Raw genomic sequence first — 56420 nt, forward strand, 5'->3', positions numbered from 1 at the left:
ACCATCCACGTGGCGTACGCCCCCAGCATCAGCATCTCGCCGTGGGCCATATTGATGACGCCCAGCAGGCCGTAGGTGATCGCGAGCCCCAGCGCGGCCAGCAGCAGCACCGACCCCAGAGAAAGCCCCATAAACGCCTGGCCCAGCAGATCGCCCCACATCAGGCGATGCGTAATCTGGCTAAGACTCTCTTCTGCGGCCGCGCGAACGCCGGCATCCGGCTCGGTCTGCGCCTGGGTAAACGGAGTGAGTCTGGACTGTACGTCCGGATCGTCTGACTGGCCCAGCAGTTCGACGGCCCTGCGGCGCACCTCCGGCTGCGGGCTCGCCAGCTGGAGGTTTGCCGCCGCCAGCAGCAGCGCCTGACGCGCCACAGCGTCCGCTTCATCCCCGGCGCGCTTTTCAAGAAAAGCGAGCATGTCGGGCTGAGCATCACGCTGGAGCTGACAGGCTGCAGCCCGTCTTTCGGTGACACTGTCACTAACAAGCTGATGCGTGGCAATGGCCGTTGCAGCCAGCACGCGCAGCCGGTTTGTCAGGCGTACGGCTTTGGTTTGCCCTACTGCCGCGCGGGCCTCACCGAGCGAAACCATTTCGCCATTACGCTTCGCAAAGGCGTGCTTTTGGCTGTCGGTATACAGGTTTTCCTTTTGCAGGGACTGAAGCAGCGGAAGCCTGGCGGCATCCGGCGCGGCGGCCCACTGCGTGAGGAGCTCCGCCTGCTGGCCGCGGCTGGCGGCAACAAAACGATCGGCATCCGATGCCTGCGCCATCCCTGGCAGCAGTCCGGAAAGCCATACAAGAGCGATGAACATGCGCATGGCGTTCATGACGTTTCTCCCTGAGGCAATGGCCTAGTTGCTGGCGGTTTTCATCGGCTGGTCGGGCTTTTTGTCATTCCCGGCGATGAACGGACTCCACGGCTGGGCGCGCACCGGCTGTTCCGTCTGCCAGACCACGTTGAACTGGCCGTTGCCTTCAATTTCACCGATCATGACCGGCTTGTGCAGATGATGGTTGGTAGCATCCATGGTGAGCGTAAAGCCAGACGGCGCCTTAAATGACTGACCGGCCATCGCCGCGCGCACTTTATCCACGTCGGTGGTGCCCGCTTTTTCCACCGCCTGTGCCCACATATGGATCCCCACGTAAGTCGCTTCCATCGGGTCGTTGGTCACCACGGTATCGGCATTCGGCAGCTTGTGCGCCTTCGCATAGGCTTTGTAATCCGCGACGAACGCCTGGTTGGTTGGATTATCCACGGACTCAAAGTAGTTCCACGCCGCCAGGTTACCCACCAGCGGTTTGGTGTCGATTCCGCGCAGCTCTTCTTCGCCGACGGAGAACGCCACCACCGGCACGTCGGTGGCCTTCAGCCCCTGGTTAGCCAGCTCTTTGTAGAACGGCACGTTGGAGTCGCCGTTGATGGTCGACACCACGGCGGTTTTGCCGCCGGCGGAGAATTTCTTGATGCTGGCGACGATGGTCTGGTAGTCGCTGTGACCAAACGGGGTGTAAACCTCTTCGATGTCCTTATCCTCAACCCCTTTCGAATGCAGGAACGCGCGCAGGATTTTGTTGGTGGTGCGCGGGTAAACGTAGTCGGTCCCCAGCAGGAAGAAGCGCTTCGCCCCGCCGCCGTCTTCGCTCATCAGGTATTCCACCGCCGGGATAGCCTGCTGGTTCGGCGCCGCGCCGGTATAGAAGACGTTTGGCGACATTTCCTCGCCCTCATACTGCACCGGATAGAACAGCAGGCCGTTCAGCTCCTCAAACACCGGCAGCACGGATTTGCGCGAAACCGACGTCCAGCAGCCGAACACCACCGCCACTTTATCCTGGCTCAGCAACTGGCGCGCCTTCTCGGCAAACAGCGGCCAGTTTGAGGCCGGATCCACCACCACCGGCTCCAGTTTCTTACCCAGCACGCCGCCTTTGGCGTTGATTTCGTCGATGGTCATCAGGGCGACGTCCTTCAGCGGGGTTTCGGAGATGGCCATCGTGCCGGACAGAGAGTGCATGATCCCCACTTTGATGGTGTCGGCCGCCTGCACGCCAAAACTCATTCCCATCGCCACGACGGACGCGGATAACGCAAAGGCTTTTAATAAGGTACGACGCTGCATATTTTCACTCCTGAAAAAGAACGCTGTGCGAAAACGTCCGTTACGGCATGGACGCGGAAAAAAGGTGTCAGCGAAGCAGGAGCAAAAAGGATGCCAGAATGGAGGAAGCGCTATTGCAGGAGACAGACGGCACGATGTAAAGAGAACGACTCAGAATGGCACAGCGCTGCACTTTTATAATGCAGCGCTGAGGAAGCGGTTTACCAGACTTCGCTGGCGATCTGCGTCACCAGACGGACCTTATCCCACTGCTGGGACTCGCTCAGGCTGTTGCCCTCTTCGGTGGAGGCAAAACCGCACTGCGGGCTGAGGCAGATTTGATCTTTCGCCACGTATTTCGCCGCCTCTTCCAGACGGGCCTTCACGCCTTCCGGGTTCTCCAGCTCACCGTTTTTCGTGGTGATCAGCCCCAGCACCACCTGCTGCTTGCCCGGGCGAACGAAGCGCAGCGGCGCGAAATCCCCGCTGCGGTCGTTATCGTATTCCAGGAAGAATGCGTCAACGTTGACCGTCCCGAAAAGCACTTCCGCCACCGGCTCGTAGCCGCCTTCGGAAATCCAGGTTGAACGGAAGTTACCGCGGCAGACGTGCAGCCCGATGGTCAGATCCTCTGGCTTGCCTTCCAGGGCCTTGTTCAGTACGCGGGCATAGATTTGCGCCAGCTCATCGGCATCGTCGCCGCGCTCGCGGATCTGACGGCGCTGGTCGTCCGAGCAGAGATAGGCCCAGACGGTGTCGTCCAGCTGCAGATAACGGCAGCCCGCGTCGTAGAATGCGCGTATCGCGTCGCGCCAGGTGGTTGCCAGATCGTCGAAATAGTCGTTCAGATCCGGGTACACCGTCGCGTCGATGTCTTTGCGCCCGCCGCGGAAATGGAGCACGCTTGGGCTGGGAATGGTCATCTTCGGCTGGGCATTGCCGCTGATGCTTTTCAGATAGCGGAAGTCTTCCAGCATCGGGTGGTCGCCAAAGCCCAGCTTGCCGGTCACGCGCACGCCGTAGGCTTTGGTTTGTACTCCGTTGAACTGAATCCCCTGCTGTGAATCGTAACGCTCAACGCCCTGAAGACCGTCGAAGAAATCGAAGTGCCACCAGGCACGGCGAAATTCACCGTCGGTCACCACATGCAGGCCGCACGCGCACTGCTGCTCGACGACGTGGCGAATAGCCTCGTCCTCCACCGCGCGAAGTTGTCCGGCATCAATCTCGCCGCTGGCGAACTTCAGGCGAGCCTGCTTGATGGCATCCGGGCGTAAAAAGCTGCCGACTACGTCGGCGCGGTATGGGGCGTGCTGTCGTTGCATGGAAATCTCCTCAGTCTGCCGGTATTAATTGCCCGCAGTGATAATTCATTATTTGAATCTTTAGGCTTCTGGATGTCTAAACGTCCAAAAAAGATGTCATACCTTACCGTTTCCGGCAAACGAGAAAATTTCACGGGTGTTGAAAAAAATTCATCTTCACAGCGCGTCAGCGTGCGCCTGGCTGGCAAAGGCGTAGCGTTCATCTTCCCAGCCGGTGATGCCGCCGAGCATGATTTTGACCGGCAGCCCGAGACGCGCCAGCTTCAGCGCGGCTCTGTCCGCGCCGTTACAGTGCGGTCCCGCACAGTAGACGACAAACAGCGTCCCTTCCGGCCATTGGGCCATGCGCTCAGCGGTCATCTGGCTCCAGGGCATATGCAGTGCGCCCGGCACATGGCGGCGGGCAAACTGCTCCGGGCTCCCCACCACGTGCAGCAGCACGAAGTCCTGCTCATTATTGGCGATGGCGTGATGCACGTCGGCGCAGTCGGTTTCAACGCTCAGGCGACGCAGAAAATGGGTAACGGCTTCCTGCGGCTCGGCAGCCGGAAATTCAGTAACATAGCTCATGATCCTTCCTCATCTTTGGCGTTTGTGTTAACACTACTCTATCCACAAATTCAGCCCGTGAATGCGCTCGCTTATGCCAGAAAACAGCAAAAAGATGACAAACTTAAGACAGGTTACCCGCCCGCAGGTGGTGGTGCTGGCGTATGACGGGCTATGTACCTTTGAGTTTGGCGTGGCGGTTGAGATTTTTGGCCTGCCGCGTCCGGAGCTGGGCGACGACTGGAATCGTTTTGCGGTGGCGAGCGTGGATAGCGGAGAACTGCGGGCGACCGGCGGGATCCGCATCGTTACCGATGGGGACTTGAGCCTGCTTGCGTCGGCGGACCTGATCGTGGTTCCCGGCTGGCGGGGGCTGGACTCACCGGTTCCTCCGGCGCTCTGCGAGGCGCTGCGCCAGGCCAGCGCGCGCGGATGTCAGCTGCTGTCCATCTGCTCGGGCGTGTTCGTGCTGGCCGCTACGGGGCTGCTGAACGGACGTAAAGCCACGACGCACTGGCGCTACATTGACGCGCTTAAGGTCCGCTACCCTGACATCGAGGTGGTTGAGGATGTGCTCTACCAGGACGAGGGCGATATCCTGACGTCCGCGGGCAGCGCGGCGGGGATCGATCTCTGTCTGCACGTCGTCCGGCGGGACTATGGCATGGAAACCGCCAACAGCGTGGCGCGTCGGCTGGTGATCCCCCCTCACCGGGATGGTTCACAGCCGCAGCAGCTGAGCCGCCCGGTGGCGCAGCTGCGAGAAAGCCAGCGCCTGGGCCAGCTGTTTGATTTTCTGCACACGCACCTTGTCGAGCCGCACAGCGTCGACTCGCTGGCACGTCGGGTCGGCATGAGCCAGCGCACCTTTCTTCGTCGCTTCGAGGCGGCAACGGGCACGACGCCAGCTCGCTGGCTGCTTAATGAACGCCTGCTGAGAGCAAAAGATTATCTGGAGAGCAGCCGTTTAAGCATCGACAGCATCGCGGAACAGACCGGGTTTGGTCAGGCGTCTACGCTGCGCCATCATTTTCGTCAGCAGTTTGCGCTTTCTCCGGCTCAATATCGCAAACAATTTTCACGTTCTGATACTGACCGCTAGCGGAAAAAGCGCAAAAAAAACCGCCATTATCTGGCGGTAAATGCTTGCATGGATAGATTTGTATTTTGGTCTCTACGTCCCCGACGCTCCATGGTCGGGCAGCGGATCTCGTACAAACTAACACCGCCTGTCTCAACGAAAGCTAAACAGCCTGATTAACTCGCGCTGGTGTTGATTTGCAAATAGCGCATCAGGCCCTGCTCAGCGCTCTGCCTGGCATCATCGTTAAGGGCCTCGAGATAAAACGATCGCGATACGCCATAGGGAGCCTTTTCAGAGGGATATACCGCAAACTGGAATGTTTTTCCCCGTGCCGGATGGGTGCAGTCTAATTCCCAGCGCTGTTCATTTACTCTTTTACTATTGCAGGCTACGCGTCCATAGTCGCTGGTTAAATAGGAACCAACGCGAATTTCAGCGGACTGAATATATTCTGGTTCGTCATTACCGATATAGCGAAATCCTGCGGTAGCCCCAACGGCAGCCACGAGGAGCGCAAGTGCGATTATTTTTTTCATTTATTTAGACTCATTCCTTAGCCAGAGAACCTCTATTATATAGGATTATCCTTAAAGTAAATGTCTGTTTACGTACCAGAACAGGTAGTTTACAACGCGTAATTCGTATTTAGGATATTTCTTAAGAAAAATTCCGATCCTACAGTATTTGACACTTTCTTTGCCGTACTTTGAATTATTGAATAATAACGAGAAAAAATAATCGGCATGCTTATTTCCGCAATGTTATTCAGCGGTGAAACCATGGTGAAAAAAGGGTTATCTCTCGTCATGCTTATTTGTGCGCTGTTTTCCGGCCAGCTGATGGCCGGGCACAAAGGCCATGAATATGTTTGGGTAAAGAATGTGGAGCATCAGCTGCGGCATGAGGCCGACAGCGATGAGTTGCGAAGCGCTGCGGAGGAGTCGGCGGAGGGTTTGCGCGAACACCACCTGTGGCAGCAATCGCGCAAACCGGACACGCACGTAAGGTAATTAACTGCCCTTGCGTTTCGGCAGGGTTTTCATCAGATCGTCCGGGCTCACGGACGCAACGATGCTGCCCGGCGGTGGCATTTTGAAAATGTGGTTTTTCATTTTGCCGATAACATGCATTTCACAAGGACGGCAGTCAAACTTCAGGGTCAGAACTTCGTCACCGTTGACCAGCTGCATGGGGGTAGCCTTCCAGCTTTTAATATTCCCTTTCGCCTGTTTCGGGCACAGGTTAAAAGCAAAGCGCAGGCAGTGCTTGGTGATCATCACCGGCACATCGCCCTTCTCTTCGTGCGCTTCATAGGCCGCGTCGATAAGCTGCACGCCGTGGCGATGATAAAATTCACGCGCTTTATGGTTGTAAACGTTGGCCAGGAACGATAAATGGGTGTCCGGATACACAGGCGCAGGAACGGATTCGGCCTTACGGCTGCCGCGCGGATACTGCGCCAGGCGTGCGGCATCCAGCATCTCTGCCGTTTCGCGGCGGAACTGGTTCAGCAGGCTGTTCGGCACGAACAGCGCGTCCGGCAGATTAACCTCGATGGCGCGCGCGTAGTAAATCGTCTGGCCCAGCTTCGCTACGCCGTCCTTCAGGCTGTTAAGCGCTTTATCCGCGTTGTTTGCCACCTCGAACAGACCATCAAGCGTATGCGTTACGCTGATGCCGTCTTCGCAGGTCATGGTCAGGATCAGCTGCTCTTCCCAGCCGCCCAGCTCAATGTCCACCGCGATGCGACGCTCGCTGGAGGTTTTCAGCAACGCCTGCTGCCAGTTATGATCCAGGTTACGGTTGAGCGGCGCGTTCGGCCTTGCCTTGTAGAGATCGGCAGGCATTTCATTCGGCCAGACGCGGTAGCGGTTCTCGCCGGTTTTTTCGACCGTGTTGGCGCGGAAGCCCACCACTTCACGCTTAATCATCACGTTCAGGCCGTCGCCGTTCGCCAGCGGCTCGGTCACTTCAACGTCCAGGTGATCTTTCGCCACTTTCAGCACCTCGCCGACCGGTAAACCGATAAACTTCGGTGAGTCAAACGCGCCAATATCCCCTTTGCGGGCGTTCACGAAATAGTCCGTGCTGCCGCGGTGGAAGGTTTTGTCCGTTGACGGAATAAAGAAATGTTCGGTACGACCGGCCGAGGCGCGCGCCAGGTCACCGCGATCTTCGATGATGGCGTCCAGCATCTGGCGATAGTGCGCGGTGATGTTCTTCACGTAGCTCATATCTTTGTAGCGCCCTTCAATCTTAAAGGAACGCACGCCCGCGTCGATCAGCGCGCCCAGGTTGGCGGTCTGATCGTTATCCTTCATGGAAAGCAGGTGTTTTTCGAACGCCACCACGCGACCTTGATCGTCTTTCAGGGTATACGGCAGACGGCAGGCCTGCGAGCAGTCGCCGCGGTTGGCGCTGCGGCCCGTCTGGGCGTGGGAAATGTTGCACTGGCCGGAATAGGCCACGCACAGCGCGCCGTGGATAAAGAATTCGATCGTCGCGTCGGTTGCCTGGTAAATATCGCGGATCTGATTGAGGTTCAGCTCGCGGGCCAGAACGATCTGCGAAAAGCCCACGTCGGAGAGAAACTTCGCCTTCTCAACCGTGCGGATATCGCACTGGGTGCTGGCATGCAGCTCGATAGGCGGAATATCCAGCTCAAGCACGCCCATGTCCTGAACAATCAGGGCATCGACGCCGGTCTGGTAGAGATCGGTAATCAGACGCTGCGCGGGCTCCAGCTCATCATCATGAAGAATGGTGTTCAGGGTCACGAACACTTTCGCCCCGAAACGGTGGGCGAACGGCACCAGATCTGCAATATCGCGCAGGCTGTTGCTGGCGTTATGGCGGGCACCGAAGCCAGGGCCGCCGATGTAGACGGCGTCAGCGCCATGAAGGATCGCTTCACGGGCAATGGCGGCGTCGCGGGCCGGGCTTAAAAGTTCAAGATGATGGGATTGCAGGCGCATACTTCGTCGTTATCCGTTATGGTCAAAATGGCGGCTATTGTAGTCAGAAGTCTGCGCCAGCGAAACAGTTTTGCGTAGCCTCAGCGGGGATAATGGATCAGAGAGTGAAAATGCACCGGCCGGTCGCTGCTGTTGCGGTAGGCGTGCGGTTTATCGCCGGCAAAACGGACGCCAGAATCGGCATGAACCGTCTGCCACTCGTCGTTGATGTTCATCTCCAGCTCGCCGCTGATGACCACCACATGTTCAATCACGCCTGCCTCATGCGGCGTGGACTCGCTCAGGGCACCCGGTGCCAGCGTGATGGAAAAATGATCGAACCGGAGCGTCTCATCCCAGGGAAAGAGCGGTTTGACCACCATCGCCTGCTGCTGTGAATCAAACACAGCCGGCCTGTCCGCCTCGGGCGTAATGAAAGCGGAAAACGGGACGTTCAGCCCGGTGGCAATTTTCCACAGCGTCGACACCGTCGGGCTGGACTCATTGCGCTCGATTTGCCCGAGCATCGCTTTCGACACGCCCGTTTCGTCCGCCAGCTTCGATAAACTCCAGCCGCGCGCCTGGCGCAGCGTTTTCAGCGTTGCTGCAAGATGTTGTGTAATGTCCATGCTCCCTCCTGATGGCCCTGAGCATACCACTTGTACGCTATAGCGCACAGTGTTACCTTATCGCGGACGTTATAACGCACAGTGGAGTTTCTATGCGCCCTACCTCTCATCTCGTTCCAGTCGTACTGGCTGGATTTGTCGCCGTTCTGGTCGGTTACGCCAGTTCGGCAACCATCATCTGGCAGGCCGCCGCGGCGGCAGGCGCCAGCGCGCAGCAGATTGCGGGCTGGATGACCGCGCTGGGGGTTGGGATGGGCGTCAGCACGCTGGCGCTCTCCTGGTGGTATAAAGCTCCGGTGCTGACCGCCTGGTCTACGCCCGGCGCGGCGCTACTCGCCACCAGCCTGCACGGCGTGACGCTGGCCGAGACAATCGGCGTGTTTATCTTCGCCAACGCGCTCATTTTACTCTGCGGCATTACCGGGCTTTTCGCCCGCCTGATGAAGCTGATCCCACACTCACTGGCTGCGGCCATGCTGGCAGGCGTACTCCTGCAGTTTGGGCTGCATGCGTTTGCCCATCTGGACGGGCACTTTCTGCTGTGCGGCAGCATGATTGCCGCGTGGCTGCTGGCGAAAGCGCTGGCACCGCGCTATGCGATCGTCGTTACGCTGCTGGTGGGCGGGATCGTGGCATGGGCGGGAGGTGACGTTGTCACCGACAAAGTCACCATTTCCTTCGTGACACCTGAGTTTATTGCGCCCACGTTCACCTTCACCAGCCTGGTGAGCATCGGCTTGCCCTTCTTCCTGGTGACTATGGCCTCGCAAAATGCGCCCGGTTTCGCGACCATGAAAGCGTCCGGCTATCCGCTGGCGGTCTCACCGCTCATTATTTTTACGGGCGGGCTGGCGCTGCTGCTGTCCCCCTTCGGCGTCTTTTCCATCTGCATAGCCGCCATTACCGCCGCTATCTGTCAAAGCCCGGATGCCCACCCCGATGCCGGTAAACGCTGGCTGGCGGCCATCGCGGCCGGCGGGTTTTATCTGCTGGCGGGAGTGTTCGGCGGATCCATCACCGGGATAATGGCAGCGCTGCCGCTCAGCTGGATCCAGACGCTGGCCGGTCTGGCGCTGCTGGGTACCATCAGCGGGAGTTTATATCAGGCGCTGAATCATGAAGCGGAGCGCGACGCGGCTATCGTCACGTTTCTGATGACAGCAAGCGGCGTCACGATCCTGGGCATCGGCTCGGCATTCTGGGGGCTGGTGCTGGGCGGCTTAAGCTATGCCCTGTTTTCACGCGCTCGCCGCGCGCAGCTGTGACGGCGTAATGCCCATGACGCTGCGAAAACGGTTACTGAAGTGGCTGGCGGAGTTAAACCCGCAGGCCAGCGCGATATCCGTCAGCGGCGTCGAGGTATGCTGCACCAGGTTTTTCGCTTTTTCCATGCGCCGTTGCATAACGTACTGATGCGGCGCCAGCCCCGTCGACTGGCGGAACATGCGGGCAAAATGGTATTCGCTGAGTGCGGCCTGCGCCGCCAGCTCGGCCAGCGTCAGGGGCTGTCCGAGGTTTTCTTCAATAAATGCCAGCACGTTGCGCAGAACAAACGGCGATAGCCCGCCGGTAACGACCGGGAGCTTCCACTGAACGTTGGCGTAGTTTTGCAGCAGGTGGGTCAACAGCAGCGTAGAGGCCGTGCTCAGGGTGAGCTGGTTGGCCTGCTGCTGCCAGTCGCAGCCAAGCAGAAACTGGCGGTACAGCGCGGTGATCTTCGGGTCGCTGCCAAAAATGCGCTCATCCAGAGTCAGCGACAGGGGCCGCTTGTCCCAGATTTTTTCGCCCACATCGCGCAGGTGTTCATCGGTGCAGTAGAGATGGACAAACGACAGGTCATCGCGGATGTCCCACGTCGATTCGCTCTCTTTCGGCATCAGACAGAAACGGTCCGGTCCCCCGCCGTTCTTCCAGCCGCCCGGCGTCTTTTGATAGCTCTCGTAACCGTCGGCAACGTACAGGCTAAGGGTATGATGATTGCTTTTAACCTTTATCGTATCGTGCTTGTTGTACCACGCCGCCAGCTGAATGCCGGAATTGAGCGCGACCGTTTCCCGCAGGACCGCATTCTGCTGGCGAAGCGTTTCAAAGGTATCGTAAGCGTGAGACATAACCGTTAGCGCGTTATTGAGTGAACTGTCAGTCTAAGAACTGTTGCCCCCCGTTGCCAGCCCCCGGAAAAGAAAAAAGCGCAAGATTTTGCAAGTCTACCGCAAGCCGGTGAAAGCCCCAGAGCGATGTCAGCGCCATACTGCGGGCTTCCGTGGTTTGAGAAGAGAAAAAATATGAACGCGTTATTATACGGACTGGTGGTGATCATCTGGGGAACCACCTGGATTGCCATTTTCCTGCAGCAGGGTCCCGTACCCGCCCCCGTCTCTATTTTCTGGCGTTTCGCGGTGGCCAGCGCCACGATGATGGTGGTGTTACTTGCCCTGCGCCGGCTGCGCAAGCTGGCGCTGCGGGATCATCTGTTCTGCATGCTTCAGGGATGCTGCGTCTTCTGCTTTAACTTCTGGTGTTTTTATACCGCGGCGGCACACATCAACACCGGGCTGGAATCGGTGATCTTCTCCATGGCGGTGCTCTACAACGCCATTAACTGTTTTATTTTCTTTGGACAGCGCCCGCCCGCGCGTTTCTGGACGGCGGCGGCGCTGGGTCTTGTAGGGATCGTGACCCTTTTCTGGGACGACCTGCTGGCCAGCGGCTGGAGCGTATCGCTCCTGACGGGCATTGGCCTTTCCGCCCTCGGCACGTACGGCTTCTCGCTGGGCAATATGATCAGCATGCGCCATCAGCGCAGAGGTCTGGAAACCATGACCACCAACGCCTGGGCTATGCTTTACGGCACGCTGGTGATGGGGGGTATTGCGCTCTTCAGAGGTGACAGTTTTACCCCGGAATGGACGGTCACCTACATGGGCGCGCTGCTCTATCTGGCTCTCTTCGGCTCGGTGATTGCCTTTGGCGCCTACTTCACGCTGGTGGGACGTATCGGCCCCGGGAAAGCGGCCTACAGTACGCTGCTCTTCCCGCTGGTGGCGCTCTCTATCTCAACGGTGTATGAAGGCTACGTCTGGCACATCAACGGTATCGTCGGTTTGCTGCTGATTCTGGGCGGGAATATGGTGATGTTCACGAAACCAGAGACCTGGTTCAGGCGCCTGCGTACGGCGTAAAAAAAACGGCCTGCGCAATGCAGGCCGCTTAACATTATTTCGCTGTTTTATGCACGTCAAACATGGTGGCGTCCGTCGCCATGTCGTCAACAACCTGCTTCAGCGTCGCAAAGGTCATCGGCGTACTTTCGTTATTCAGCTCTTTACCTTCACCTTTACGAACCACCTTCATCACCGGTTTATTGGTGGCCGCGTCGATCAGCTCACCTTCAAAGTAGAGATGGGTATCCATGGTGCGATGGCCGGTTGCCATCTGCGTACCTGCTACCACCAGCGCGACCGGCACCACTTCATAGAACTGCAGACCTTCTTTCTGCGAACTCACCCCGGTGATAGCACCGCGGAAAATCAGGCTGTGTTTACCCGGCGTGGTCACAATCGGCTTACGGGTACCAATAGCCGTTTTCATTTTGTTATTGGTGTAATTCAGCAGCTCATCAAGGGTTTGTTTCCCGATCTGAGTCGTCGGTTTTGGCGTTGGATAATAGGTGATTGGCGTCCAGATAATGCTGTCATAATTGGCTTCGTTATAGGAAGGGTCAACCCAACGCAGCGTTGGTTTACCCGTTGCAGACGTCGTCTGCTGCAAGCCGGAATAATCTTTTAAAAAGCCTGAATATTGTTCTGGAGCCGCGACTTTTGAAGAACAGCCCGCCACTGCCAATAAACCCGTAAGCACTGCAACTTTAAAAAAAGTTTGAGTACGCATGATAGTTTTCCATGTAATCTGCAAGTATGCATTTGAAGTTATAGCAAAAGTTCGGTGGGGTTGTTGTGACAAAAAATGACGCGGGGAGCACAAATTGCGAAAAAAGTGCCCGGCTGCGTACCGGGCAGTGAAAATTACTGATTAATATCCACCTGCCAGAACAAATGTTTGCCAAATGGATCGATTTCGTAACCTGTCACCTCTTTGCGCACCGGTTCGAAGATCGTTGAATGCGCAATCATGACCGCCGGCATCTGGTCATGCATGATCTGCTGCGCCTCTTTATACAGCGCCACGCGCTTGTCGCGATCGGTGGTTGATTTTGCTTCCGCGATAATTTTATCAAACGGCTTATAGCACCACTTCGCCGAATTCGAACCGCCGTTGGCCGAGGTGCAGGTAAACAGCGGGCCAAAGAAGTTATCCGGGTCGCCCGTTGCGGTCGTCCAGCCCATCAGGGCAGCCTGATGTTCACCGTCCTTCACGCGCTTGAGATATTCGCCCCATTCGAAAGTGACAATTTTTGTCTGCACCCCCACCTTCGCCCAGTCAGCCTGAATCATCTCCGCCATCCGTTTGGCGTTCGGGTTATAGGGCCGCTGGACGGGCATCGCCCACAGGTCAATACTCATGCCGCCGGCTAAACCGGCCTCTTTCAGCAACGCTTTGGCTTTTTCAGGATCGTAATCGTAATCCTTCAGCTCGCTGTCAGCGCTCCAGACGCCCGGCGGCAGCAGGTTTTTCGCCGCGGTGCCGGTGCCGTGAAACACCGCGTCGATAATGGCCGGCTTATTGATCGCCATCGCCAGCGCCTGGCGAACCTTCACGTTATCCAGCGGCGGCTTTTGGGTATTAAACGCCAGGAAACCCGTGTTCAGCCCGGCCTTGCTCATCAGCGTAATATCTTTATTAGCCTTCATACGCGGCAGATCCGCCGGGTTCGGGAACGGCATCACCTGGCATTCATTTTTCTCTATTTTGGCAAAACGCACGGAGGGATCCGGGGTGATGGCAAAGACCAGCCTGTCCAGCTTTGATTTCCCCTGCCAGTAGTCGGCAAACGCCGTAAACAGAATGCGGGAATCCTTCTGATACTGCGCCAGCTTAAACGGCCCGGTGCCAATGGGCTGCATATCCACCTTCTCCGGCGTGCCCGCTTTCAACATTGCATCGGCATACTCCGCGGAGAGGATCGAGGCAAAATACCATGCCAGATCCGCAACAAACGGCGCTTCAGGGTGCGCCAGGGTAAAGCGCACCGTGTGGTCATCGACTTTATCAATAGCGGTAATCAGGCTGCCAAACTCCAGGCTTTCGAAGTTGGAATAGCTGCCGTTTGAGACGTTGTGATAGGGATGGTTCACGTCCTTCTGGCGCATAAACGAGAAGATCACGTCATCGGCGTTAAAATCGCGGGTCGGCGTGAAGAATTTATTGCTCTGAAACTTCACCCCTTTACGCAGATGGAAGGTATAAACCTTGCCGTCGTCGCTCACCTCCCAGCGCTCTGCCAGGCTCGGCACCAGTTCCGTGGTGCCGGGTTTGAAATCGACCAGCCGGTTGTAGACCGGCACTGCGCTGGCATCCACGCTGGTGCCCGAGGTGTATAACTGGGGATTAAAGTTTTCCGGTGACCCTTCGGAGCAATACACCAGCGTTTTCGCGGCTACGGTGGAACTGACCGTGAGCGCAGCGAGTGCCAGCGTTAACGTTGTGCGTTTGCTTGTCATCATTTATTCCTGTCTTTTTAATTCGACGGCTAATTAATTCTTTTGCCATTTCATAAATAACATTAAAGTGAAGTGGCAAACACCCGAAAAATAAATAAGGAAGAAAACACTATGGGCTCGCCGCTTTCCAGACAATTAACGCACCGTTTTTTCCGCTATCTTGCGATTACCAGCCAGAGCGATCCGAAAGTGAAAACTCTGCCCTCGACGCCGGGCCAGCACGACATGGCGCGAGAGCTGGCGCAGGAGCTGGTGCAGCTGGGGTTAGACGACATCGTGATTGACGAATTCGCGACCGTGACGGCAGTGAAAAAAGGCAACGTGCCCGGTGCGCCGCGCATCGGCTTTATTACCCACATTGATACCGTAGACGTCGGTTTATCACCGAATATTCATCCGCAAATATTAACGTTTAATGGTGAAGATCTCTGTCTGAATAAGGAAAAAGACATCTGGCTGCGCGTGAACGAGCACCCGGAAATTCTGGCTTATCCGAATGAGGAGATTATTTTCAGCGACGGTACCAGCGTATTGGGCGCAGACAATAAAGCGGCGGTGACGGTGGTAATGACCGTACTGGAAAACCTCACCGCTGAGCATCAGCATGGCGACATTGTGGTCGCGTTTGTGCCCGACGAAGAGATTGGCCTGAACGGCGCCAAGGCGTTGGATCTGAAACGCTTCGACGTGGACTTTGCCTGGACCATCGACTGCTGTGAGCTGGGAGAAATTGTTTACGAGAATTTTAACGCGGCAGCGGCAGAGATCCACTTCACCGGCGTGACGGCGCACCCGATGTCCGCCAAAGGGGTACTGGTGAACCCGTTATTGATGGCGACCGACTTCATCAGCCATTTCGACCGCCAGCAAACCCCGGAGTGCACCGAGGGCCGCGAGGGCTATATCTGGTTTAACGGCATTCAGGCCGGACAGAACGACGCCGTGCTAAAGGCTAATATTCGCGATTTTGATAAAACTAGCTTTGACGCCCGCAAGCAGCAGATTGCGGACGTCGCCGCGCTGATTGCCGCCCAACACCCGACGGCGAAGGTCGACTATCGCATTGAAGATACCTACAGCAACATCAGCAATGCGATTGGTGAAGACCGGCGCGCCATCGACCTGATGTTTGAGGCGATGGAATCGCTAGGCATCACCCCAAAACCGATCCCTATGCGCGGCGGCACGGACGGTGCGGCGCTGTCGGCAAAAGGGCTACTCACCCCGAACTTCTTCACCGGCGCGCATAATTTCCACTCGAAGTTTGAGTTCCTGCCGCTGTCGTCGTTCGAGGCATCTTACAAGACTGCCCTGCAGATCTGCCTGCTGGCCGCCCGTTAAGCGGGCTTGCGCGCCAGCATGGTGGCAAAGCGCAGCTTGATGCGGTTGCCGTTTTCATCGGTGCGGTGCAGTTCGCCAACCTCTTCGTTGTATTTGAGCAGCTCCCAGCCTTCGTAGTAGCTGCTCAGCTCACCGCTTTTGAACGCAAACGGGAAGCCGACGGTGCACGGGTAATCCGCCGTGTCCATCGCGGCAACGATCAGGTTGTAGCCGCCGGGTTTGGTGCAGCGCTGCATGTTGGCGATAAGGCCTGGAATGGTTTTCGCCTCCAGGAACATCAGCACCACGGTGGAAAGAATAAAGTCGTACTCGCCGTCAAAGCTCAGGCTGTTAAGATCTTTGACGGCAGTGTGCAGATTCTCAATCCCTTCTGCCGCCTTGATGCGCTCAATGTTATCAACGCTCATCGGGTTTTTATCCCAGGCGGTCACCTCGTGGCCGTTGGCCGCCAGGTAAAGGCTGTTGCGGCCATTTCCGCAGCCCAGATCCAATGTCTTGCCGGGCTTTACGATCCCCGCGCTGTACAGCACCTCTGAATGCGTACGGGTTAAGCCATATTTTTCTGTGAAGTAATTTTCATCGACAGCCATTATTTTTCCTCAGATTGCATAAGCAGTGCCTTATCAGTGCGCACCAGAAGTTTGCCCTGAATCAGCAGAATAAACGTACGGACCAACAGCATCCCAATGATGAGATTGGTAAAGATAAACAGCGGCACAGCAATGGCGTGGAAGAATCCAGACGAACTGCCATGACCCAGATGCAGCCCGGTGGTAGCCAGAGCCGACACGCCAAACGAGAAACTCCAGAAGGAGGCGTTAAACGGCTGAGACACATACCACGGCAGCAGGCGCAGCATAAAGAGCAACTGCAACAGGCCGTAGCCGAACAGCATTTTGGCGAAGGTGTCGGCTTCCCCACCGTTGACGCTAAACCAGGCGCTGCACGCCACCAGCGCGGGCGCCAGCTGAATGCCTAAAGCGGTGCGCTGCGCGGTGGGAAGCTCCCCGGCGCTGCGAAGACGCTGGAGGATCACCGGCTCCAGGCTGAGCCAGGAAAAGACGCCCGCGCCGAGAAAAACGAGCCCTGCATCGTTGAACCCCAGAGCACCGCACGCCATCGCGCTGATGAAATTATTCGCCACCGTCGGCAGATACAATCCGGGCGTGGTGGCCTCCTGCGGGTGCCTGCCTCGCCAGAGCCCGGCGCTTTGCCAGGCGGAATAAGCAAGCTGTAACACCACGCCCACGCCGAAAAGCGCCAGCGATACCGGGCGGAACCAGGGCACAAAACCGATGGCGACCAGCATGGTGGTGGCCGGAAAAAGGCTGACGAAGCTGCTCATTACCGGGTGGCGCATCTCTGCCAGCACGCTGTGCGGGAAACGGATCGCACGGGTAATAAACGCCGTCGTCAGTAAAAACCAGCAGGCAACTGCGAGAGCGACCAGAATCTCACCCGGCCAGCGCGTCACCGGCCACAGGGTGCTGGCGTATCGCCAGGCGAAACCCATGCCGATGATGCCCAGCACCATGCCAAAATAGCCTGCGGGAAGGTTAAGCGCCTGTTCAGGTTTGTTTAATTTATCCATTAATTTGAATTATTAAAATGTATTTTAAATGCCATTTTAAGGGGTTTCAGCAACGGATGCCAGCACAACGGAAAGCCGAAAGTTTGCTACGTTTAGTGAAGACGCATATCAGGGACCCCACGATGAATAAGTATCGGCTCAGCGATGAAATCCGGCTCTGGCAATGGAAAAATGGCGAAACATCCCACTCAACGACGCTGCGGCAGATTATCGCTACGGTGGACTTTAACGATGTGAAGGCCGGCACGAAAGGCGGCTGGATTGACGATGAGCGCGCCCTTGCGCAGGACGGAGACTGCTGGCTCTACGATGAAAACAGCGTGGTATTCGCTGGCGCAACCGTGTCCGGCAACGCGCGCCTGACCCTGCCGTGCACCGTCAGCCATGACGCGCATATCGGCGATAACTGCTGGCTTGACGCCGCAGAGGTCAGCCACGGGGCGCGAATAAGTGACAACGTCACCATTCAGCACTCCTGCGTGCGGGGTGAGTGCCATCTCTACGGCGATGCGCGCGTGCTGCACAACAGCGTCATCATTGCCGCTAAAGGACTCACGCCGGACCACGACCAGATCCTGCAAATCTACGGCAAGGCGACGGTAAGCCGATCGCGCATTGTGCATCAGGCACAAATATACGGCGAGGCGATGGTGAATAACGCGTTTGTTGAGCACCGCGCCGAAGTGTTCGACTGCGCGATCCTTGAAGGTAACGAACTCAACAACGTCTGGGTGTGCGACTGCGCCAAAGTGTACGGCAACGCCCGCGTGATAGCCGGTTTCGACGATGACGCCATCCCTACCGTGCGCTACAGCTCTCAGATTGCCGAGAACGCCGTGGTGGAAGGAAACTGCATCATCAAGCACCACGTCCTGATCGGCGGTCAGGCATGGCTGCGCGGCGGGCCGATCATGCTGGATGATAAAGTGGTGATTCAGGGACGCGCGCGGATCAGCGGCGACGTACTGATTGAGCATCGGGTAGAAATCACCGACGATGCGGTGATAGAGGCCTTTGCTGGTGAGAGCATTCACCTGCGCGGTGAAAAGGTGATCAACGGCGACCAGCGCATCACCCGCACGCCGCTGCTGGGGGCGCTATAGGGTATAAATTTTGCCGTAGATGTTCACATCGTCATAGGCGCCATTGAGGTATTCCGCTTCCCGCAGGCACCCTTCCAGCGTAAAACCGTTGCGCAAGGCCACGCTGTTGCTGTGCTGATTCGCCACCCGACACTTGATCACAAATCGGCGGATCTCACCGCGCTCAGCGTAGTAGCGCATAAACGCCTGCAGCGACTGCGAGAGGATCCCCTGCCCCTGATGTGCTTCATCCAGCCAGTAGCCGATGTACGCGGCTTTGTTGGCAGGCTCAATCGCATTAAACGACAGTACGCCGACCAGCGCATCCTCCCTGAAGATCAAAAACATTTTGGCGTAGCCGCGCTGGTGCAGCATCTGGTTACTCTGCACGTTGCGTCGGGTGTCATCTTCAGTCCCCACGTGCTGCGCCCAGTCAAAAGCGGTTTGCAGATAGGCTCTGTTTTTGACGACGAGGTTATGCAGTTCGGCGGTGTAACGCTCTTCGACGGCGCGAAGCTCGAGCGCGTCAGATACGGGAATAGTTTCGGATTGTGTTGCGGTCATTGCCCCTCACCCTAACCCTCTCCCACAGGGAGAGGGAATCGATCGTTAACGCATTACCCGGTCATCAACGTAATGACGTTTATCCGGCGCTGGCGGGAAATACTGATACAGCCAGGTTTCGCTGATGGCATCGCCCTGGCAGCGCAGGAACAGGCGCATATCCACCGGCTCCGTCGAATCCGACGTTGGGTACCAGTCAAACAGAATGCGATACCCGTCAAACGGCTCAACATAAAGGATCTCAACCTGCTTCGCTTCACCGCTGGAGAGCGTAATCACCGGCTCAATGCCTTTTGGCGCAGCGGCCTTCAGGTCGCCGCCGACGAAATCAATCGCAAAGCGACGGGCCCACACTTTCGGATAGTGTTCGCCCGGCGCCCAGCCCTCCGGGAATCCGCCCATGCCGGTGCGGGTCGCGTAAACGTTGGCCAGCGGGGAACGCACCGGCGGCTGCGCGCTCCAGTAGAGACGATATTTAAAGTCCAGTTCGTCGCCCGCTTTCACCGGTTTTTCCGGCTGCCAGAAGCAGACCACGTTATCCAGCGTTTCACCGGTGGTTGGGATCTCCATCAGCGCGATAGATCCTTTCCCCCAGTCGTTGCGCGGCTCAACCCACAGGCTCGGGCGCTTGTTATACCAGCCCATCACGTCCTGATAGTGGGAGAAATCGCGATCGAGCTGCAGCAGGCCGAACCCTTTCGGGTTTTTGTCCAGATAGGCATTAAACTGCAGCTTCTGCGGGTTATTGAGCGGACGGCAGATCCACTCCCCGTTGCCGCGCCACATTGCCAGGCGGTCGGAGTCGTGGATTTGCGGGTGAATGGTGTCGCACATGCGGCGTTCGTTGTTGCCGCAACTGAACATGCTGGTCATCGGCGCGATGCCCAGCTGCTTAATGTCCTTACGCGCGTAGAGATGGTTTTCCACCTCCATGATCACCTGGCTCTTCTCGCAGTGGATCACGAATTTATAGGCACCGGTGACGCTCGGGCTGTCCAGCAGCGTATAGACGGTAAAGGTGGTATCGCCAGGCTTGACGGTTTCAAACCAGAAGGAGGTGAAGTCCGGGAACTCTTCCGGGGTGTCGGTAAAGGTATCTACCGCCAGACCGCGCGCGGAAAGCCCGTACTGGTAGGTATCGTCCACCGCGCGGAAATAGCTCGCCCCGAGGAAAGAGACAATATCGCGGCGCGCCAGCTCAGGCGCTTTAAAGGCGCGGAAGCCCGCAAAGCCGAGATCGCTTTGCCCTTCCAGCTGTTTGGTATCGACACCCGTGTCACCGTAGCTGAACAGCTCAGGGCGGAAGTGGATCTCGCGCGCCATAGAGGTAGACTGGTCCAGCGAGAACATCCGCACGCGGCGGCGGAACCCCATTCCCATATGGAAGAACTGCACGTCCAGCTGACGCCCTTCAATGTTGTTCCACAGAGACTGTTTTTCATCGTAGCGGATGGCGTTATACGCCTGCGGCGTCATGGTCGCCAGCGTCTCCGGCAGCGGACGCGGCGCGCCACCCCACGGGGTTTTCGCCAGGTCATGCGCCATGGATTGCAGTACGGAGAAGTCAAACCGACGGCTCTGACCGTCAGCGATGTCAGAGTCAGCCGCATATGCCGCTTTGGAAAACAGGGAAGCGAGGCCGGAGGTACCGCTCAGGGCTGCCACAGCCAGCGAGCCTTTTAGAAAACGTCTGCGATTCATGCCTGGAAAAACGTCCTTATGGTCGTGTGAATGTGTTTCGCGCTCGGCGAAATGACGGCAAGAAAGAACGCACAGCCTAAACAAAAATGGTTAAGAATCCAATTGTTGGCCGGTGATTATCTGAACAAAGTGAGAAATATTTTCTGTCGACCAGAACGGCCCGAAAGTGGTGTAAAGAAAGCCTGGAAAATGTGTAGAAAAATGCCCCGTCAGGACATCAGCTGACGGGGCCAATGAGGCGGTTATTTTACGCTGACATCGATACCCGGGAAGTACTTATCAGCGAGTTTGGCGATCGTGCCGTCGGCACGTACTTTATCAATGGCGGCATCAAGCTGCTTTTTGGTGGCCTCGTCACCTTTGCGCAACCCAAAGCCGATCCCACTGCCGAGGATAGTGTCGTCAGACACCGGTTTGCCGATGAAGCCAAACCCTTTCCCCTGCGGCTTGCTGAGGAAACCCGCCTGCCCGGCCGCGGACATGACCAGCGAGGCGTCAATGCGGCCATTCAGCAGGTCACCCCAGGCCATATTCTGATCTTTATACGACACCACGGTGACACCCTGCTTTTCCCAGTGCTCTTTGGCATAGGTTTCCTGAATCGACCCCTGCAGCACGCCGATGGTTTTCCCCTTCAGCCCTTCAGGCGTTGCTTCGACCGCCGTACCGGCCTTGCCCACCAGCTGAGACGGAATGCGGTAGATCGGCTGGGTAAAATCGATGCTCTTGCGGCGCTGCTCGGTAATGTTCATCGCCGAATTGATGGCGTCAAACTTCTTCGCCACCAGCCCCGGGATCAGCGCGTCAAACGAGGTTTCGACCCAGCTGCACTTCAGCGCTGCCGCTTTGCAGATGGCATTTCCCAGCTCAACGTCAAACCCTTCCAGTTCGCCTGCCGCATTACGGCTTTCAAACGGCGGATATTCCGCTTCCAGACCGTAGCGCAGCTCGGTGGCCGCGAAGGAGGAAAAGGTACACAGCAATCCCATGCCGACTACTAACGCGCGTAATTTCATTTCAAACTCCTCAGAGCCTATCTCAGCGTGATTTAACCCGACACAGGGCTTGAGCACCTGCCCGTAACGTCGCCTCATCTTTCGCAAAAGAGAGACGAATCAATTTATTATCCGTGCCGTCGGCATAAAACGCCGACAGCGGAATGGTGGCAACACCGTACTCAACAATCAGCCGCTTCACCAGCTCGCTGTCGCGCTCGTCGCTAAACTGGCTGTAGTCCGCCAGCATAAAGAACGACCCGGCGCTCGGCAGCAGGGTAAACGGCGAATCGGCCAGCAGGCCGTGCAGCAGATCGCGCTTACGCTGGTAAAACGCCGACAGCGACAGCCAGGTTTGCGGATCGGTCATGTGTTCTGCAAACGCGTATTGCATTGGCGTATCGGCAGAGAACATCAAAAATTGATGGACTTTACATATCTCGTCCATCAGCTCTGCGGGCGCCACACAATAACCCACGCGCCAGCCGGTGACGTGATAGGTTTTTCCGAAAGAAGAAATAATCACGCTACGCTCCGCCAGCTGCGGGTGCGTGGCCATCCCGTAGTGCGGTTCCCCATCAAACACGACGTGTTCGTACACTTCGTCAGACAAAATAATGATGTCGGTATTGCGCGTCAGCGCCGCCAGCTGCTGCAGGTCATTAGCGGAGAAGACCTGGCCGCTCGGGTTGTGCGGCGTATTGATGATGATCATGCGCGTGCGCGGGGTGATTGCCGCACGGACCTCATCCCAGTTGACGGCAAAATCCGGCACCGTGAGCTTGATGGCGACAGGCGTTGCCCCCTGCAGACGAACAATCGGCGCGTAGCTGTCAAACGACGGCTCAAAGTAGATCACCTCATCGCCAGGGTGCACCAGCCCGCTTATCGCCGAATAGAGCCCTTCGCTGGCGCTGGCGGTGACCAGCACCTCGCTGGTAGGGTTATACTGCGTGCCGTAGAGCGCGGCAATCTTATCGGCGATGCGTTCTTTGAGCGGCTGCAGGCCGGTCATCGACGCATACTGGTTATGCCCTGCCTCCATCGCGCGGGTAACGCCGTCGATCAGCTTCGGGTCGCAGGAAAAATTCGGTGCCCCCTGAGAAAGGTTGATGGCGTTATGCTGGGCCGAAAGCTGGCCGATAACGGTAAAAATGGTGGTCCCCACGTCTGGCAGCTTGGAGCGCGTTTGCACCGGCGTTCGTAAAGTCATCCTCTTTCCCTTCTCATGGATATTGCATAACTATTCAAACAACAACTCCGTTGCCGGGACAATCGAATTGTTGTCATAATAGCCATGAGAAAAATGCATAGCTGAGGTGTTTCAATGTCACGCCGTTCGCTCCCGCTCAATGCCATCGACGCATTTTTAGTCACCGCGCGTCATCTGAATCTTACCCACGCCGCCGCGGAACTCTGCCTGACGCAGGGGGCCGTGAGCCGTAAGATTGCCTCCCTTGAAGCCTGGTTTGGCTTTCCGCTGTTTGAGCGCCACGCGCGCGGGTTGCGCCTCTCCCCTCAGGGCAGTGCCCTGCTTCCCGAACTGCAGTCCTCCTTCGAACAACTGCTGAGCGTGGCCGACCAGGCCCGCAGCCAGCACACGGTGATCCGCATCAAGGCCCCCACCTGCGCGATGCGCTGGCTGGTGCCGCGCCTGCTGGAAGTGGAGCGCGAGCAGCCGGATCTGCAGATCGCGCTCACCACCACGACCGATCATAACGTCAATTTCAAAACCGAATCTTACGATGCCGCCATCGTCTTCGGCACGCACATGAGCGCAGGCGATCTGCTGTTCGAAGAGGCGCTGACGCCGGTGTTCAGCCCCGTGCGAGCGGGTGCCGCGCTGGGTTCGCTGACGTTTCTTCATCCGACAAGGGATAAGACAGACTGGTCACTGTGGCTGGCGAATCAGGAAGGTACGGGCTTTGCTATGCACAAAAATCAACACTTCGATACGATGGATCTCGCCATTACCGCCGCCATTCAGGGGCTGGGCGTAGCCATTGCCGACGAAACGCTGGTGGCAGAAGATATCCGCGCCGGAAGGCTAATGCGGCCCTATGAGACCAGCATTAAAACCGGCGCGAGCTACCGGCTGGTGCTGCGCGAAACGCCTTGTCAGGAGAATGGTCTGGCGGCGTTTCGCGCCTGTTTGCTTAATCGAGGCTGACGTGGTGCTTCATTACGCGCTTGAAGAGGCTCATGCGGGCGCGCATAAAGCGGTTTTCAAGCCTGAAACCTGCATGTTTATTCACACCAATACGTAACAGCACGTCCCGCCCTTTGCGGCAGGCGGGCCAGCGCGTCGGCCCGTGAAGGCTGTCATGCGTTCCGGCATCGCGCGCAAAGCTCACCCAGTAATCAGCTACCTGGGCGGCAAACGCCAGATCCCGTTCGTTAACGTACTGGCGCGAAGGCTCCACCTGCCCGAGGGTATCGAACGCGTACGGCACCTCATTGCCGTGCCAGGCACCGTTGATATAGGTGGCGTGTTCCGCTTCGGCCACATAGTCAAACCAGTAGCGCCAGCAAAGCCCGCCGACGCGCTGCTGGGCCTGCATCACCACGTAGCCCATAGTGGTGAAGGCCATGTCGCGGCACACCTGCCTGCCGAGCTCCTCGTCGCCCTTCACGCCCGGATAAAGCAGCTTGATGAGCCCCAGCCCGAAGCGGCGCTCCCGGCGAAGCTTCTGGATCTGCCCGGCGAGATCGACACCAAACACCGCCATCACGCTGGCTTCATCGCTGTTGGAGCCAATCATCACCGGCACGGGATGCTGGCGGGCGGCGAAAAAGACGTCCAGCATCGCCTCCGGCAGAACGCAATCCCCAACGATAGGGGCCGGGGCGACGTTCAGCGGCGCGGTCAGCGGCCAGAACGCCTCGGGCGGGATCGCGCGCAGCTGCTCTGCCGTCGCATTTTCCAGCCCGAAGTGGGCGGCCAGCGCTTCCCCTTTGTGCAGGGCCTGCGCGCGCGGCGTATCCGGCAAAGTGTACCCGCTTTGCACTATCGCCTTATGGAATAGTCCTTTCGCCAGCGGCGAGGCCAGCAGCGACAGCACGCTGCGCGCGCCGGCGGATTCACCAAACAGGGTCACGTTATTCGGGTCGCCACCAAACGCGGCAATATTATCCCGCACCCATTCGAGCGCGGCGATCTGGTCCAGCAGGGCAAAATTATGCACCACCCGCTCCTCTTCACCTTCCAGAGCGGGATGGGCGAAGAAGCCGAGATGGCCGAGACGGTAGTTAATCGTGACGACAACCACCCCGCGGGATGCCAGGGCCTTGCCGTTATACGGCGGCAGGCTTCCGGCGCCGATCGTAAACCCGCCGCCGTGCAGCCAAACCATGACCGGCAGCGGCCCGGTACGGTCGATAGGGGACCAGACGTTCAGATAGAGGCAGTCTTCAGAAAACTGGCCGGGATCGCCCCCGCCCAACTCCTGACAATATTCACTGCTTTGCCAGCTTGAGGGCGAAAAGTTGGTAGCTGCACGCACGCCATCCCAGCGTTCCGGCGGCCGGGGTGAGCGCCAGCGCCAGTCGCCAACGGGCGGTGCGGCATAGGGAATACCGCGCCAGAGGTGAACGTTTTCATCGGTTAAACCAGACAGTGCGCCCTGGCGCGTTTCAACCACAGGGGCGGAAGGATTTTGCATAACGACCTTATTTTTTCCATCACACCCCTGAAGAGTAACGATTTCAGAGCAAACCGCAACGCTGTTTGCTGCGCGTTTCCGCCTCCTCGTAGAGCGTAAATTCGTCATACACCGGGCAGCCGAGCGCGGCTTCAAACGCATTGCGGCTGGCATTCCCGTGGCTGCGCGCCTGGGTTTCATTCCCGAGATTGGACTGGAAAATCCCCGCCGCGCTGACCGGAAGGAAATCTTCGTAAATTATCGGCTGGGCCACCACCCACCCGCGCTCAATCAGAGGCTGCGGGTCATCCCCCGGACGAAACGCGTGACGATGGGCCTCTCCCGCCGGGGTCAGGCGATAGCGAAAATACGCCAGCTCCTGACGGCGCAGGAACATTTCGCTGTCCGGGAAGGCGCTGAAAATCTCCCGCAAATGCAGCTGGTGCGTGAGGTTATCTTTTCCGGTTCCGGCCTGGGCCAGCAGGCTATCGTACAGTTCACGGCCTTTAGGTGTCAGTGCCACGCCGCGCTGTTCAATTTCACCGAAGCGCGCGGTGTGAGTGCCTTTATGTTCCCCGGCGAAAAGCACCGGCTCTTCGAGGGCTTTAAAGCTGGTCTGACGCAGCAGGATCGGCACTTCACGACGCGGCGGCCCTTCGATCAGAATTTTGGGCTCAATCCCGTACTTCGGCATCAGCTCCTGCACCCGGTCAATGTCCAGCGTGCGCGGCGTGAGGTGGTTGATATGGCACCCCGGGAAGCAGACCACGTCAGCTATCAGGCGGTGCTCGTTACTCAACGCCAGGTAGGTCTCCTGGTCGACCGTTGCATGACGGTGCCAGCGGAAGGTTTCTAACGCTTCCTGCACAAACTCGTGCGCCTGCGCTTCGGTAAAGTGCCCTTCCGACTCATGGAGGTCAATAAGTTCCAGACAGCGCGGCGTAAAGATGTTCCGCTGAGAGAGAATTTCTGCCGCCCGCTCGCGTAACGCCACGTTTTCAATCAGCTCAAGGCGCAGCAGTGAGGTAAAGATACGAAACGGATTGCGGCACAGCGCCGCATCGTCAACCGGACGAAACGCCGTTGAGTGGACCGGTACCCCCGCCTGAGAAAGATCGTAATAGCTGACCGGGAACATGCCCATGATGGCAAACATACGACGCAGGGTGGAAAGCTCTTGTGCCGTACCGACGCGGATCGCCCCGTGACGCTCCACGTTCAGGCGTGCCAGCTCGTCGGCGTTCGCCAGTTGTTCATGTAATAGTGGATTATTTTCCAGAACCGCCAGGTTTACGTCCGCGACCAGCTCAAGCAAGGTGCCGTACTGCGGAACTTCCTGCTGGTACATCGCCGACATAGCCTGCGAAAAATGTTCCCGAATATCATCAGCCGTGATGGTGTTCGCCATGATGTCATGCCTCCAGTGAATATTACCTGGAGTGTAGAGAAGGCCGTTCCTTCCGGGGGGAAGAATTTCTGATTTGTGATCTTAAGACGCCAGTGGTTAAACCGTGTGCTACCGACCCCTGTCAGCCACCTCGTCATCTTTTTCCAGGATTTTCCTTATGATTCGTAGCGGCTATTTTTTCTAGCCCTTAAGGGGTAATTTTCTCCTAATCACCGCTTGCAAATTATTCGTTTTTGCTAAGTCATTATTATTGGCCTCAACCTTCCGCTTTTTAAATGAAACTTAGGACTAATCCGATCATTTGTTTACAAGTCCTTCCCACACTTCCATATTTCTAAACCAAGCGAAGCGCAAACGCAGCAATAATTAAATATAACGCAACCGCTAATGGCGCAACGAATTTGACGTATGCCTCACAGCGACTAGAGTTATTACTCGAACGACGAGTGATACGGAATTTCGTATCGTACTGACATAACCAATATATGACTATGAGGTTTAATATGGCAGAGCATCGTGGTGGTTCCGGTAATTTCGCTGAAGACCGTGAAAAAGCATCAGAAGCTGGACGTAAAGGCGGCCAGCACAGCGGTGGTAATTTCAAAAACGATCCGCAACGCGCATCTGAAGCGGGTAAGAAAGGGGGACAGAACAGTCACGGCGGAGGCCGTAAATCTGATAACTCCTGATCTTATTTAGTACTCTTTTAATAAAACCTGAGAGCATGCTGCGGGCTGAAAAGCTCGCAGTACCCTTTCCTTATTTTACCGGAGCGTAATTATTATGAATATGAAAAGTGTTGAGGATGTATTTATTCATCTTCTGTCCGATACCTACAGCGCTGAAAAACAACTTACCCGAGCGTTAAGCAAACTCGCTCGCGCCGCCTCCAGCGAGAAGCTGAGCGCCGCCTTCACCGCGCACCTGGAGGAGACGCAGGGTCAGATTGAACGTATTGACCAGATCGTCGAACAGGAAGACGGTATTAAGCTCAAGCGCATGAAGTGCGTGGCAATGGAAGGCTTAATTGAAGAAGCTAACGAAGTTATCGAAAGTACGGAAAAAAATGAAGTGCGTGATGCCGCGTTAATTGCCGCTGCGCAAAAAGTGGAGCATTACGAAATAGCCAGCTACGGTACCCTTGCGACCCTCGCAGAACAATTGGGCTACAAAAAAGCCGTTAAACTTCTTGCCGAAACGCTGGAAGAAGAGAAAGAGACCGACCTTAAACTCACCGACCTGGCCGTTGGCAATATTAACCAAAAAGCGCAGAAATGACGCGATAAGACAGGTTAAATAAAATGAGCATCAGTCCCAGGACAATTAAACGGTGCCATTTAGCGGCAGCAATAATATGGTTCATTCTCGCTATCCCTTCCGTAATATGGTGGAAGAATAGCGTACTATGGGTCATTATCATCAGCATTTACGCCAATATTGTCGGCCACTTATCTGGCTACAGTGCCGCACGTGCCGATCAGGCTGCTGAAAGTGAGACCAAATAAGCGAACCCCTAATGAGGATACAATGATGAATCACGTAGAACACTACCATGACTGGCTACGCGATGCCCATGCAATGGAAAAGCAAGCCGAATCTATGCTGGAGTCCATGGCCAGCCGTATTGATAATTATCCTGATGTTCGCGCCAGAATTGAGCAACATATTAATGAGACAAAACGGCAAATTACATTGCTGGAGGAAATCCTCGACCGTAATGATATTTCTCGTTCGGTCTTAAAAGACTCGATGAGCAAAATGGCGGCCCTGGGTCAATCCATCGGCGGTATGTTCCCGTCCGATGAGATCGTTAAGGGCTCGATCAGCGGCTATGTCTTCGAACAGTTTGAAATCGCCTGCTACACCTCCCTGCTCGCTGCGGCGAAAAAAGCGGGCGATACCGCCTCTGTGCCTGCCATTGAGACGATCCTCGCAGAAGAGCGCGAAATGGCCGACTGGCTGATTCGCCATATCCCGCAAACGACGGAACAGTTCCTGCTGCGTTCAGACGCAGACGGTGTCGAAGCGAAAAAATAATCCACAGGAGAGTACCTATGTTTCGACACGTCAAACAGCTGCAATATACGGTTCGCGTCGCCGAACCCAACCCCGGTCTTGCTAACCTTTTACTGGAACAGTTTGGCGGGCCGCAGGGCGAACTGGCTGCCGCCTGCCGTTACTTCACTCAGGGCCTGAGCGATGACGATCCGGGCCGCAAGGATATGCTGATGGATATCGCCACCGAGGAGCTAAGCCACCTCGAAATCATCGGTACGCTGGTTGGTATGCTGAACAAAGGTGCCAAAGGCGCGCTGGCGGAAGGGGTGGAAAATGAGGCTGAACTGTATCGCTCCATGACCGAAAACGGTAACGACAGCCACATCACCTCCCTCCTCTACGGCGGCGGTACCCCGCTCACTAACTCGGCGGGCGTGCCCTGGACGGCAGCCTACGTCGATACCATCGGCGAGCCGACGGCGGATCTGCGCTCGAACGTGGCGGCAGAGGCCAGGGCGAAAATCATCTATGAACGGCTGATTAACGTCACTGACGATCCCGGAGTGAAGGATGCGCTGGCGTTTCTGATGACGCGTGAGGCGGCGCATCAGCTCTCCTTTGAGAAGGCGCTGCAGTCCATTCGTAATAATTTCCCGCCGGGAAAACTGCCGCCAATCGAGGAATTCACCAACAAGTACTACAATATGTCTGAAGGTGGAGAGGTTCGCGGAAGCTGGAACAGCGATAAGCACTTTGATTACGTTGAGTCCCCCCAGCCTGCGGTTGATGGCGGAGACGGTAGCGCCAGCGTGACGCTCACAGCTGAACAGGCAACCCTGGTTAAGGCGATGTCTGCCCGCACCAAGTCCGATCCCCATTCCGACCCGCTGACCGGTGCCGAGCTGGGTGCCGGAAAGAGTAAACCGTAATCGGTTTTGCCGGGCATCCTGACCTGCCCGGCAATTCTCGTGCCCCATCGCTTCAGAGGTACGGACCATGTTCGAACTTGATGCATTTCATCTCGCCAGAATTCAGTTCGCTTTTACCGTCTCGTTTCACATTCTTTTCCCGGCGATCACCATCGGTCTTGCCAGCTATCTGGTCGTGCTTGAAGGCATGTGGCTGCGCACCAAAAACGACGTCTGGCGCTCGCTGTATCACTTCTGGCTCAAGATATTTGCCGTTAACTTCGGGATGGGTGTCGTTTCCGGGCTGGTCATGGCGTATCAGTTCGGCACCAACTGGAGCGGGTTCTCCCAGTTCGCAGGCAGTATTACCGGTCCCCTGCTGACCTACGAGGTGTTAACCGCCTTCTTCCTGGAAGCCGGCTTTCTTGGCGTAATGATGTTCGGCTGGAACAAGGTCGGCCCTGGGCTGCACTTCTTTTCAACCTGCATGGTGGCGCTCGGCACGCTGATGTCGACCTTCTGGATCCTCGCCTCCAACAGCTGGATGCACACCCCGCAGGGTTTTACTATCGAGAACGGGCAGGTCATTCCGCAGGACTGGCTGGCGATTATCTTTAACCCCTCCTTCCCTTACCGCCTGATTCATATGGCCATCGCCGCATTTCTGAGCAGCGCGCTGTTTGTCGGCGCGTCGGGCGCATGGCACCTGCTGCGCGGTAACGATACCCCTGCCATACGCACCATGTTCTCCATGGCGATGTGGATGGCGCTGCTGGTTGCCCCCATTCAGGCCGTCGTGGGCGATATGCACGGCCTGAACACGCTTGAGCATCAGCCAGCCAAAATTGCCGCCATAGAGGGGCACTGGGAAAATCCGCCCGGCGAGGCCACGCCGCTGCTGCTGTTTGGCCTGCCCGATATGGACGAGGAGCGCACCAAATACGGTCTTGAAATCCCCGCGCTCGGCAGCCTGATCCTGACGCACAGCCTCGATAAGCAGGTCCCGGCGCTGAAGGACTTCCCGAAAGAGGATCGCCCAAACTCGACCATCGTCTTCTGGTCGTTTCGCATCATGGTCGGAATGGGCCTGCTGATGATTACCCTCGGTCTGGTCAGCCTCTGGCTACGCTATCGCCACCGGCTCTACCACTCGCGTCCGTTCCAGTGGTTTGCCCTCTGTATGGGGCCCGCGGGTCTGGTGGCGCTGCTCGCCGGCTGGGTGACCACCGAAGTGGGCCGCCAGCCGTGGGTGGTTTACGGTTATCTGCGCACGATTGACGCGGTCTCCCTGCACAGCACCCTGCAGATGAGCATCAGCCTGCTGGCGTTCTTCGTTGTCTACTCGTCGGTGTTTGGCGTGGGCTATGTGTACCTCATCCGGCTGATTAAGAAAGGTCCGCAGCCCGTCGATACGCTGACGTCAAACACGTCGGGCACCCCCGCCCGTCCACTGTCTGCCGCGGAGTCTGTTCCGGAACAGGAGAGAAACTGATGGGCGTCGATATCTCTGTTATCTGGTTTGCCATCATCGTCTTTGCCACGCTGATGTACATCATTATGGATGGCTTTGATTTGGGCATCGGCCTGCTGTTCAACTTCGTGGGCGATGCAAAAGAGCGCGATGTGATGGTCAACAGCGTAGCGCCCGTATGGGACGGCAACGAGACCTGGCTGGTGCTCGGCGGCGCGGGGCTGTTCGGCGCGTTCCCGCTGGCTTACGCGGTGATCATTGATGCGCTCACTATCCCCCTCACCGCGATGCTGATCGGCCTCATCTTTCGCGGCGTCGCCTTTGAGTTTCGTTTTAAAGCGACGCCTTCGCACCGCAAGTTCTGGGACTACTCCTTCGCCGGTGGCTCTCTGCTCGCCACCTTCAGCCAGGGGATCGTCGTGGGGGCGGTAATCAACGGCTTTGAGGTTGAGGGCAGACGCTTTGTGGGCTCGCCGCTTGACTGGCTGACGCCCTTTAACCTTTTCTGCGGTATCGGCCTGGTGGTCGCCTACACGCTACTGGGCACCACCTGGCTTATCATGAAAAGTGAAGGTGCCCTGCAACGCCGCATGCGCGAGCTAACCCGCCACGTGCTGCTGGCCCTGATGGTGGTGATCGCGGTGGTCAGCGTCTGGACGCCGCTCGGCTGGCAGTACGTGGCCGACCGTTGGTTTACCCTGCCCAACTTCTTCTGGTTCCTGCCGGTTCCCCTGCTGGTAGGCCTGTTTAGCGTGCTGATCTGGCGGCTGACCCGCAACCCGGCCAGCCACTCGCGTCCCTTCCTGCTGACGCTGGGGCTGATCTTCCTCGGATTTAGCGGCCTGGGTATCAGCCTGTGGCCAAACATTATTCCGCCGCGCATCACCCTGTGGGAAGCCGCGGCGCCCCCCGCCAGCCAGCTGTTTATGCTTGTCGGAACCCTGCTGATAATTCCGGTGATTCTGGTGTACACCGCCTGGAGCTACTACGTCTTCCGGGGCAAAGTTTCGGATACTGAAGGCTATCACTGAGGAACGCTATGACGGACTGGCATACACGGGCCATTATCTACCAGATTGATACCGCGCTTTTTTACGATATGAACGGCGATGGCTGCGGGGACATCGCCGGGATCGCGGCCAAGCTGCGCTATATTCGCCGCATGGGGGCGACGGTTATCTGGATCACCCCGTTTTACCTCACGCCCTTTCTCGATGAGGGCTACGACGTCAGCGACCATCTGCAGGTGGATCCCCGCTTCGGAAAACTGGCCGATATCATCGCCTTTATCGAACAGGCCCGGGAGCTGGGCATGCAGGTTATTATTGAGCTGCTGATCCAGCACACCTCGGACGCCCATCCCTGGTTCCAGCAGGCCCGCCGCAGCCCCGCCTCGCCCTATCGCGATTACTATATCTGGTCGGATAACGACGACGACGATACGCCACCAATGTTTCCCGGCGTGGAAAAGAGCGTCTGGAGCTGGGACGACGAGGCGGGACAGTATTACCGGCACATGTTCTACCGCCACGAGCCGGACCTGAACCTGACCTCGCCCGCCGTGCTTAAGGAGATTGAGAATATTATCCTCTTCTGGCTCAAGCTGGGGGTATCGGGATTTCGACTGGATGCCGCATCACACCTTACGAAGCAGGCGGGCAGCGGTGACGAGAAAAAGGGCCTGTGGATCCTGGAGCACATGCGCCGTCTTATCGAACAGCGTAATCCGGACGCGATCCTGCTCGGCGAAGTGGACGTAGACGTTGAGGTTTATAAAGACTATTTCGGCAATAACGACCGCCTGCATCTGGTGCTCAACTTCTGGCTCAACAAGTATTTCTACGTCAGCCTGGCCAGAAAAAGCGCCCGCCCGCTGCGCAACGCGGTGAAGAAGATGATCGTCCCGCCAGATTCATGCTGTTTTGCCAACTGGCTGCGCAACCATGACGAGCTGGATCTGGAAGGGATTAGCCAGAAAGATAAACAGTTCGTGCTCGATACCTTCGCCCCTGACGAGGAGATGAACGTCTATCAGCGTGGGATCCGCCGACGTCTGGCCCCGATGCTGAATGGCGATCCAAAGCGGCTGGCGTTTTGCCACGCGGTGCTCTTTTCACTGCCGGGCGTCCCGGTGATGCGCTACGGGGATGAGATCGGCATGGGTGACGACCTTGAACTGGAGGAGCGCTACGCCGTCCGCACCCCAATGCAGTGGGCAGGTTCACAGGGAGGTGGTTTTTCGGCGGCCGATCCTGAAAAATTTATTGCGCCGATAATCGACCACGGGCCCTACCGCTATCAGAAAATCAACGTCGCCGATTCGCTGCTCCACCGCAACTCACTCCTGCACCGGATTATTGATATTGCCAATACCCGCTCGGAGTTCCCCGAAATTGCCGTGGCGCCCTTTCGCCTCATCACCCTCAATCATGACGCGGTGCTGGGGATCTATTACGAGACCGACGAGCGCAGCATTCTGACCTTCGTAAACTTCAGCGACCAGCCGGTGCAGTTCACCGCCAGAGGGATCCGCAACGCCACCTGGACCGCCTGCCTCGCGGACAAACGCTACGACGACGCGCTGGTTTGCGGCAAAACCGTCGAACTCAGTATTGGCGCCTACGGCTACCGCTGGTTCTGGACGCACCGCAGCGCGCTGCGCTGATTAGCGTTTCCGGCGGGTTATCAGACGCGTCAGCATAATCCCCGCCACCGCGAGGGCCCCCAGCGCCACCTTGCCCGGCATACCGGAGGTGACGGACGTAGCGCGGTTCTTCGCTTCGTCGGTAAAACGACCATGGATTTTGTGCAGGTCGTCAATCGGCTGGTCGAGATAGTCCCGCCGATCCGCTGCGTTCAGATCGTCGGTCATCTGGCCTTCCCAGGCTTTTTTTACCATCAGACGGTCAAGGTAGCCTGGAAAGAAGAATTGCCCGACGATGGACTGGATAGTGCTGCTGCCCACCCACAGCTCGCGCACCGGTTTCTGCGCAACCTTAAAGATGGCGCTGGCGGCCACTTCAGGCTCAAAGACCGGCGGCACCGGTCGCATCGCCCAGGCGAACTTATTCCTTGCCCATTCGAACTGCGGCGTATTGAGCCCCGGCATCTGCACCATGGAAAGCTGAACCCGGCTGTTCTCGTGCATCAGCTCCGTGCGCACCGCATCGGTGAACCCGCGGATCGCCGCTTTGGCCCCGCAGTAGGCCGACTGCAAAGGGATGGAACGGTAGGCCAGCGCGGACCCCACCTGAATAATTACCCCCCTGTCGCGGGGCACCATCAGCTCCAGCGCGGCGCGGGTGCCGTTAACAAAACCGAGATAGGTAACATCTGTCACGCGACGAAACTCATCCGGCGTCAGGGTACGAAACGGCGCCAGCACGGCCCCCATCGCATTGTTGACCCAGACATCAATCGCCCCGAGGCGATACTCGATCTCGTTAGCCGCATCCACCACCGCCTGACTGTCGGCGACGTCCGCCTGCACCGCGTGGGCATTAACGCCGAAGCGGCGCAGCTCTTCCTGGGTGGAGTGCAGGCTGGCTTCATCGCGGGCGATAAGCCCCACATCGTAACCTGCCTTTGCAAATTTCAGCGCCGTGGCTTTTCCCACGCCCGCCGTCCCGCCGGTAATCACTATGACCGCCATAGAACCTCCGCGTGAATTTAGCCGTTATTGCCGTCCGACAATGTTGTCACCAGTTCAGCGAGCGAAAATTGCACCGCTTTTTCCACCACATCCTGGCAGTCGCCGGAGAAAAGGACGGTGCGGGTTTTCGTCTCACCGCAGATATTCCAGGCAAAGCAGACCGTTCCCGCCGCCGTGCCGTCATCGCCCCCTTCCGGGCCCGCGTAGCCGCTGATGGCGATGCTGATATCCGCCTGGGCAATGTCGCGGATGCTGGCGGCCATCTCGGTCACCGTCTGTTCACTGACGGCGGTATAGCGCGCCAGCGTCTCCTGACGCACGCCGAGGATCCGCGATTTGGCCTCATCGCTGAACACAACCAGCCCGACGTCATAAAAATCGGCCGTGTTTTCCTCTGCACACAGCGCCACCGAGAGCTTTCCTCCCGTGCAGGATTCCGCGGTGGTTAAGCGCAGCCCGGCATCGGTTAATTTACTCGCCAGCTTTTTGGTGAGTTCACTCACGGTATAATGACTGTCGTGTAAAAGATTGCTCATCTTGCCGCCTCTTATTTTTCAACAGGAATGATTGAAATATGTCCATTGCGCTCAAGTATGGCATATTTAATTTCGCTAAGTTCTGTAATGCCATTATTTTGACGCGCTGACACCAGAATATCATCACAAGATACGTCGACTTTTTTTAGCTTATCCGCTAATGGAACGCCATTCTCAACCAGAATCACAGGGGTCCCATCAAGAATATTCTCCACCGGGGAAAAATATTTCTTCATCAGGCCAAATATAATGTCAACGACCACCAGCGTGGTAATGGTAATCATTGCGCCGGTAACGGAGAAATCCTGCCCCAAAAGCGCCTGTTGCGTCGCCTCACTAATAATTAAGAGGAGGATGAGATCAAAGCTGGTCATCTGCAGCAGCGCCCGTCGCCCTGCCACTTTAAATACCACCACGAGAAACAGATAAATCGCCAGCGCGCGAAAGACCATATCCATATCAGCCTCCTAGGGGTAAATAAATTGCCAGAGGTTAATCTCCGGCTCGTTGTTGACGCGGATGACGGTGTTCCATTTACCGGCTCTGGAAGGTGTCGTGAAGTATAAAACAGAGAAGTTGTCTGATTTTTGCAGGTCGTCATAGACCAAATAGAGCGTTTTGCCGTGGCTATACATTTTGTCTGGGTGCGGCCAGACGCTGCCGGGCTCGTATACGTCGCTACTGTCGGTGGTCAGGCTGAGGGTATAGCTGCCCTCCGTTTTCACCGGGAAGGTGACCTGCATTCTTGACTCCGTCTCCCGCCGGCCGAAGCGTTCATAGTTTATGCTCAATGAGTTAGCGGAATTGGTTTTGGCCGTATCGCTCACCATTCCGCTGGAAAACAGACCAGCAACCGCTGCGATGATAATAGCCAGGAGGACCACAAAACCCACCTGGTGAAATGAATATTCAAACCTCAACAAGCGATAACTCTCATCTATCCCGGGTAACTTTTCATTTTCATGCTTCATAGTCGTTGTCACCGTTTCGCTTATTTCAAGATAGTTTTGATTTCCAAAGAGAATGTTTTTAAGACTTATCACATTTGCCACATAAAGGAATAGCAACAATACTTAATATGTCAAGACACTCAAAAATGAAGGATATCAGATGAAATTATCACTTATTTCCGCTTTTTTGATATTTCTGGTACCAGCTGCATGGGCTGATAATAACGGCGGGTTACAAAAAGGTGAAGCACCGCCACCGCCCCACGCGCTGGACAGCGGATATCGTGGAACCGATGACGCGCGTATTATGACCATCGATCAGGCAAAACAATTGCACGATGGCGCGACAATTTCATTGCGCGGTAATCTTATTGACGGTAGCGGCGATAAGTTTGTATTCCAGGATAAAACCGGAAAAATCGACGTTATTATTCCCCAGGCAGTCTTCGACGGCAGAACGGTAAAACCCGATCAGATGATCAGTATCAACGGTTCGCTTGATAAAAAATCATCGCCTGCCGTCGTTCGTGTTGATCGTTTGCAGAAATAATTCAGCGAAGCGTTAACGCTGCAACTATCCATCAAATCTCACCCCTTGGCTTAAGGAGTCAGCTATGAGTGATACTACACAACGTACGAACGCTTACCCGAACCCCCCGTTCCCGGAACAGCCGCAAACGCCGCCGGGACTGGCGTCTGAAATGCAGCCTGTACCCGACCACGGTGAAACAAGCTATAAAGGGCATGGTCGCCTTGCCGGCAAAAAAGCGCTGATCACCGGTGGTGACTCTGGGATTGGACGCGCAGTGGCTATCGCCTACGCCCGTGAAGGGGCAGACGTCGCCATCAACTATCTGCCTGAAGAAGAGAAAGATGCCGCCGAGGTCATCGACCTGATCAAAGCGGAAGGCCGCAAGGCCATCGCGCTGCCAGGAGACGTCCGGGACGAGACCTTTTGCCAGAATCTGGTCGAAGAAGCCGTTTCGAAGCTGGGCGGGCTGGATATTCTGGTCAACAACGCAGGCCGTCAGCAATTCCGGGAATCCCTTGAAGAGCTGACCACCGAAGATTTTGACGCGACGTTTAAAACCAACGTTTACGCTCCCTTCTGGATCACCAAGGCCGCCTTGCGCCACCTGAAAGCGTCGTCCGTGATCATTAACACCTCCTCCGTTCAGGCGGTGAAGCCCAGCCCCGTACTGCTGGACTATGCCCAGACGAAGGCCTGTCTGGCGGTGTTTACTAAATCCTTAGCCAAACAGCTGGGCCCGAAAGGCATTCGCGTCAACGCGGTCGCCCCCGGCCCGTACTGGACGGTACTCCAGTCCAGCGGCGGCCAGCCGATGGAGAAAGTGAAGGAGTTCGGGGGTGATACCCCGCTGGGTCGTCCGGGACAGCCCGTCGAGATTGCCCCGCTGTACGTCACGCTGGCCTCGGATGAGTGTTCCTTTACCTCCGGTCAGGTATGGTGCTCTGACGGCGGCGACGGCGTGATCTAAACCGCTTTGCAGCTTATCCCTCCGCAGTGAGCAATAAATGAACAAGGACGTTCATCACCCACCTCGCCTGAAAAACATGTTGTAACTCAAACAGATCAAATGTTAAAAAATATTTTGCTATCAAGTTATCAAAATTAAACAACTTAACTTGTCACCCGCATCGCTCTGTTTTTAACATCGCCTATGGAAAAAAATGGTCTGTTCAGTCAGCGCATACGCTTGCGCCATTTGCATACATTTGTGGCCGTCGCTCAACAGGGAACGCTGGGGCGCGCGGCTGAAACTCTTAACCTGAGCCAGCCCGCGCTCTCGAAAACCCTTAACGAGCTGGAACAGCTGACCGGCGCCCGTCTATTTGACCGCGGTCGGCTGGGGGCACAGCTGACTCTGGTGGGCGAACAGTTCCTGACGCACGCCGTGAAGGTGCTGGATGCGCTCAACACCGCAGGCCAGTCCCTGCACCGAAAAGAAGAGCAGACCAGCGAGGTGGTGCGCGTCGGCGCCCTGCCAACCGCGGCGCTGGGGATCCTGCCGCCCGTTATTGGTCAGTTCCACAAGCAGCAGCGCAATACCACTATTCAGGTTGCCACCATGAATAACACCATGCTGCTCGCGGGGCTGAAATCGGGTGAGCTTGATCTCGGTATCGGTCGAATGTCCGACCCCGAGCTGATGGGCGGTCTCAATTATGAACTGCTGTTCCTGGAATCCCTGAAGCTGGTGGTTCGACCCGATCATCCCCTGCTGCAGGACACGGTGACGTTAAGCCGGGTGATGGAGTGGCCGGTGGTGGTTTGCCCGAAAGGGACCGTCCCGCGCCAGGCCGCCGAAACCTTGCTGCAGATGCAGGGGTGTACGCTACCCTCAGGGTGCATCGAAACGCTTTCGGCTTCTCTTTCGCGCCAGCTTACCCTGGATTATGACTACGTCTGGTTCGTCCCCTCCGGTGCGGTAAAAGATGATTTGCGTCAGGGCACGCTGACCGCCCTGCCAATCGCCTCCCCCGGTGCGGGTGAACCCATCGGTATTTTGACCCGGGTAGATACTCCCCTTTCCACGGGCGCACAAACGCTGCTGAGCGCTATCCGTAAATCTATGCCTGTCTGATTTCCTTCACCCCTCACCCAGTTCCCTCTCCCCGTGGGCTGAGGGTTCCCCACAAATTAATGCTAGCACTGAACAATCCCCTCGCCCCTTTGGGGAGAGGGTTAGGGTGAGGGGAACATACGGCTGTGGTGGTCATTCCGTTCACTTTATGTTCCCTGCTACTCTGTAACGACATGACCGGTGAACGTGCCAGGGTGGCTCAGTCGCCACCACCCTGGCGACCCGGGCTCCCGGCGGTAAATCGCCGCTTCGCGGTGCCCTCGGCTTATTCCTTCCGGCTTATCGGGTACGGGCGGAGGTAACGTCCCTGTAAAGCCCGCCCTCTCGGCGCATCCCTGCGCCTCGCCCCGGCTGCAGGAAACGCCTCAGCGATTTACAGCCGGACCAGAGCATCGCTGAAAGCCTTAAATCGTTCTGAAACAACGTTAATGCTTCTGCTTAAAAATTACTGGGGATCCCTCAGCCCCGTGGGAGAGGGAACTGGGCTGTGCGTTAATCAAATAATGCGGAATGATCCATTAACAATTGCGTAAAACAAATTAACAGTTTTATCATAACGGCGGATTCACCATTTGGTTCGCGAATCGTTATATAAACAATAATTCACTCGTTTTAATCATTGCTCTCCCCGCATTTATTATCCAGATGGTACACACCCGGCAATGCGGAGAGATTCAAAGGAGACAGAAATGGCATTTGGCAGCGCGCCGCGCGGGATACCTCGTATTTTGCAGTGGCTCCTTGCCGGACTGATGTTGCTCATCGGTCTGGCGGTCGGCGGGTTGGGCTTCAAGCTCGCCGCCGTAGGCGGAAGTTTTTACTTCGTGATAATGGGCGTGGTGATGGTCATTGCCGCGCTCCTGATTTTCCTCAATCGCAGCAGCGGGATCGTGCTTTACGGCATCGCGTTTATTGCCTCGCTGTTCTGGGCGGTAAGCGATGCGGGCTGGGATTTCTGGCCGCTCTTCTCGCGCCTGTTCACCTTTGCCGTACTGGCCTTCCTCTGCGCCATCGTCTGGCCTTTCCTGCGCGCGGCCAACCGCGGCGCAGCGAATAAAGCCCCGGCTTATGGCGTTGCGGCGGTTCTCGCACTGGCGATGCTGGTCAGCCTCGGCTGGATGTTTAAGCCGCAAACCCTCGTGGCGGCGAACGAGCCCGTTCCGGTGAAACCCGTTGCTCCCGGCGAACAGCAGAAAAACTGGGAACACTGGGGCAACACCACCCACGGCGACCGCTTCGCCGCGCTGGACCAGATTAACAAGCAAAACATCAGCGATCTGAAAGTCGCCTGGGTGGCGCACACCGGGGATATTCCGCAGAGCAACGGCTCCGGTGCGGAAGATCAGAACACGCCGCTGCAGATTGGCGACACGCTCTATGTCTGCACGCCGTACAGTAAAGTGCTGGCGCTGGACGTGGATTCCGGGAAAGAAAAATGGCGTTATGATTCGAAAGCCACCGCCCCGAACTGGCAGCGTTGCCGTGGTCTGGGCTACTTTGAAGATCATGCAAACGTGACAGCGTCACAGACCGAAACATCGCCAGCGGCATGCCCTCGCCGCCTGTTCCTGCCGACCACCGACGCCCGTCTGATTGCCATCAACGCGGATACCGGCAAGGTTTGCGATGACTTTGGTGACCATGGCACCGTTGACCTGAGCATCGGCATGGGCGAGATCAAGCCGGGCTATTATCAGCAGACCTCCACGCCGCTGGTGGCCGGAAACGTTGTTGTCGTCGGCGGTCGCGTCGCGGATAACTACTCTACCGGCGAGCCGCCGGGCGTGGTGCGCGCCTACGACGTTCACACCGGTAAGCTCGCCTGGGCGTGGGATCCGGGTAACCCGAACCTGACCGGCCTGCCGCCGGAAGGTCAGACCTACACGCGCGGCACGCCGAACGTCTGGTCTGCGATGTCTTACGACGCTAAGCTGAACCTGATCTACCTGCCAACCGGCAACGCCACCCCCGACTTCTGGGCGGGCGAGCGTACCGCGCTGGACGATAAGTACAGCTCCTCCATCGTCGCCGTCGACGCCGCCACCGGACAGGTACGCTGGCATTTCCAGACCACCCACCACGACCTGTGGGACTTCGACCTGCCTTCCCAGCCGCTGCTGTACGACCTGCCGGACGGCAAAGGCGGCACTACGCCTGTACTGGTGCAGACCAGCAAGCAGGGCATGATCTTTATGCTCAACCGTGAAACCGGCAAGCCGGTGGCGAAGGTGGAGGAACGTCCAGTTCCGGCGGGTAACGTTGAAGGTGAACGCTACTCTCCGACCCAGCCGTACTCCGTGGGCATGCCGATGATTGGCAACCAGACGTTAACCGAGTCCGACATGTGGGGGGCGACGCCTGTCGACCTGCTTCTGTGCCGCATTCAGTTTAAAGAGATGCGTCATCAGGGCGTCTTCACCCCGCCGGGTCTCGACCGTTCCCTGCAGTTCCCCGGCTCGCTCGGCGGGATGAACTGGGGCAGCGTCTCCGTTGACCCGAACAACAGCCTGATGTTCGTCAACGATATGCGTCTGGGGCTGGCAAACTACATGGTGCCGCGCGCGAACGTCGCGAAAAACGCCAGCGGCATTGAGATGGGGATTGTCCCGATGGACGGCACGCCGTTCGGCGCGATGCGCGAGCGCTTCCTGTCGCCGCTGGGCATTCCGTGCCAGAAGCCGCCGTTCGGAACCATGTCGGCCGTTGACCTGAAAACCGGCAAGCTGGTGTGGCAGGTACCGGTTGGTACCGTGGAAGATACCGGCCCGCTGGGCATTCGCATGCACATGCCAATCCCAATCGGGATGCCAACGCTGGGCGCGTCGCTGTCAACCCAGTCCGGCCTGCTGTTCTTCGCCGGCACCCAGGATTTCTACCTGCGCGCGTTTGATACCGCCACCGGGAAAGAGATCTGGAAGGATCGCCTGCCGGTCGGCAGCCAGTCCGGCCCGATGACCTACGTCTCGCCGAAAACCGGTAAGCAGTACATCGTTATTAACGCCGGGGGCGCTCGCCAGTCGCCGGATCGCGGTGATTACGTTATCGCGTACGCGTTACCCGATAAGCAGTAACGGATGAAAAAAGGGACCGAAAGGTCCCTTTTTTGTCGGTCGGGTAAGCGAAGCGCCACCCGACACGGCCGGCGACTCAGAACGTTTCCCAGTTATCACCGTTATTCGCTACCGCCGGACGTAATGCAGCAGGTTTTACTGCCGCAGAGTTCTGCTGTTGAGTACGCCCCTGAGCCTTGCCGCTCAGACGAAACGCCCCGACCGCCTCGGTCAGACGCGCGCCCTGTTCTTCCAGCGACGCCGCCGCCGCGGAGGCCTCTTCCACCAGCGAGGCGTTCTGCTGGGTCACTTTATCCATCTCCGAAATAGCCTGGCTGACCTGCACGATACCGCGGCTCTGCTCGTCAGACGCGGCGGCAATCTCCAGCATGATGTCGGTGACGCGCTTCACCGCCTCGACGATCTCATTCATGGTATTGCCTGCGGCAACGACCTCACCGGAACCCTGGTCTATCAGCGAGACCGATTCGTTGATCAAGCTTTCGATCTCTTTTGCGGCGTTGGCGCTGCGGCTTGCCAGGGTACGAACTTCGCTGGCCACCACGGCGAACCCGCGTCCCTGCTCGCCCGCCCGCGCCGCTTCTACCGCCGCGTTAAGCGCCAGGATGTTGGTCTGGAAGGCGATGCTGTTGATCACCGCGGTAATCTCAGAGATTTTCTTCGAACTGCTTGAGATATTGCCCATAGTTTTGACCACACCGGAGACCATCTGGCCACCGCGGCTGGCTTTCCCGGAGGCATCTTCCGCCAGCTTGCTGGCATGATGGGCGTTATCGGCGTTCTGCTTCACCGTCGCGGTCAGCTGCTCCATGCTGGCGGCAGTCTGCTCAATCGCCGCGGCCTGCTGCTCGGTGCGTGATGAGAGATCGGTGTTACCGGCAGAGATCTCGCTTGTACCCCGGTAGATCTCCTCCGCTCCCTGACGGACGGTGCCGACCGTTGTTTCAAGGGAGTGCTGCATGGTTTGCAGATCGCGCGTCAGGCGGCCAATTTCGCTGCGTCCGGCCACGTCGTCCGGCATCGTCAGGTCGCCTTTGGCGATATTCTCGATACGTTTCGCTGCACGCTGCAGCGGATTAATGACCGTGCGGCGCAGCACAACGAAGGTCATCGCGGTCAGCACCAGCGCCAGCGCAAACGCGCCCACCATAAACATCAGACCCAGCTGCGTGCGGCTGTGCGCCTGCGCCGTCAGCGCATTGGCGCGGTCGGTGCGGATCTTAATCGCCTTCAGCAGAACGGCGTTATAAGCATCGTCCAGCGGGCGCGCGGTCTCATTTTCGTGGTTGATGATCGCCTCGAACATGCCGTTTTTGGCAAATTTGACCATCGGCTGGAGGCCCGCAATATAGGCGTCGTAGCGTGCCTTCAGGTCTGCATCCAGCGCTTCGTCCGCAGCGCTACGGACGGAACGATGCATATAGGCGGTAAAGCTATCCTGGGACTGCTTAATGCGCGTTTCCGCCTCACGGATGTTCTGCTTCATGGCCTCCATCTCCGCGATACGGCTTGCCGCGCCGGCGTGGATCATATTGATACGCGCGGTGCGCAGATGGTTTGAGCTGTTCGACAGCCCCATACGCACCTGAATTTCGGACGTAACGTCCTGCTGATCGTTGTCGGCCTGTAGCAGGAAATACCCCGCCAGACCCGAACTCAAGGCAAACAGCAGAATAATGCCACCGAGAATGGAGGAAAACAGCGGAACCAGCCTGATGTGATACAGGAAGCTCAGCTTGCGCTGCGCCTGCATCGAAGAAGTGTTGTCCATGACCGTCGACTCTCTTATAGGTAAGATGCGCAAAAACACGCCTGTTAGATAGTCATCGGCACGGCAGAGATTTAGATTACGGCTAAAAACGCCGCACTGGTCACACTTTAGAGAAGATTATTAAAGAACTGCCAGCGGCTAAAAACCGCTGGCAGAAGAGTTACTTGTCGCCGAAATGAATGACGGTGCGGATGGATTTTCCTTCGTGCATCAGATCGAACGCCTCGTTGATCTGCTCCAGCGGCAAACGGTGGGTAATGAACGGGTCGAGCTGAATTTTACCGACCATCGCGTCTTCCACCATGCCGGGAAGCTGGGTACGCCCCTTCACGCCGCCAAACGCGGAGCCGCGCCAGACGCGTCCGGTCACCAGCTGGAATGGACGGGTTTTGATCTCCTGTCCTGCCCCGGCCACGCCGATGATGATGCTCTCACCCCAGCCCTTGTGGCAGCATTCCAGCGCAGAACGCATTACGTTGACGTTGCCGATACACTCGAAGCTGAAGTCCACGCCGCCGTCGGTCATCTCAACGATGACGTCCTGAATCGGTTTCTCGTGATCTTTCGGGTTCACGAAATCGGTCGCGCCCATTTCACCCGCCAGCTTGAATTTTTCCGGGTTGGTATCGACCGCGATGATACGCCCGGCCTTCGCCTGCACCGCACCCTGAATCACTGCCAGACCAATGCCGCCGAGACCAAACACCGCCACGGTGTCGCCCTCTTTGACTTTTGCCGTGTTATGCACCGCGCCAATGCCGGTGGTTACGCCGCAGCCCAGCAGGCAGACTTTATCCAGCGGCGCCTGCGGATTGACCTTCGCCAGCGAGATCTCCGCGCAAACGGTGTATTCGCTGAAGGTGCTGGTACCCATGTAGTGATAGATTGGCTCACCGTTGTAGGAGAAACGGGTGGTGCCGTCCGGCATCAGCCCTTTCCCCTGAGTGGCGCGCACGGCCTGGCAGAGGTTAGTTTTGCCGGATTTACAGAACTTACACTCGCCGCATTCCGCCGTGTACAGCGGGATAACGTGATCGCCTGGCTTCAGGCTGGTCACGCCCTCGCCCACTTCCACCACAATCCCGCCGCCTTCATGACCCAGCACCGCCGGGAAGACGCCTTCCGGATCGTCACCGGAGAGGGTAAACGCATCGGTATGGCACACGCCGGTATGGGTGATTTTGATCAGCACTTCGCCTTTTTTCGGCGGTGCGACGTCGATGTCGACGATTTTCAGCGGCTGGCCGGGGCCAAATGCAACAGCTGCGCGAGATTTCATCATGTCTTCCCTTTTTGTCAGGTGTGTGGATTTATTTTAGATAAGAGCGCAGCAAATGGCCGACTTCCGCCATGCGTACGGCTCGCTGATCCGGCGTTGTGTCTCCCGTCACCAGCTCGTCTTTGAGATGTATTTCAACCATTTCGCCCATCAGGCCATTGGCAGCGCCGCGCACGGCGGCAATTTGCTGCAGGATGGCCAGACAGGGGTCGCCCGACTCCAGCGCGCGTTCAAGGGCATCAACCTGGCCCCGAATGCGGCGGACGCGCGTCAGAATACGTTTTTTATCTTCGGGTGAGTGCGGCATATGCCCTCCTGATACTATAGGGGGGTATGGTATATGAGTTATCTTACATATGTAAACTTACTTTTAACGTGAAATCTAGATCGCGCTGAGCTTATCCGGCACTCATCCCCCTGCCATCTTGCGCCAGCATTTGCAGCTCCTCCTGGAGCCATCGGGTCGCCCCCCGCTGGCCGCTGCGCTTATGCGAGTAAATTTTCACCTCAAATTTGGGAATAGAGAACGGCAAGGCAAAAATCCTCAGTTCCGCTGCCGCCACCAGCTTCTCGGCGGCGTAACGAGGAATGGCCATCAGCAGGTCGCTTTCCGCAACGATAAACGGCGCGCTCAGCATCGACGGCGTTTTGATCGCAATGTGCCGCGTATAGCCCAGCTGCTCGAGCCGCACGTCCAGGACGCCCTGCTTTTCATTCCACGGCGTCACCACCAGGTGTCGGGCAGCGAGGTAATCCTCCAGCGTTAGCCGGGTCCGGCGTGCGTTGCTGATGACCACATATTCATCTTCAAACCAGCCAATCTCCTCCAGCTCAGGATGGCGATTGTCCTCCGGGGTGCTGAAACCGAGCGCCAGATCCACTTCACCGGCCAGGAGTTCCGTCAGCGCCGGGCTGTGCGGCAGATAGCGCAATTCGAAACGCAAGCCCGGGGCAGCAGTCTGCAGCTTGTGCATCAGGGCGGGAAAAATACATAGCGCTGTAAAATCCGTAATCCCAATTTGCAAGCTTTCGGTACTACTGGCGGCGTCAAACTCCGGCTGCGGGGTCAGCTCCTGATTAAGGAACGACAATGCGGAAGCAATAGAAGGCGCAAGCTGAGAGGCGTACACGCTGGGGGACATACGATGCCCTTCCCGAAAAAAGAGCGGATCGTTAAGGGCCGTGCGCAGACGCGACAGCGCATGGCTCAGCGCCGAGGTGCTCATCGCCAGCTCGTCGGCTGCGAGGCGAACGGAACGGTGGCGGTAAATGGCGTCAAAAACGGGCAGCAGGTTTAAATCAAGACGTCTCAGCGACGGATGCATAATATTCATCATTTGTTGATTTCATTGCACTTAATTCTTCGGACAATACTCCGTATGCTTAACGCCATCAATCGCGAACCGTGCAAAAAACAGGAAAAACAATGAGCATAACCCTTCGTCAGGCCCGCCCCGAAGATGCAGCGGCTATTTACGCCATGATCTATGAGCTGGCGGTATATGAAAAAGCCCCCGAAGAGGTCGTAACCACGCCGGACGAGATCCGGGAAACCCTCTTTGGTGCGGGCAGTAAAACCGAGGCGTTGATCGCTGAGTTTGACGGCAGGATCGCCGGCTATGCCGTGTTCTTCACCAGCTATTCAACCTGGCTTGGACGCAACGGGATTTATATGGAAGACCTGTACATTTCCCCGGACTACCGCGGTAAAGGCGCGGGGAGAGCGCTGCTGAAACATATCGCTCAACTCGCGGTAAAACGGCAATGTGGCCGCCTTGAATGGAGCGTGCTGGACTGGAACCAGCCCGCCATCGATTTTTATCTGAGCATTGGCGCGCTGCCGCAGTCCGAATGGGTGCGCTACCGTCTTGACGGTGAAGCGCTGCTCAAATTTGCCGAATAGCGGCACCGCTCAGCGCGAGGATCCCGACCAGGCGGATCCTCGATTCCCACCAGTACAGTCATAAGACATAAATAACTTGTGCTACAATTCCATAAATTTCATTAACATATTGTAGAACATCATGAGTACAACCCCCTTCATCCGCCCGCAGCTCACCCTGCCAAACGGCGCCGATAAACTTCTGCTGCACTCCTGCTGCGCCCCCTGCTCCGGTGAAGTCATGGAAGCTATCCAGGCCTCGGGCATTGACTACACCATTTTCTTCTATAACCCCAACATCCATCCGCAAAAGGAATACCTCATCCGTAAGGAAGAAAACATTCGTTTTGCAGAAAAACACGGCGTGCCGTTTGTTGATGCCGATTACGATACCGATAACTGGTTCGAGCGTGCAAAAGGCATGGAGTGGGAGCCCGAGCGCGGCGTCCGCTGCACCATGTGCTTCGATATGCGCTTCGAGCGTACGGCGCTTTACGCGGCGGAAAATGGTTTCAGCGTTATCAGCAGCTCGCTGGGGATCTCTCGCTGGAAGAATATGCAGCAGATCAATGACTGCGGCCAGCGTGCGGCAGCGCGCTATCCGGGGATGGTCTACTGGGACTACAACTGGCGCAAACAGGGCGGCTCATCACGCATGATTGAGATCAGCAAGCGGGAACAGTTTTACCAGCAGGAATATTGCGGCTGCGTGTATTCCCTTCGGGACAGCAACCTGCACCGCAAGTCGCAGGGCCGCCCGCTTATCCGCATTGGAAAGCTGTATTACGGCCAGGATGAGAACGAAAAATAACGCCCTCTTCTGGTGTAGATATATCCGAAAACCGGCCAATTCCCTCCGAAATTTAGCGTTCCGCCTCTCATCTTTTCAAAGAGAGGCTATCCTTTAACTATCAACAAAAGGAGGCAAAAATGTCTGATTTCGGTACTGATAAAAACACCCAGTTTGCTGAAGACAAAGCAAAAAATAAATTTGATGAACTTTCAGGTTCAGCCCAGCAGCAGTTCGGTGAGTTCGTTGATTCACCGAAGCATCAGGTAAAAGGCGCTGCGAAAAAATATGCCGCACAGGCCAGCGATGCTGTCTCTGATGTGACTGAAGCGGTCAGAAATAACCCGCTCACCGGTCTTATCGCCGCGGGTGCGGTCGGTATTGTGCTTGGCCTGTTACTGGGACGCAAATAAACAAGGCCCTTCGGGGCTTTATTTTTTAGCTGAACAATCTCACCATGCGGTCTAATTCCTCCTCTTTCACGGCGCGCGAGAGATAATATCCCTGAAAGTTTTTCACACCCAGCTCGACTAATTTTTCAAACTTCTCCTCACTGTCAACGCCCTCTGCAATGCAAGCTGTTCCGGTCATGTCGCTGTAAATCTGTATCGCTTTAATCAGATTATAATCGTTGTCGTTCGCCACAAAATGATCGACGATGTCCCGATCCAGTTTCAGCCCATCAAAATGCACCTGCCTCACGGGGAACATGACATGATGGCTTGAGAAGCAGTCGTCAAGAAACAGTCTGCACCCCGTATTACGCAGGTGCCGCATGGTTTCTGGGATGCTTTTATCTTTCGTTACATCAATATCTTCCGCGAATTCAAAGACCAGCTTTTCTGCCCACTGGGGGTTAAGCAGCATGCCGATGGCTTTCCTGGCCATTTCTGGCAGCGCGTTCCCGGACGCCAGGCGAGGCGGTATATTAACGGAAAAATAGAATTTACCGTTATATTTATTAATCCCGGACACGGCGGCGTGGATCACCATAGCCGTAATTTTTAGCCATACTTCATAATTAGCGATATCATTCAGAAAACGGGCTGGCTTGACTATTTTACCGTTCTTATTCCAGCGAATAAGTATCTCAAACCCCACTCCTTTCTTGTCACGATCGGTAATGATCTGGTAGGCGGGAAATATCTCCCTTTTCACCAGCGCATTAAAAACTTCCGCTTCTTTATCCGTGAAGTCCACTCTTTGATTTTGGCTTTTAATCCGCCTTTCCACTTTTACATTGCGCGGTTCATTCAACCATCGTTTGATACAATGTAATTTCTGCAGACCTTCTTTACGATGGGTGTAAACCGTTTTATTAGAAAGCCTCAGTTTGTCGCACAGGTCTTTTATAGACATGCCGCGATAGAAGTTCAATAAAACATCAACCTCTCTTCTTGTCAGCCATTTGAGCTTTTCTGACGAAGAACAGTCCAGATAGTAATCGCGTAATAAGCGCGAGCGGTCTTTAAAGCCATTATTGTGGGTGTGGAAACAGGTTATTACATCAGATACGCTGGCTATGCGAATCAATGATAATTGATGACTGTTATTTAGAAGACTACCCAGGGTTCGATACAGCCAGCTGTCCGGTATATCACCATACAGGGTAACACGACGAATAACAGGAAGTGCATTGAGTACGGATGCCAGTCGCGTCAGGCTCTCCAGGAGAGCTACCGTACCTTTTCCCAGGAACACTACGATGTGAGCGTTTTGATGAATAAGGATATTTTCCTTGTCAGGATCAGATAACTCATCTCCATCAAAGTGAATATGCGCAGTCTCTATGCCGTACTTTTTGAGCAGCAGGTGATATCCCTGAAACGTAAAGCCGCAGGTTGAAATGACAAATCTTTGCTCGTTGCGCGCATCATTCCTGAGAGAAATTTGGTGGGTCATAACCTGCTCCTGGGCACGAAAGCGCCATTATTATTATGAGTATGTAAACCAACAGCGGTGTGTATAATAATTTTACAATACACCATCAGGTTAAGATACTGTTATCAACGCCATGCACTGTAACATCTTTGCGTTAATCACCCTTTTCCACGCATAAATATAACTCTATATTTCTTTTAAAATACCGACCGCAAGCCACTTTTTCTCAGGTATAATGAAAATTCCGAAAAAGAAGGCTGGATACTTCATCTATCGGCTCATCAAATACGAGAAAAATGCTATGGATAATCACATCTCATCCAGGGCCTTGCTACATCGAAGGGATGTTATAAAAAGCAACCCGCGGTTTAGTGAGGCAATATTAGAGCACTACACAATCAATGACGCCATCTACAAAAAACAACCCTTGTTCTACAAGACAATGCTTCAGGAATCTCGGTTTAACATTATTCTTTCCATGTGTTGTTTTATATTTGGCAATCAGGCCGAATCCGTCTCAGAGATAAAAGAGTTATGTTCCCGCTATAAAATAGCCAGCCCCAACAGCGTTATTGCGATCATTACGTTACTCAGAACTACGGGACGCATCAGGACCTGGCGCTGTACGGAAGACCGGCGAAAAACGAGAATTGCCCCAACCGAAAAAGGATTGAATGAACTCAAACGCTATATGTCCGGTGCATTTTTACCCGTTAGCATTCTTTACCCGACGTTTAATATTGATGTAAATCTGCTGGATAATGACACATTGAGAAATAATTTCTTCCGCCGCGCGGCAGAATATCTTTTCCGGGGATTAACGTTCAGAAAAGTTTTACCGGAAGTAGGGTTATTTATTGATAAGGATGGAGGCCGCATGATTATGCTGTATCTTTACCTGCAGGCCATAAAAAACAAATCCGCCCACGGCGCGGTTATTCAATATTCCGCCAGCACGCTCGCTAAAGAATTCTTTGTCTCACGGATCCACGTCAACCGGATTATCAAATCGGCGCATGAGGCAGGTTATCTTAAAGATCGTGGTGACGGTCGCCTGTCGGTGTATCCGGCGTTTTTCGAACTGGTCGAAAACTATGCCGGATTATATTTCGCCTATGTTACTCATTACATTAACGTGGTGCCGAAGGAGCGACGCCACCCAAACAACGTAACGTCAACGGTATAATACAAATGGCGTTCGGTATCCCGAACGCCAATCTTTATCTCTCGCGCAGCGCCTCTTTTGCCTTGTTCAGCGGTTTCAACAGATAATCCAGTATGGTTTTGCTGCCGGTTTTAATATCTACCGTTGCAATCATCCCTGGAAAGACCGGAAAGTCTTTGCCCTGCTTATTGGTCAGGTGGTTACTGTCGGTGCGGATATAGACGCGGTAGTAGTAGACATCTCTTTTCACCTCGTCCTGCAGGGTGTCCGGCGAAATCATGGTCACCTCGCCCTCCAGCCCGCCATAGATGGAGTAGTCATAGGCCGTAATTTTCACCAGCGCTTTCTGGCCGGGGTGGATAAACGCGACATCGCGCGGCGAGATTTTCGCCTCAACCACCATCTGGTCGTCCAGCGGGACCAGACTCATCAGCTTGCCGTTCGGGGGAATAACGCCGCCCACGGTCGTCACGTCAATATCCTTCACAATCCCACGCACCGGCGCGTTGAATGTCAGCCGGGTCAGGGAGTCCTCACGCCCTTTCATCACCGAACGCTGGGCTTCAATCTCCGCGTTGGCTTTCGCCAGCTCTTCACGGGCGCGGACGTAATACTGATTTTTCATCTCGGTGATTTTATTCTCAAGCTCATTTTTTTGACGCTCAAGACGTAACACCTCAACCTTGCTGGCCGCCCCCTGGGTCACCAGCGGACGGGTCAACGACAGCTCGCGCTGCACCAGCTCGGCGCCCTGACGTAAGCCGGCCAGCCCTTTTTCCAGGCTCTCGCGACGGGACTGATAGAGCGCCGTTTCCTGTTTGACCAGCTCAACGTCATCGTCCAGCTCCTCGGGAAACGCGAGTTCCGTGTCGTTAACTTCGGCCTTCAGTCGCGCAGCCGTTGCCAGCGCCGCGTTCAGACGAGACTCGCTCTCCAGCACGCTGGACTCGGTTTTAGTCCGGTCAAGCTGTGCCAACTGCTGACCGCGCTCAACGATATCGCCTTCGCGAACCAGCAGGCTGTGGATAATCCCCCCTTCCAGGGACTGAATCACCTGCTCATGGGAGGACGGTATCACCTTGCCGCTGCCGGTCGTGACTTCGTCCAGCTGGAACAGGCTCGCCCATGCGATAAACACCGCCAGCAGGGCGAACAACGACCATGCCACCAGCGAGGATCGCGGCAGGCGCGGCTCTTTCAGACGGCTGTTATAACGGGAGAAATCGTTCATGCCGCACCCTCCTCTGCTACAGCCGCCGGCTTCATGGTCACGGTGCGCTGTGCCGCCTTTTGCGGCGCCAGCCCGTGCTGATGCAGGATCGCGTCGCGCGGGCCGTCCATCACCACCTTGCCGTTTTCCAGCACAATAATGCGGTCGACCAAATCCAGAATCGGCAGGCGATGCGTTGCCACCACCAGCGTCCGGCGCTTGCCCAGCCATTTGTGAAGATGCTGAATAAACTGCTTCTCGCTCATCTCGTCCAGCCAGGCGGTAGGCTCATCCAGCAGCAGGATATTCGGGGCAGTGATCAGCGCGCGCGCCAGCAGCAGCGCCTGACGCTGTCCGCCGGAGAGGCCCGTTCCGCCCTCGTTGATGATGGTGTTCAGCCCCATTTTCTGCTTACGCACGTACTCCAGCGCGCCGCTATTGACCAGCGCCTGATGAATTTCATCGTCGGTGGCGAGCGGGTTCCCCATCAGGATATTGTCCCGCACGGAGCCAAAGAACAGCCGCGCCTGCTGGCTAAGCAGCTGCATGTCGCGACGCAGGTCGGCCGGGTCCAGATGATTGAGAGCAATATCGTCCAGCAGAATGCTCCCCTGCTGCGGCTCCTGCATGCCCGCCAGAAGCTGCAGCAGCGTGCTTTTACCGGAGCCGTTACGCCCGAGCACCGCCACGCGCTCACCGGCGCGAATCTGCAGTTTGCTGATGTTCAGCACGGTGAGTTTCTCTTCCTCGTCATAGTAGAAGCCGACGTCTTCCAGCCGGTAATCCCCGCGCAGGTGGGCTTTATGCACCTTCTTCCCGTGCTGCGGATCGTCAATCGGGCGCTGCATCAGGTCGTCCAGCCCCTTGCGGGCCACTTTTGCCGACTGCCAGCGCGAGAGCACGCCAGAGATCTGCGACAGCGGCGCGATGGTACGCGATGCCAGAATCGAGGTGCCCACCAGCGCACCGGTGGTCATGTCGCCGCTGATGACCAGGTAACAGCCCACCAGCAGGACTACCGCATAGACGATGGACTGCACCTCCTGGGTCCAGGTCAACAGCAGCCCCGTCAGCCAGCGCTGCTTCATGCCGACGCTGGCGGCCACGTCGTTGGTGTTGTTCCACTGGTTCTGGAAACGCTGCTCGGCGCGCATCAGCTTGATGTCTTCAATGCCCTGCACCGCCTCCACCAGCGTCGCGTTACGAATGGCGGATTCACGCATCCCTTCGCTGGAGAGTTTCCCCAGCGGGCGCTGCACCAGCAGGCCCGGAATGAGCAGCAGCGGCACGGCGAGCAGGACCACCAGCACCAGTGGGCCGCCAATCATCCACAGAATAAAGACGAATAGCAGGAAAAACGGCAGGTCGGAGATCGCCGCAATGGTGGTCGAGGTGATGAGCTCGCGCACCGACTCCAGCTCGCGGATCTGGGCGATAAACGATCCGGTTGATTTGGAGCGCGCCCCGTTTTTAATTCGCAGCGCGTGGGCAAAAACGCGTTCTGAGATGCGCAGGTCGGCGCGTTTCCCCACCACGTCCGAAATATGCACGCGCAGCATGCGCATGATGAATTCAAACACGATGGCGAGCATGACGCCGCCAAACAGCACCCACAGCGTGGCCTCCGACTGCGACGGCACCACCCTGTCGTACACCTGCATGGAGAAGACCATGCCGGAGAGTGCCAGCACGTTAGCGACCAGCGCCACCAGCATGATGTCGCTGTAGCGGCGCCAGTCCTTCAGCGCCAGCTGCCAGAACCAGTTTTTCTCATACGGTTTGATGTAGTCGTCCACGCGTGCATCCGGCGTAGACTCTAACGGGCGCAGCACCAGCAGCGTTTTCAACCGTGAGCCGAGCGCGTCCCGCGTTAGCGTCGTCTCCAGCCCGCCGTCGCCGCTGAACTGCAGGCTCACGTTGCCTTCGTTGTCCATGCGGTTAATGACCGCGATTTGACCGCCAGTGAATTCCGCCAGCAGCGGCAGGCGCCACGGATCGAGAGATGCTGCATCCGTCGCCACGCGCATTCCCAGCCCTAGCTGGCGCGCCATCTCCTCCAGCACCAGCTGGCGCGGAGACTGACTTTCATGGTTAATCGTGACCCGAACGTGCTCCACCGAAAAGTCCAGCCGGTAGTGCTTCGCGATGATGAGCATGCCCTGCAGCCAGGGTTCGTACTGTGGATGTGTCTTCATAATCTCCGGGTTAACGCCATTCGTGTAAAGAAACGCCAAAAGGCCGCGAGGATTACTCCCCGCGGCGTTGGTTTACGCAATTAACAGCTGATGATTCGCCAGCAGCGTCGCCAGGTCCGTCTGCACGCCGTTCAGCGTCACCAGGGTGGTTGGCGAGAATTGGCCGCCGGTACCGTCCAGATCCACCTGGATTTCGGTATTGCTGCCGTTCTGCACCACGCGGACATAATCGGTAATGTTGCCCGCGCTGCTGTCCAGCGTGGCCACGCCGTTCACATAGCTCGCCGAGCCCGTGCCGGTATAGCCGCTGCCGGAGAGCAGATCGCGCAGGTCAATACGATCCGTGTCCGCGGTCCCTTCCCAGGTGCCGACTGTGAAGCCGTTCACCACGTCGTGACCGTTACCGCCCGTCGCGTCCGACGCGTTGATCAGCTTGTAGAGCAACGTATCGTGACCGCCGCTGCCGATGTTGAAGGTGTCGTTCCCGCCGCGGCCTTCGAACTGGTTATCACCGCTGTTGCCGGTAATGACGTCGTCGAAGTTCGAGCCGTTGATGCCCTCAATGTTGAGCAGTCGTGACGTACCGAACCCGGTGTCCTGCGCGGTAGAGAGACGCAAATCAACGGTTACGCCGGAAGTCGCATTGCGGTAATCCACCACGTCCATCCCGCCGGTGTTGCTCCAGGTGTCGTAGTCGGAATGGGTATTCCAGCCGCCGGAGCCGTTGTAGGTATAGGTGCCATCCTCTGCGATAAAGATGTCGTTATACCCGGTCCCGGTGAGGGTCCCGCTGTGGCCGCCGGTGGCCGCTTCGGCCGTCAGGACGTAGCCCTCTTTGCCGTTGCCCGCTTCCAGACCGCTCCAGGTGACGTTATCCGACACGCCGTTGGTGATCTTCAGGATCTCGGCCGAATAGGTTTCATTCGGATCCAGCCCGTAGAAGCTCACCAGCGCAGAGGTATCGTTCGAACCAATACCAGACTGGGCGTTGATGATCTGCGAAGCCACCAACACGCCCGCGGCGTTGTACAGATTGACCGTGTTGCCGTAGAAGGCATTGATGCCCTCGCTGTCGACAATGTGCAGGTGCATCGCGGTACCGTCAGCAATTTTGGCGCTGTTTTGCACCAGCACCACCTTGCCGTTCTGCTGCGACACCAGCAGATCCTTCGCGCCGTCCCAGTTGTAGTCCACTGCCGCCACGCCGGTGGCGTAGGCCAGGCCAGTTTTAAGCTGGCTGGCGGTCCAGCTGGAACCGTAGCCGTTGTTGGTGAACAGCGTCGCCGTCTGTGAACCGCCGTAGGTGCTGAGCTTGATGATGTCCATCTGCCCGTCCCCGTTCCAGTCCACCGCCACCGACAGATACCCCGCCGTGGCGTTAGAGGCTTCCACCGCGCTCTTGGTGGTTGAGAGCTTCCCGGTACCGTCGTTGTAGTAGATCACCCCGCCGTTGTTGTTGTAGCTGCTGCCCAGGTACAGATCCATGTAGCCATCGCCGTTGAAATCCGCCCACGTCATGGACGCCGCCGTGGTGGTATTCGCGGCGTTTACCACAAACACGTTGGTCAGGTTCTGGCCGATGGAGAGCGTGCCGTTGCCGTTGTTGTTGATCACGGTTAACGAGTACGCGCCGCTGCGGTTGGTGTGCTGAACAATATCCACCGTACCGTCGTTGTTCAGGTCAACGCCGGAGATTTCACGCCCGGAGTCGAACTGACCGTAGAAACCGCCCTCCCCGCCGGTGCCGTCCGGCGACAGAACGCCGTTGTTGTTCACCAGGTAGGTCAGTGAGTCCATACCGGCATCGCCGTAAGCCAGATCCAGATAGCCATCGCCGGTTTTATCGTACGCAATCACGCCGCCGTACCAGATGGTGGTCCCCATCGCCAGCTGGCTGGCGTTATAGGTGCTGCCATCGTAGGTCCACATCACCTGAGTAGACCCGGCGTAGGTATTCTCGGTCGCGAAGATATCCTGCGTGCCGTTACGGTCAAAGTCGGCGGCGGTCTGGCTCACCACGTAGTAGCCGCGGGTGTTGGTCAGCGTATTGCCGGCATAGGTCGAGCTATCGCTGCTGGAGTAAGCCTGAGTGTTCGCAATGATATTCCACAGACCGCTGCTGTTCATGCCGAAGGTCATGGTGGAGTTGTTGCTGTTCCCCGCCGTGGTCGCCCAGTCGGTATTCACCGTGGTGGTATCAATCACCAGGCTGCCGGTCGCCGTACCGGTGGTATTGCCGTTCCCCGCGCTGCTCTTCACCTGCGCCGTCACGCTGTAGCCCGCCACGCTCAGGGCATCGCCGTCCGGGATCTGCAGGTACCAGGTATTGTGGTCCGGGTCGACTACCACGGCCCCCCCCGTCTGGGAGGTGTAGGTTTTCCCGTTCACCGTCACCACCAGGTATTCACCGTTCACCAGGTCGGCGGAGACGGTACCGCTGACGATTGGGGTGGTATCTGACGTGG

General features: G+C 56.8%; 52 protein-coding genes and 1 pseudogene (2 of these 53 cut by a window edge). 23 read left to right on the forward strand and 30 right to left on the reverse strand.

Features of this window, described 5'->3' with window-relative positions:
• The 4 genes from urtB to IM273_RS17710 form a co-directional block, all read right to left on the reverse strand.
• Nucleotides 1–830: the 5' portion of an urea ABC transporter permease subunit UrtB gene (gene urtB, locus IM273_RS17695; protein ID WP_193050004.1), read on the reverse strand. Its footprint begins 745 nt before the window's first position; only the first 830 of its 1575 coding nucleotides appear in the window; it begins with the start codon at nucleotides 828–830; its stop codon lies beyond the left edge, outside the window.
• Between the two features lie 24 nt (nucleotides 831–854).
• Nucleotides 855–2126, reverse strand: coding sequence for an urea ABC transporter substrate-binding protein (urtA, locus tag IM273_RS17700; protein ID WP_028013130.1), 1272 nt, complete (start codon nucleotides 2124–2126; stop codon nucleotides 855–857).
• A 200-nt stretch (nucleotides 2127–2326) separates the two neighbouring features.
• Nucleotides 2327–3430, reverse strand: a complete 1104-nt coding sequence (locus IM273_RS17705) for a cobalamin-independent methionine synthase II family protein (protein ID WP_193050007.1) — start codon at nucleotides 3428–3430, stop codon at nucleotides 2327–2329.
• A 156-nt stretch (nucleotides 3431–3586) separates the two neighbouring features.
• The gene (locus IM273_RS17710; RefSeq protein ID WP_041910013.1) at nucleotides 3587–4000 is read right to left on the reverse strand and encodes a rhodanese-like domain-containing protein; all 414 of its coding nucleotides are present in this window, start codon (nucleotides 3998–4000) and stop codon (nucleotides 3587–3589) included.
• A 73-nt stretch (nucleotides 4001–4073) separates the two neighbouring features.
• On the opposite strand from IM273_RS17710, the gene ftrA reads away from it, so the two are divergent.
• On the forward strand, nucleotides 4074–5081 hold the full coding sequence (ftrA, locus tag IM273_RS17715; RefSeq protein ID WP_193050009.1) for a transcriptional regulator FtrA: 1008 nt from the start codon (nucleotides 4074–4076) through the stop codon (nucleotides 5079–5081).
• Between the two features lie 155 nt (nucleotides 5082–5236).
• Here ftrA and IM273_RS17720 read toward each other — a convergent pair whose 3' ends face one another.
• Complete coding sequence (locus tag IM273_RS17720; RefSeq protein WP_048999552.1) at nucleotides 5237–5599, reverse strand: hypothetical protein; 363 nt, start codon at nucleotides 5597–5599, stop codon at nucleotides 5237–5239.
• 243 nt (nucleotides 5600–5842) lie between these two features.
• Here IM273_RS17720 and IM273_RS17725 point away from each other — a divergent pair, with 243 nt between their 5' ends.
• Nucleotides 5843–6073: a DUF2554 family protein gene (locus tag IM273_RS17725; RefSeq protein ID WP_193050167.1), complete on the forward strand. Its 231-nt coding sequence runs from the start codon at nucleotides 5843–5845 to the stop codon at nucleotides 6071–6073.
• Here the strand turns inward: IM273_RS17725 and IM273_RS17730 are convergent, their stop codons facing one another.
• Together IM273_RS17730 and IM273_RS17735 are read right to left on the reverse strand one after the other, a co-directional pair.
• A complete protein-coding gene (locus IM273_RS17730) occupies nucleotides 6074–8038 on the reverse strand; it encodes a U32 family peptidase (protein ID WP_045260499.1) in 1965 nt (654 codons plus the stop codon).
• Between the two features lie 80 nt (nucleotides 8039–8118).
• Entirely contained in the window at nucleotides 8119–8646 is a 528-nt protein-coding gene (locus IM273_RS17735; RefSeq protein ID WP_045260498.1) for a helix-turn-helix domain-containing protein, read from the reverse strand.
• 92 nt (nucleotides 8647–8738) lie between these two features.
• On the opposite strand from IM273_RS17735, the gene IM273_RS17740 reads away from it, so the two are divergent.
• Entirely contained in the window at nucleotides 8739–9911 is a 1173-nt protein-coding gene (locus tag IM273_RS17740; RefSeq protein ID WP_193050010.1) for a benzoate/H(+) symporter BenE family transporter, read from the forward strand.
• Here IM273_RS17740 and IM273_RS17745 read toward each other — a convergent pair.
• The gene (locus IM273_RS17745; RefSeq protein ID WP_193050012.1) at nucleotides 9885–10757 is read right to left on the reverse strand and encodes a helix-turn-helix transcriptional regulator; all 873 of its coding nucleotides are present in this window, start codon (nucleotides 10755–10757) and stop codon (nucleotides 9885–9887) included. The genes IM273_RS17740 and IM273_RS17745 overlap by 27 nt on opposite strands.
• A 174-nt stretch (nucleotides 10758–10931) precedes the next feature.
• Here IM273_RS17745 and IM273_RS17750 point away from each other — a divergent pair, with 174 nt between their 5' ends.
• Nucleotides 10932–11828, forward strand: coding sequence for a DMT family transporter (locus tag IM273_RS17750; protein WP_047365193.1), 897 nt, complete (start codon nucleotides 10932–10934; stop codon nucleotides 11826–11828).
• A 34-nt stretch (nucleotides 11829–11862) separates the two neighbouring features.
• Here the strand turns inward: IM273_RS17750 and IM273_RS17755 are convergent, their stop codons facing one another.
• Together IM273_RS17755 and IM273_RS17760 are read right to left on the reverse strand one after the other, a co-directional pair.
• Nucleotides 11863–12537: a DUF3313 domain-containing protein gene (locus IM273_RS17755; protein WP_028013119.1), complete on the reverse strand. Its 675-nt coding sequence runs from the start codon at nucleotides 12535–12537 to the stop codon at nucleotides 11863–11865.
• A 134-nt stretch (nucleotides 12538–12671) separates the two neighbouring features.
• Nucleotides 12672–14267: an ABC transporter substrate-binding protein gene (locus IM273_RS17760; RefSeq protein ID WP_193050169.1), complete on the reverse strand. Its 1596-nt coding sequence runs from the start codon at nucleotides 14265–14267 to the stop codon at nucleotides 12672–12674.
• A 111-nt stretch (nucleotides 14268–14378) separates the two neighbouring features.
• Between IM273_RS17760 and pepT the strand changes: the two genes are divergently transcribed.
• A complete protein-coding gene (gene pepT, locus IM273_RS17765) occupies nucleotides 14379–15608 on the forward strand; it encodes a peptidase T (RefSeq protein WP_059357529.1) in 1230 nt (409 codons plus the stop codon).
• Here pepT and tehB read toward each other — a convergent pair.
• Both tehB and tehA read right to left on the reverse strand, forming a co-directional pair.
• Entirely contained in the window at nucleotides 15605–16198 is a 594-nt protein-coding gene (gene tehB, locus IM273_RS17770) for a tellurite resistance methyltransferase TehB (protein WP_028013116.1), read from the reverse strand. The genes pepT and tehB overlap by 4 nt on opposite strands.
• Nucleotides 16198–17199: a dicarboxylate transporter/tellurite-resistance protein TehA gene (gene tehA, locus IM273_RS17775; RefSeq protein WP_041910036.1), complete on the reverse strand. Its 1002-nt coding sequence runs from the start codon at nucleotides 17197–17199 to the stop codon at nucleotides 16198–16200. The genes tehB and tehA overlap by 1 nt, the downstream gene beginning before the upstream one ends.
• A 122-nt stretch (nucleotides 17200–17321) precedes the next feature.
• On the opposite strand from tehA, the gene ydcK reads away from it, so the two are divergent.
• Nucleotides 17322–18302, forward strand: a complete 981-nt coding sequence (ydcK, locus tag IM273_RS17780) for a YdcK family protein (protein ID WP_193050014.1) — start codon at nucleotides 17322–17324, stop codon at nucleotides 18300–18302.
• Here the strand turns inward: ydcK and rimL are convergent.
• From rimL to IM273_RS17800, 4 genes are all read right to left on the reverse strand, one after another.
• The gene (gene rimL / locus IM273_RS17785) at nucleotides 18297–18845 is read right to left on the reverse strand and encodes a 50S ribosomal protein L7/L12-serine acetyltransferase (RefSeq protein WP_045260491.1); all 549 of its coding nucleotides are present in this window, start codon (nucleotides 18843–18845) and stop codon (nucleotides 18297–18299) included. The two genes, ydcK and rimL, sit on opposite strands and share 6 nt — an antisense overlap.
• A gap of 45 nt (nucleotides 18846–18890) precedes the next feature.
• Entirely contained in the window at nucleotides 18891–20546 is a 1656-nt protein-coding gene (locus IM273_RS17790) for a glucan biosynthesis protein D (RefSeq protein ID WP_045260490.1), read from the reverse strand.
• Nucleotides 20547–20788: 242 nt separating this feature from the next.
• Complete coding sequence (locus tag IM273_RS17795; RefSeq protein WP_025756391.1) at nucleotides 20789–21562, reverse strand: transporter substrate-binding domain-containing protein; 774 nt, start codon at nucleotides 21560–21562, stop codon at nucleotides 20789–20791.
• 22 nt (nucleotides 21563–21584) lie between these two features.
• Nucleotides 21585–22754: a pyridoxal phosphate-dependent aminotransferase gene (locus tag IM273_RS17800; protein WP_193050016.1), complete on the reverse strand. Its 1170-nt coding sequence runs from the start codon at nucleotides 22752–22754 to the stop codon at nucleotides 21585–21587.
• A 114-nt stretch (nucleotides 22755–22868) separates the two neighbouring features.
• Between IM273_RS17800 and IM273_RS17805 the strand changes: the two genes are divergently transcribed.
• On the forward strand, nucleotides 22869–23711 hold the full coding sequence (locus tag IM273_RS17805; protein WP_193050018.1) for a LysR family transcriptional regulator: 843 nt from the start codon (nucleotides 22869–22871) through the stop codon (nucleotides 23709–23711).
• Here IM273_RS17805 and IM273_RS17810 read toward each other — a convergent pair.
• Both IM273_RS17810 and IM273_RS17815 read right to left on the reverse strand, forming a co-directional pair.
• The gene (locus tag IM273_RS17810; protein ID WP_193050020.1) at nucleotides 23698–25203 is read right to left on the reverse strand and encodes a carboxylesterase/lipase family protein; all 1506 of its coding nucleotides are present in this window, start codon (nucleotides 25201–25203) and stop codon (nucleotides 23698–23700) included. The two genes, IM273_RS17805 and IM273_RS17810, sit on opposite strands and share 14 nt — an antisense overlap.
• Nucleotides 25204–25246: 43 nt before the next feature.
• Entirely contained in the window at nucleotides 25247–26590 is a 1344-nt protein-coding gene (locus tag IM273_RS17815; RefSeq protein ID WP_028013108.1) for a VOC family protein, read from the reverse strand.
• Nucleotides 26591–27093: 503 nt separating this feature from the next.
• On the opposite strand from IM273_RS17815, the gene IM273_RS17820 reads away from it, so the two are divergent.
• The 8 genes from IM273_RS17820 (at nucleotide 27094) to IM273_RS17855 (ending at nucleotide 33632) form a co-directional block, all read left to right on the forward strand.
• On the forward strand, nucleotides 27094–27279 hold the full coding sequence (locus IM273_RS17820; RefSeq protein WP_004150795.1) for a general stress protein: 186 nt from the start codon (nucleotides 27094–27096) through the stop codon (nucleotides 27277–27279).
• A gap of 94 nt (nucleotides 27280–27373) precedes the next feature.
• Nucleotides 27374–27868 (forward strand): ferritin-like domain-containing protein, encoded by a 495-nt coding sequence (locus IM273_RS17825; protein ID WP_008502272.1) that lies wholly within the window; start codon nucleotides 27374–27376, stop codon nucleotides 27866–27868.
• A gap of 23 nt (nucleotides 27869–27891) precedes the next feature.
• The gene (locus tag IM273_RS17830; protein WP_008502273.1) at nucleotides 27892–28095 is read left to right on the forward strand and encodes a hypothetical protein; all 204 of its coding nucleotides are present in this window, start codon (nucleotides 27892–27894) and stop codon (nucleotides 28093–28095) included.
• Between the two features lie 25 nt (nucleotides 28096–28120).
• Nucleotides 28121–28627: a ferritin-like domain-containing protein gene (locus tag IM273_RS17835; protein ID WP_028013107.1), complete on the forward strand. Its 507-nt coding sequence runs from the start codon at nucleotides 28121–28123 to the stop codon at nucleotides 28625–28627.
• Nucleotides 28628–28644: 17 nt separating this feature from the next.
• Nucleotides 28645–29517 carry a manganese catalase family protein gene (locus IM273_RS17840; RefSeq protein WP_028013106.1) on the forward strand — a complete coding sequence of 291 codons (873 nt, stop codon included), beginning with the start codon at nucleotides 28645–28647 and terminating at the stop codon, nucleotides 29515–29517.
• Between the two features lie 67 nt (nucleotides 29518–29584).
• Nucleotides 29585–30988, forward strand: coding sequence for a cytochrome ubiquinol oxidase subunit I (locus IM273_RS17845; protein ID WP_028013105.1), 1404 nt, complete (start codon nucleotides 29585–29587; stop codon nucleotides 30986–30988).
• Nucleotides 30988–31998 carry a cytochrome d ubiquinol oxidase subunit II gene (gene cydB / locus IM273_RS17850; RefSeq protein ID WP_028013104.1) on the forward strand — a complete coding sequence of 337 codons (1011 nt, stop codon included), beginning with the start codon at nucleotides 30988–30990 and terminating at the stop codon, nucleotides 31996–31998. The genes IM273_RS17845 and cydB overlap by 1 nt, the downstream gene beginning before the upstream one ends.
• Before the next feature lie 8 nt (nucleotides 31999–32006).
• Nucleotides 32007–33632 (forward strand): alpha-amylase family protein, encoded by a 1626-nt coding sequence (locus IM273_RS17855; RefSeq protein WP_063942488.1) that lies wholly within the window; start codon nucleotides 32007–32009, stop codon nucleotides 33630–33632.
• On the opposite strand, the gene IM273_RS17860 is transcribed toward IM273_RS17855, so the two are convergent.
• From IM273_RS17860 to IM273_RS17875, 4 genes are read right to left on the reverse strand one after another with little or no spacing between them, the layout of a single operon-like run.
• Nucleotides 33633–34619, reverse strand: a complete 987-nt coding sequence (locus IM273_RS17860; RefSeq protein WP_028013102.1) for an SDR family oxidoreductase — start codon at nucleotides 34617–34619, stop codon at nucleotides 33633–33635.
• 17 nt (nucleotides 34620–34636) lie between these two features.
• A complete protein-coding gene (locus IM273_RS17865) occupies nucleotides 34637–35155 on the reverse strand; it encodes a 2-oxo-tetronate isomerase (RefSeq protein ID WP_047368522.1) in 519 nt (172 codons plus the stop codon).
• A gap of 11 nt (nucleotides 35156–35166) precedes the next feature.
• On the reverse strand, nucleotides 35167–35613 hold the full coding sequence (locus IM273_RS17870) for a DUF421 domain-containing protein (protein ID WP_028013100.1): 447 nt from the start codon (nucleotides 35611–35613) through the stop codon (nucleotides 35167–35169).
• Nucleotides 35614–35622: 9 nt separating this feature from the next.
• Nucleotides 35623–36126 carry a hypothetical protein gene (locus IM273_RS17875; protein WP_193050022.1) on the reverse strand — a complete coding sequence of 168 codons (504 nt, stop codon included), beginning with the start codon at nucleotides 36124–36126 and terminating at the stop codon, nucleotides 35623–35625.
• 139 nt (nucleotides 36127–36265) lie between these two features.
• Here IM273_RS17875 and IM273_RS17880 point away from each other — a divergent pair, with 139 nt between their 5' ends.
• The 4 genes from IM273_RS17880 to IM273_RS17895 all read left to right on the forward strand — a co-directional run bounded on the left by IM273_RS17880 (nucleotide 36266) and on the right by IM273_RS17895 (nucleotide 41782).
• The gene (locus IM273_RS17880) at nucleotides 36266–36655 is read left to right on the forward strand and encodes a YdeI family stress tolerance OB fold protein (protein ID WP_008502282.1); all 390 of its coding nucleotides are present in this window, start codon (nucleotides 36266–36268) and stop codon (nucleotides 36653–36655) included.
• 64 nt (nucleotides 36656–36719) lie between these two features.
• Nucleotides 36720–37604 (forward strand): SDR family oxidoreductase, encoded by an 885-nt coding sequence (locus IM273_RS17885; protein WP_193050024.1) that lies wholly within the window; start codon nucleotides 36720–36722, stop codon nucleotides 37602–37604.
• Nucleotides 37605–37787: 183 nt separating this feature from the next.
• Nucleotides 37788–38711: a LysR substrate-binding domain-containing protein gene (locus IM273_RS17890; RefSeq protein ID WP_028013097.1), complete on the forward strand. Its 924-nt coding sequence runs from the start codon at nucleotides 37788–37790 to the stop codon at nucleotides 38709–38711.
• A 689-nt stretch (nucleotides 38712–39400) separates the two neighbouring features.
• Nucleotides 39401–41782: a glucose/quinate/shikimate family membrane-bound PQQ-dependent dehydrogenase gene (locus IM273_RS17895; RefSeq protein WP_193050026.1), complete on the forward strand. Its 2382-nt coding sequence runs from the start codon at nucleotides 39401–39403 to the stop codon at nucleotides 41780–41782.
• 76 nt (nucleotides 41783–41858) lie between these two features.
• On the opposite strand, the gene IM273_RS17900 is transcribed toward IM273_RS17895, so the two are convergent.
• The 4 genes from IM273_RS17900 to IM273_RS17915 all read right to left on the reverse strand — a co-directional run bounded on the left by IM273_RS17900 (nucleotide 41859) and on the right by IM273_RS17915 (nucleotide 46169).
• Complete coding sequence (locus tag IM273_RS17900; RefSeq protein ID WP_193050028.1) at nucleotides 41859–43553, reverse strand: methyl-accepting chemotaxis protein; 1695 nt, start codon at nucleotides 43551–43553, stop codon at nucleotides 41859–41861.
• 160 nt (nucleotides 43554–43713) lie between these two features.
• The gene (locus IM273_RS17905; RefSeq protein ID WP_041910069.1) at nucleotides 43714–44832 is read right to left on the reverse strand and encodes an S-(hydroxymethyl)glutathione dehydrogenase/class III alcohol dehydrogenase; all 1119 of its coding nucleotides are present in this window, start codon (nucleotides 44830–44832) and stop codon (nucleotides 43714–43716) included.
• Nucleotides 44833–44863: 31 nt separating this feature from the next.
• On the reverse strand, nucleotides 44864–45139 hold the full coding sequence (locus IM273_RS17910; protein ID WP_028013093.1) for a metal/formaldehyde-sensitive transcriptional repressor: 276 nt from the start codon (nucleotides 45137–45139) through the stop codon (nucleotides 44864–44866).
• Nucleotides 45140–45230: 91 nt separating this feature from the next.
• A complete protein-coding gene (locus IM273_RS17915) occupies nucleotides 45231–46169 on the reverse strand; it encodes a LysR family transcriptional regulator (protein WP_193050030.1) in 939 nt (312 codons plus the stop codon).
• Nucleotides 46170–46258: 89 nt separating this feature from the next.
• On the opposite strand from IM273_RS17915, the gene IM273_RS17920 reads away from it, so the two are divergent.
• The 3 genes from IM273_RS17920 (at nucleotide 46259) to IM273_RS17930 (ending at nucleotide 47917) form a co-directional block, all read left to right on the forward strand.
• Nucleotides 46259–46735, forward strand: a complete 477-nt coding sequence (locus IM273_RS17920; RefSeq protein WP_045260478.1) for a GNAT family N-acetyltransferase — start codon at nucleotides 46259–46261, stop codon at nucleotides 46733–46735.
• A gap of 121 nt (nucleotides 46736–46856) precedes the next feature.
• Entirely contained in the window at nucleotides 46857–47525 is a 669-nt protein-coding gene (locus IM273_RS17925; RefSeq protein WP_028013090.1) for an epoxyqueuosine reductase QueH, read from the forward strand.
• Nucleotides 47526–47644: 119 nt separating this feature from the next.
• Nucleotides 47645–47917 (forward strand): YqjD family protein, encoded by a 273-nt coding sequence (locus tag IM273_RS17930; protein ID WP_028013089.1) that lies wholly within the window; start codon nucleotides 47645–47647, stop codon nucleotides 47915–47917.
• Between the two features lie 25 nt (nucleotides 47918–47942).
• Here the strand turns inward: IM273_RS17930 and IM273_RS17935 are convergent, their stop codons facing one another.
• A complete protein-coding gene (locus IM273_RS17935; RefSeq protein ID WP_193050032.1) occupies nucleotides 47943–49406 on the reverse strand; it encodes an EAL domain-containing protein in 1464 nt (487 codons plus the stop codon).
• 280 nt (nucleotides 49407–49686) lie between these two features.
• Here IM273_RS17935 and IM273_RS17940 point away from each other — a divergent pair, with 280 nt between their 5' ends.
• Nucleotides 49687–50571, forward strand: coding sequence for a hypothetical protein (locus tag IM273_RS17940; RefSeq protein ID WP_028013087.1), 885 nt, complete (start codon nucleotides 49687–49689; stop codon nucleotides 50569–50571).
• A gap of 34 nt (nucleotides 50572–50605) precedes the next feature.
• Here IM273_RS17940 and IM273_RS17945 read toward each other — a convergent pair whose 3' ends face one another.
• The 3 genes and pseudogenes from IM273_RS17945 to IM273_RS22755 all read right to left on the reverse strand — a co-directional run.
• Nucleotides 50606–51781, reverse strand: a complete 1176-nt coding sequence (locus IM273_RS17945; RefSeq protein WP_028013086.1) for an HlyD family type I secretion periplasmic adaptor subunit — start codon at nucleotides 51779–51781, stop codon at nucleotides 50606–50608.
• Complete coding sequence (locus tag IM273_RS17950) at nucleotides 51778–53955, reverse strand: type I secretion system permease/ATPase (protein WP_126326025.1); 2178 nt, start codon at nucleotides 53953–53955, stop codon at nucleotides 51778–51780. The genes IM273_RS17945 and IM273_RS17950 overlap by 4 nt, the downstream gene beginning before the upstream one ends.
• Nucleotides 53956–54027: 72 nt before the next feature.
• Nucleotides 54028–56420: pseudogene (locus IM273_RS22755) on the reverse strand (beta strand repeat-containing protein) (its annotated part continues 415 nt past the right edge of the window); the annotation flags it as partial.

The organism is Enterobacter cloacae complex sp. P13B (assembly GCF_014895915.1).
Classification (GTDB): Bacteria; Pseudomonadota; Gammaproteobacteria; order Enterobacterales; family Enterobacteriaceae; genus Enterobacter; species Enterobacter bugandensis.

What these genes read in the sequence shown, in the direction of transcription:
- IM273_RS17890 (WP_028013097.1), top strand. Translation starts at nt 37,788, where the DNA reads ATGGAAAAAAATGGTCTGTTCAGTCAGCGCATACGCTTGCGCCATTTG.
- ydcK (WP_193050014.1), top strand. Translation starts at nt 17,322, where the DNA reads ATGAATAAGTATCGGCTCAGCGATGAAATCCGGCTCTGGCAATGGAAA.
- IM273_RS17880 (WP_008502282.1), top strand. Translation starts at nt 36,266, where the DNA reads ATGAAATTATCACTTATTTCCGCTTTTTTGATATTTCTGGTACCAGCT.
- IM273_RS17830 (WP_008502273.1), top strand. Translation starts at nt 27,892, where the DNA reads ATGAGCATCAGTCCCAGGACAATTAAACGGTGCCATTTAGCGGCAGCA.
- IM273_RS17870 (WP_028013100.1), bottom strand. Translation starts at nt 35,613, where the DNA reads ATGGATATGGTCTTTCGCGCGCTGGCGATTTATCTGTTTCTCGTGGTG.
- IM273_RS17730 (WP_045260499.1), bottom strand. Translation starts at nt 8,038, where the DNA reads ATGCGCCTGCAATCCCATCATCTTGAACTTTTAAGCCCGGCCCGCGAC.
- IM273_RS17905 (WP_041910069.1), bottom strand. Translation starts at nt 44,832, where the DNA reads ATGAAATCTCGCGCAGCTGTTGCATTTGGCCCCGGCCAGCCGCTGAAA.
- IM273_RS17945 (WP_028013086.1), bottom strand. Translation starts at nt 51,781, where the DNA reads ATGAACGATTTCTCCCGTTATAACAGCCGTCTGAAAGAGCCGCGCCTG.
- IM273_RS17795 (WP_025756391.1), bottom strand. Translation starts at nt 21,562, where the DNA reads ATGAAATTACGCGCGTTAGTAGTCGGCATGGGATTGCTGTGTACCTTT.
- IM273_RS17735 (WP_045260498.1), bottom strand. Translation starts at nt 8,646, where the DNA reads ATGGACATTACACAACATCTTGCAGCAACGCTGAAAACGCTGCGCCAG.
- IM273_RS17895 (WP_193050026.1), top strand. Translation starts at nt 39,401, where the DNA reads ATGGCATTTGGCAGCGCGCCGCGCGGGATACCTCGTATTTTGCAGTGG.
- IM273_RS17800 (WP_193050016.1), bottom strand. Translation starts at nt 22,754, where the DNA reads ATGACTTTACGAACGCCGGTGCAAACGCGCTCCAAGCTGCCAGACGTG.
- IM273_RS17725 (WP_193050167.1), top strand. Translation starts at nt 5,843, where the DNA reads ATGGTGAAAAAAGGGTTATCTCTCGTCATGCTTATTTGTGCGCTGTTT.
- IM273_RS17865 (WP_047368522.1), bottom strand. Translation starts at nt 35,155, where the DNA reads ATGAGCAATCTTTTACACGACAGTCATTATACCGTGAGTGAACTCACC.
- IM273_RS17755 (WP_028013119.1), bottom strand. Translation starts at nt 12,537, where the DNA reads ATGCGTACTCAAACTTTTTTTAAAGTTGCAGTGCTTACGGGTTTATTG.
- IM273_RS17825 (WP_008502272.1), top strand. Translation starts at nt 27,374, where the DNA reads ATGAATATGAAAAGTGTTGAGGATGTATTTATTCATCTTCTGTCCGAT.
- IM273_RS17915 (WP_193050030.1), bottom strand. Translation starts at nt 46,169, where the DNA reads ATGATGAATATTATGCATCCGTCGCTGAGACGTCTTGATTTAAACCTG.
- IM273_RS17860 (WP_028013102.1), bottom strand. Translation starts at nt 34,619, where the DNA reads ATGGCGGTCATAGTGATTACCGGCGGGACGGCGGGCGTGGGAAAAGCC.
- IM273_RS17740 (WP_193050010.1), top strand. Translation starts at nt 8,739, where the DNA reads ATGCGCCCTACCTCTCATCTCGTTCCAGTCGTACTGGCTGGATTTGTC.
- IM273_RS17940 (WP_028013087.1), top strand. Translation starts at nt 49,687, where the DNA reads ATGGATAATCACATCTCATCCAGGGCCTTGCTACATCGAAGGGATGTT.
- ftrA (WP_193050009.1), top strand. Translation starts at nt 4,074, where the DNA reads ATGCCAGAAAACAGCAAAAAGATGACAAACTTAAGACAGGTTACCCGC.
- IM273_RS17710 (WP_041910013.1), bottom strand. Translation starts at nt 4,000, where the DNA reads ATGAGCTATGTTACTGAATTTCCGGCTGCCGAGCCGCAGGAAGCCGTT.
- tehB (WP_028013116.1), bottom strand. Translation starts at nt 16,198, where the DNA reads ATGGCTGTCGATGAAAATTACTTCACAGAAAAATATGGCTTAACCCGT.
- IM273_RS17820 (WP_004150795.1), top strand. Translation starts at nt 27,094, where the DNA reads ATGGCAGAGCATCGTGGTGGTTCCGGTAATTTCGCTGAAGACCGTGAA.
- IM273_RS17920 (WP_045260478.1), top strand. Translation starts at nt 46,259, where the DNA reads ATGAGCATAACCCTTCGTCAGGCCCGCCCCGAAGATGCAGCGGCTATT.
- IM273_RS17910 (WP_028013093.1), bottom strand. Translation starts at nt 45,139, where the DNA reads ATGCCGCACTCACCCGAAGATAAAAAACGTATTCTGACGCGCGTCCGC.
- pepT (WP_059357529.1), top strand. Translation starts at nt 14,379, where the DNA reads ATGGGCTCGCCGCTTTCCAGACAATTAACGCACCGTTTTTTCCGCTAT.
- IM273_RS17805 (WP_193050018.1), top strand. Translation starts at nt 22,869, where the DNA reads ATGTCACGCCGTTCGCTCCCGCTCAATGCCATCGACGCATTTTTAGTC.
- cydB (WP_028013104.1), top strand. Translation starts at nt 30,988, where the DNA reads ATGGGCGTCGATATCTCTGTTATCTGGTTTGCCATCATCGTCTTTGCC.
- IM273_RS17885 (WP_193050024.1), top strand. Translation starts at nt 36,720, where the DNA reads ATGAGTGATACTACACAACGTACGAACGCTTACCCGAACCCCCCGTTC.
- IM273_RS17875 (WP_193050022.1), bottom strand. Translation starts at nt 36,126, where the DNA reads ATGAAGCATGAAAATGAAAAGTTACCCGGGATAGATGAGAGTTATCGC.
- IM273_RS17790 (WP_045260490.1), bottom strand. Translation starts at nt 20,546, where the DNA reads ATGAATCGCAGACGTTTTCTAAAAGGCTCGCTGGCTGTGGCAGCCCTG.
- IM273_RS17845 (WP_028013105.1), top strand. Translation starts at nt 29,585, where the DNA reads ATGTTCGAACTTGATGCATTTCATCTCGCCAGAATTCAGTTCGCTTTT.
- IM273_RS17760 (WP_193050169.1), bottom strand. Translation starts at nt 14,267, where the DNA reads ATGACAAGCAAACGCACAACGTTAACGCTGGCACTCGCTGCGCTCACG.
- IM273_RS17935 (WP_193050032.1), bottom strand. Translation starts at nt 49,406, where the DNA reads ATGACCCACCAAATTTCTCTCAGGAATGATGCGCGCAACGAGCAAAGA.
- IM273_RS17745 (WP_193050012.1), bottom strand. Translation starts at nt 10,757, where the DNA reads ATGTCTCACGCTTACGATACCTTTGAAACGCTTCGCCAGCAGAATGCG.
- rimL (WP_045260491.1), bottom strand. Translation starts at nt 18,845, where the DNA reads ATGACCGCAACACAATCCGAAACTATTCCCGTATCTGACGCGCTCGAG.
- IM273_RS17835 (WP_028013107.1), top strand. Translation starts at nt 28,121, where the DNA reads ATGAATCACGTAGAACACTACCATGACTGGCTACGCGATGCCCATGCA.
- IM273_RS17840 (WP_028013106.1), top strand. Translation starts at nt 28,645, where the DNA reads ATGTTTCGACACGTCAAACAGCTGCAATATACGGTTCGCGTCGCCGAA.
- IM273_RS17925 (WP_028013090.1), top strand. Translation starts at nt 46,857, where the DNA reads ATGAGTACAACCCCCTTCATCCGCCCGCAGCTCACCCTGCCAAACGGC.
- IM273_RS17720 (WP_048999552.1), bottom strand. Translation starts at nt 5,599, where the DNA reads ATGAAAAAAATAATCGCACTTGCGCTCCTCGTGGCTGCCGTTGGGGCT.
- IM273_RS17900 (WP_193050028.1), bottom strand. Translation starts at nt 43,553, where the DNA reads ATGGACAACACTTCTTCGATGCAGGCGCAGCGCAAGCTGAGCTTCCTG.
- tehA (WP_041910036.1), bottom strand. Translation starts at nt 17,199, where the DNA reads ATGGATAAATTAAACAAACCTGAACAGGCGCTTAACCTTCCCGCAGGC.
- IM273_RS17930 (WP_028013089.1), top strand. Translation starts at nt 47,645, where the DNA reads ATGTCTGATTTCGGTACTGATAAAAACACCCAGTTTGCTGAAGACAAA.
- IM273_RS17950 (WP_126326025.1), bottom strand. Translation starts at nt 53,955, where the DNA reads ATGAAGACACATCCACAGTACGAACCCTGGCTGCAGGGCATGCTCATC.
- IM273_RS17810 (WP_193050020.1), bottom strand. Translation starts at nt 25,203, where the DNA reads ATGCAAAATCCTTCCGCCCCTGTGGTTGAAACGCGCCAGGGCGCACTG.
- IM273_RS17855 (WP_063942488.1), top strand. Translation starts at nt 32,007, where the DNA reads ATGACGGACTGGCATACACGGGCCATTATCTACCAGATTGATACCGCG.
- IM273_RS17750 (WP_047365193.1), top strand. Translation starts at nt 10,932, where the DNA reads ATGAACGCGTTATTATACGGACTGGTGGTGATCATCTGGGGAACCACC.
- IM273_RS17705 (WP_193050007.1), bottom strand. Translation starts at nt 3,430, where the DNA reads ATGCAACGACAGCACGCCCCATACCGCGCCGACGTAGTCGGCAGCTTT.
- IM273_RS17815 (WP_028013108.1), bottom strand. Translation starts at nt 26,590, where the DNA reads ATGGCGAACACCATCACGGCTGATGATATTCGGGAACATTTTTCGCAG.
- urtA (WP_028013130.1), bottom strand. Translation starts at nt 2,126, where the DNA reads ATGCAGCGTCGTACCTTATTAAAAGCCTTTGCGTTATCCGCGTCCGTC.